The following is a 53521-nucleotide window of genomic DNA, read 5'->3' as shown; positions in this document are numbered from 1 at the left end:
TTGACTCCTATGGGAGCAGCGAGAAAGTCCGAGACCCTGCAGGAGCGTAGCGACGAAGCGGCTCGGCGCTCGCCCCATGGAAAGCAAGTGGTCACCTCGGAAAACAATTTACACATCTAAGTTTAAAAGGCGGTTACGACCAATCATCAATAGCTATCAGTTTTTCAGTGGTCTCGCAGCGAGGAGGCTCAGCTTCCTCCCCGCGGAAAGCGACCGTCTGTAGCGCAATGGAACGACTTAGTTTTTACTCTTGACTATATTTAAAACATAGATAACCATCTTGAGAAAGTAGCTTTATTTAAGAGCTAAATTAGAGATTGTTCGTCTTTAAAGATTAGTTATTTAGATTTGTCCCAGCCTCTTTTATTTTTTAAAGTGTAAGTAATCTCTCTGTAACCTTTCTAATAAGTAAAGGCAAAGTTTGAAAAGTATAGGGTTTATATACTCTTTCCGTCCATTTATGTCCCCCTTTTCCATATACACCAATGTTAAGAGCAGGAATATTTAGACTCTGCATTTTTCCCAAATCTAATGGAAATAATTCATTCATTCCTGGAAAATTTGCGACCACTGTTTCAATCTCTGTTTGATTCCCATTAAATGCTAAGAAGCTACCGTCACATAAATAAGGGAAATACCCTCTTAACGGAAATACTTCCTTGTACTCCTCTTCCGCCTCTTGTAACACTTCTTCCAATACTTCTTTTAAATAAACGGACTGTTCATCCATTTGTAACGTATTAGATGGTAAGAATGGTGGAGCAAAAAACAGAATAACCCGAGGCTTCTTTTCTGGATCTAATTGCTGTAAGCCTTCTACTAGTTCAAAAGCTTTTAATCGATCATCTAAATCTTCCGGCAAGCGTTTTAGTAAGCTATTCAAGTGCTTTTCTGGTTCTTCTCCATGCTCCTTTAAATACTCTATATATTCTTGAATTGTCATCACATCTGTTTTCCAGTTAATCGACCGTTCTGGGAGATAATTCGCTTTGCAAAATGCAGTGTAGTTATTCGCTAATTCGTTCTCTATCTTTACACATGCTGTTTGGGCGATCCTTTTTAAGGAGACTAATACATCACTTGGTGTTTTTTTGTAAATAAAATAATTAAAATACATTCTGATACTAACAGGTGTTTGAACATTATAGCTTTGCTTACTCTCTTTCATAAACAAGCAGCTAGGCGGTAGGACTAATTCATTATCCAGCTTTTCTGCTAGAGAAAAATTTTGATTAATGCTTCTATTAATCTCTGAAGCAATGAATGTCGGGTCAATCCCAAGCAAGCTTTCGCCAACATGTGCCTCTCTTCCTAAAATAGAAAAACAGGGCAATAACTTTCCTGCTCCCCCACAATATACATATTTTGTTTGATCTCCATTATATAAAGGCGAAATGAAATCATTATTAATAGCAGCCACATAGGATAATCCTCTTTCTTGTTGAAGACGAACGAGTTCATCTAAAGCTCCTCTAATGCCAACATGTTGATTCTCCTCATCGGCATTGAATAAGATTAGAATATTTCCATCAAGCTTTTCTCGATGATTCATGTAATAGAGAAGATTCGCTAGATGAATACTTATTCCACTTTGCATATCAAGAGAACCTCTCCCAAACATCCAATCTCCGCTTCGGGCATCGTTTCTAGCCTCTTCATCCCCATCATAGCTTTTAAAAAATGCTGCTAGTTTATCCGGATCATGAGCAATGTCCTTTAGCTTTCCATAATCTTCTATCCCTACAGTATCTACATGTGCATGGTAAATCACCGTTTCTTTTTTATTTGAATTGCCTTGTAATAAAGCCCATACATTTATCCGTTCATCCCCTTCTATGTCCTGCTTCCATACATAATCTGGATATGCCTGAAAATAAGGAAAGGAGGCAATTATTTCATATAAATAGTTAGCCTTGTCTAATTCTCCTTCTGTTCCACTATAGCTTTCCATTTCAATAAGTCTTTTTGTCAAAAATTCTACTTGTTGTGCCAATGTTAAAGATGCCAATTGATTATACATACCTTCATCCCCTGGTTTTTCTTTAGTTTTAAGTTTATTGCTATTCTATCTATCTGACAACCTATTTTTCTGTCTATTCAAATTATTATATATAATAGTAGACTCTCTTATTAAAATATTTTTCCCTTCCACATACCCCCTTCTATTTTTCTTCTTTTTCACATAGATATGAATAAAATGGACAAGAAAAGTTAGGATGATGTTTAGTGATGGAAAAAATCGCTGCCATTTTTGTCGGGAGCTTACTAATAGGCATTGGGGTTAATGGGTTTTTAGTGCCTCATCATCTTCTAGATGGAGGTATTATTGGAATTGGGCTTATCCTTCATTATCACTATGACATTCCAACAGGTCTTTCGATGATGATTTTAAGTTTACCCTTGTATATACTTGTTTGGTTTTATAATAAGGATTATTTCATTTATGGAATTTTCGGGTTTCTTACTTCTTCTTTTTCTATTGACGTACTTTCTTTTTTACGAGAAATCTTCTCGCTAAATCTTGTATTAAGTGCTATTCTCGGTGGAGTAATTATTGGAGTTGGGATTGGGGTTATGCTTCGATTTGAGACAAGCACCGGGGGAACAGACCTTCTTGCCCAAGTGCTTGCAAATATCCTATCCATTCATGTGGGAATCATCATCTTTTTAATAGACGGTATAGTTTTATTAAGTGGCTATAAAATTGTCGGTATTCCTACACTTATAGCCTCTTTTATGACTATTTTCTGTGTCGCTATCTTTACGACATTATTGTCAAAAAAGAAGATTTCCATCTAGTTTTAATAGGAGAAGCATTGGTCCTTCTCCTATTAAATACATATTTTTATTTTCAATCATTTTTTGGTATTAAGACTTGCCCTACCTTTCCCATCTTTAATAAGGTCTGCATAATTATTTTTGAAAGTTCGCTCGGTGGATAAGGCTTTACTAGGTAATCCATCGCTCCTAATGCTATTCCTTTTTCTTTCTCATCAAGGGCAGATGAAATAATGATGGGAATATCTTTTAACTTTTCTGATCTCTTCATATACTTAATAATTTCCCAGCCGTCTAAATTTTCATCTTCAAGCATAATATCAAGTACCAAGGCATCGGTTGGATGCTTTTCTAACATTTGGAGGGCTTCTTGTGCTTTTTTATAAATGACTACTTGAAAATCATTGTCCTTTAGCTCATGAACAATTAATTCTCCCAAGCTTATATCATCCTCTATTACCATGACTGAGTACAACTGCTTGTTTTCTATAGATTCCTCGTGGCTTAACATATTACTTGTATGGCTAGCAGGAAAAACTAATGTAAAAGTACTCCCTTTCCCAAATTCAGATTCCACTTTCACTTTACCATCATGTGCATGCATTATTTCTTGCACGATGGACAATCCTAAGCCAGTTCCGCCAATTTTTCTTCGATCTGTATTATCTACACGATAAAATTTTGAAAATAACTTATCCATTGCAGACGCAGGTATTCCTAACCCCTCATCCTTAAAGGCAACACATACCTGATTATGTTCTTTATATAAAATAACTTCTATTTTCCCTCCATTTGGAGAATATTTAACAGAATTGCTAAGAAGATTTTCTATTACTTGTTCTATCTTTGCCTTATCTCCCATTACAATACTTTCCTCCACCATTTGTTTAATTTCTATTTGATGAGCGGTTGATTGGATAGATAGATTCTCCTTAACTCTTTCAACAATGGATAATAGATCAACATTTTTCTTTTCATAGGTTTGTTTCCCTGCTTCCATTCTTTGAATATCTAGAAAATCATTTATCAAGGAAGTTAGTCTTTTAGCTTCACCATATATCGTCTGTAAGTATTTCTTCTGTTTTTCGACTTTTAAATCGCGATTTATCATTAATTCTGTAAACCCCAGAATACTTGCTAAAGGTGTCCGTAGTTCATGACTTACAGTACTTACAAACTCTGACTTCATTTTATCAACTTCATATTCCTTGGTTATATCCCTATATACAAAAATAGTCCCGAATTTTTCATTTCTTCTATAAAGTTCTTCTGCATAAATATTAATCACTCGACCGTTTTTCATAAAAGTGAGAAACTCATTATATGGTTTTTCCATTATAGAGGCTTGAATATAATTCAATAGCCCTTCCGCATCCATAAAGTGAGTCTTTAGATGATGTTGCCATTTATCCCATCCACTACCTGGATAAAATATATTTTCATTGGTCTCTCCGACAATTTCTTCAAATTTCTTATTTACAATAATTATTTCACCAATTTCACATACTACTTGAACTCCCTCTTGCAGTGTGTTTAATATATCGAGATTTAATTCGCGATCATTTTCTGTTTGCTCAAATAATGCAATTTTTTCTAGTGAAATACTAATTTGCTTTGCCAGTGCAATAAATTCTTCCTTATCCAATACGGAGAAAGGATCACTAAAACGACTTAGCATCATCACTGCTATTATTTCATCATTCGAATTATAGACAGGAATATACAAATCATGTGTAAATCCTTTTTCAAGGTGATATCCTTTTTCGGATAATTCCATTTCTCTTCTTATAATAATTGGTTCTTTTGCCTTTTGTAATCGATCAAGCAACCCCTTAAACACATAATTTTTAAATTGCTCAGCCCCTTCTTCCACAATACCGTAGGATGCATAGGTTTGATCCTTTAGTAATAATATAATTCCTCTGTCAGCCTGCAGAATTGCTGCTAGATGAATAATAATGCTTTCCAGTACTTCATCTTTATACAAAGAATTTGAGATACTATTAATTAAATCATTTCTTCGCTTTAACGATTCCTTATTGGCTTGAACTGTTTCTATTACCTTTTCTAACTCTACCTGCTGTGCATGCAGCTCATCCTGCTGAGCCATTAGCTCCTCGTTATGCGCCATTAAATCTTGTTCTTTATCCTGTACACTTTGATACATGTGATTAAATGCAATAGAAAGAGTTCCAATCTCATCGGCTCGTTTTGTATCCACCTTAATTTGCGCATCTTTCCCCTTTGCAATTTCATTTGCTACATTTGATAAATCTGATAGAGGTTTACCTATTTTTTTAATTCCTACTCTACCTATCAAATAAATAATGGTCATAATCAAAAAAATGTAAACAAGAAAACTCATTTGAATTATAGTAATACTCTTATTTAGTTCATTTACCTTACTATTTAACTGATTAGTCATGGAGACTAAATAGCTGGTTAGCGAATCCTTTATATGACTGATTTGATTGGCTCCACCACCATTAGAAATATTGATAACTTTCTCCACTTCTCCTTCTTCAAAGTAAATAATTGCTTGGGGCAATATTTCTTTAAAATAATAGGAATGAAAGCTTGCCAACTTTTCCGCTAATAATTTATCTTTTTCTGTTGTTGAGATAGCTTTAAATTGTTCAATAAGCTCACTCGTCTCTGCATCCATCTTTAAAGCAGATGATTTCATAGCTGAATTATTAAATGCGAAGTATCCTCTTGCATCTAGCAATGCAGTTTCTAGTTTACCTTGTAGCCCTCTAACAATTGATGTTTTTTCTAGTATCTCTGCTCTTTCTTCTACATACTGTTCATTCAATTTCTTCTGTCCGATTGCAAGGAATAAGCAGCCAATTACGAATAGCAGACTGAAAAAACACATCAAAGCAACAAACTGCCTTGATATGCTTTTACTTAAATATTCTCTAATTTTCATCAAGTATTTCGCCTACTTTTTCTAATAAATCAAGTGGACTAAATGGTTTTGCCATAAAGTAATCAGCCCCAGCTTCAATAATAGCTTGTTGCTCGCTCGCTTGGCTTTTTGCAGAGAGCATCATAATTTTTAGATGCTCTTTCTCTTTATCCACTCTTACTTTTTCAATCACTTCTAATCCTGTCATAATTGGCATCATATAATCGAGTATTAATAAATCATATTGATTCTTATTAATTAATTGGAAGGCTTCCCCCCCATCTTGTGCTTCATCCACCAAATACTCATCTTCCAATGTATCAACTATTAACATCCTTAAAACTTCTTCATCTTCTGCTAACAAAATTCTTTTCAAATCTGTTCCCCCCTAATTTATTTCTGAAAAAGCATCCTGCAGAATATAATAAGAAGCTTTTAAACGTTCATGATAAGCTGGTGTCTCCCATTCATCCCATGTATACCATTCAGAAGAATCAGATGATATCCTATCATCTTTTGAAAGAGCTGGTAAGGATGATATTACTTTATCCTCGTTTTCCATTACTGCTGCTATTTGAATCCCCTTAATATATTCGCTACCCTCTAAACCTTTTTTCCATAGGTCAGCCATAACTTCTTTCTGACTTGGGTCTTTTATATTCAACAAAGCCCAAGGTATACGAATTTCAATTGTTTTTCTATCTTCGCTCACACTGATATCCGTTAAGCTATCAAATTCTTTACTAGTAGGATTCCCATTTCCAAAAAGAAGTTTTCCTGTCACATAAGATTGAAAGGGAATATTAGAATCAGGTATTTCTAATTCCTTATTTAAGGTTAACCGTATAGGATGAAATACTCCGTTATTCTTCTTACGTGCATAGGATTCTTCCTTGACCATATGCAAAATAGATCCATATTGATAATGGAAAGAGTCATAATAACTGTCTACTACTATTTCTGAATTTTTCTCATCAGCAATTTTGATTAGAAAGTCCACGCCAAAATCTGCGTTTATCTTTTGATTTTTTAAGGATATTGATTTTTGTCCCTGCTCATTAATCGTATTTAACAGTATATAGGTAGTATCTTTTTGTAAGTCTAGTGGCTGATAGTAGTCAATTCGCATATTTAATTGTTGTTCATCACTACTTACATAGATAGATCGCATTCCTTCTTCTGAAGATATATTTGAATACAAAGGCGAAACCTGAAGCTTTTCCCAGTCCTTTAAATTGCCATCTATATAGATGGCCGGCTCATATTTACCTGCATCAAAACTCAATAACCCAAAATGCTGCTCATTTGTTTGGATATTGGACCAAAATGGCCTTCTATCAGGATTATCGTATTCCATCGTATTCCATGTCCGCTTGAACCATTCATCCTGCCATGTAAAAACTAAACCACCAGCATAATCTTCATCTACAATCATTTGAAACATTTCTTTATCAAATGTTCCTTGCTCTTGTTCGGACAGAAAACCTTGCGTCATTCCATTTATATTATCATGTGTTTTTCCTCTTGAAGATGGCACACCAAATTCAGCAATTAATACGGGCATATTATGGGCCTTTCTTAAATCCTGTAAATAGGCACCAAAATTACTTTGCTTTCCTTGTGAATTAATATAGCTTTGGTACTTTGGCTCATAATTTAAGAAATCAGGGTAATACGGATATACATGATAAGAAGCAATTAACCCAGCCTGAAATTTTTTTGTTGCTTCAATATGATTTGGATTTACAACAGACATATCTTCTTGTGAATCTGGTTCATATGGATGTTCAAGCAAATCAGTTGTAACCCAATTAGTGAAGCTCATAGTATGTTGCCACCCATATTTCTCAGCCTCATATTTTGCTGTATCATCCATTTTTAAAGCAAGCCAGCTTTCAAAAGGAGAAGCAGCATCTGTTTTAAAGTAAGTTCCCTGATAGGAGGTTATTTCTTTATTTTGTTCATTCGTATTCTTAACAACTTCAGGATCCCACTCAATCCCAATCATAATTCCTAAAACATATTTAGATATATCATACGTATATTCTCCTGAAGCATGCCCTAGGCTTTCCGGTATCGATGCATTTCCATGAATGATATCAATCATGTTTGTTAGTTCTCGATTAAAATCTTTCTCCACTTCTTTTGCATAAGCATTCTGTTTTTCTACAAGTATTTCTTCATTTATCCATGCGCCATGAAAGAGATATAAAGGTTCTTCTGCCAACTGATTATATTCATACAATGCTTGGTAAAAAGCTGGCGGATGCAATGTATAGACCCTGATTGTATTTGCATGCATGGCACCTATATCTTTAAACCATCGTAAATACTCATCCTTTGTTATAGCCGTTTCTCCAGGAAAAGCTCCAGGCTTAGATATTCCCATATTAACCCCTTTAACAAGAAAATTTGTCCATTTATTATCCTTTAGAACTTGGATATACGTATCGTCCGTTTTAGAATTAATTTTTAAATTATTTGTTGTAGTTGTTTCTACTTTATGACTTTTATTCGTAGCATTAGAGTGTGACCCATCCTTTAAAATATGTTTCATAATCGGTACATAAGTATTCCAATAAAATGAATGCCGGTAAGAAACATATTTTTTCCAATAATCAAAGCCTACTGTTTCATAAATAGCTGGTACCTCTGCTTCATCTGCATAATCACCTGCAAAATAATAAGACGTATATTGTTGATTTATATTTTGTATGATAGCTGGAAACTGACTAGGTAACCCATACTCCGATAAGATGGCTTTTCCTTTTTTACTAACTGGGAGCGTATAAGTAGCAAGTACATCCTTCGTTTCCTTTGCCTCTACCATATCAAACCAGTAGCCATAATTTGAACTAATTTGTTCATCAAATACCTTCTCGCCTATATCTGTGGTAGAAAATATTATCTTCTCACTTGCAAGCTCTTTTTTTGATAATACAACTAAATGGTCCTCCTTATTAATTAGCACGATTCCTGCACCTTTGAAAGTCCACTTATCTTTATAAATACTTTCATAATTCTCTTTAACCCAAATAGGGACTTCCGTACTATTCATGTCAGAAAAATATCTACCTATCCACCCACTCCATGAAACATTAAGAAGATTGGTTATCTTTTCACGTGCTTCATCACTAGTTGGACTAGCAAAAGTGTTAAATTCAGCGATTAGCGTTTTATTATTGTTTTGAAATAATGCATCCTCTACTTTTTCAACTTCTTCTAATTCTAGGCCACCGACAATTTGCTCTGATCTTTTTCCAAGACTATTTGTTCCATAATACTCTTCCTCATAAACACCATATTGGTCGGTCATGTAAATAAGATCATATTTGGATAAATCATCTGGCAAATTTGATTTTTTATTTTTAACTTCTCGTTTAAAGCCTACATAATCAGTTTCTTTCCTATATGATTCTTGATTGTTTTTCACATATTTTTGATTATTTAATACCCACATAAGTCCTTCATGCTCACGATAGGAAGAATCAGGAACCGTTTTATCCATTATAAGTACATTTAATTCTTTATTGTCTTTTAATTTCCAAAGCCAAAAAGGACTTGTTAAAAGTCCAATACAAAAGATGATGAGGAAAAAGAAAACAATAGATTTATTCCATTTCATTTAGATACTCCTTTACGGCTCATTTCTCCCCAACTTTTATCCCCTCTTATTAATTGCCAAATCCCTTCACATCGCCAAAAAACAGTTAATGGGCGATACCAGAAGGTTTCGGTTAGAGAATAGAAAAACAAGTAAATAATATGTGAAACTTTCGGATATTTACGTAAGCTCCATTCTTCTAATAGGACTGCTGCCATTGAAAAAATGGAACCGTATATACAGGATAGTAAAAAAATTAAGATAGCAAATTCTAAATAGATTCCTCCAAAAAATAAAGCAATAAGGGTATACACATATCCTAACCCTTCCACAACAGGTCCCATAAATTCGATAATCCAAAAATACGGAAAGGAAATTAAACCGATATTCCCATATTTAGGGTTAAACGTTAACTTTCTATGATTCCAAAGGCTTTCGAATAGCCCTCTATGCCATCTTCTTCGTTGTCTTCTTAAAAACTTCATTTCTTCTGGAACCTCTGTCCAGCAAACTGGATCAGGAACATAAACAATTTTCTTTTTCTCTTTAGATTCTTTTATTAAACGATGGATTCGAATGACAAGTTCCATGTCTTCTCCAACCGTATCTGTTTGATAGCCACCTGCCTTTAATACCCATTTCTTCGAGAAGACACCAAACGCTCCAGAAATAATCAATAATAAATTATGTCTGCTTAATCCAATTCTCCCCATAAGAAACGCTCTTAAATATTCTATTATTTGCATAATAACTAGAGGATGATGAGTTAACCCTATATTCAATACTTGTCCGTTTTTTATGGTACATCCATTTGCAATTCTAATACTACCACTAGAAGCAATGACCTCCTCACTACTATCCATTATAGGCTTCATCACCTTTAAGAAGGCATCTCTCTCTAAAACGGAATCACCATCTAAAGAACAAATATAAGGGAAATGAGAAAAATTCAAGCCAACATTCAATGCATCTGCTTTTCCTCCATTTTCTTTATCAATCAAATATAATTTAGGTAATAATTTTGATTGATAAATCCCTTTAATAGGCTTTGTTACTATCTGCTTCCTCACAACCTTTTCTATCTTAACCATTTCATAATGTTCGAGCATTTTCTGGAGTGTATTATCCTTTGATCCATCATTAACAACAATAATTTCAAATTGAGGATAATCAATACTTAACAAGGAACGTACACTTGGAATGATTCCAGCTTCCTCATTATAGGCAGGAACAATTATCGATACTGGTTTGGTATACCATTCATTAGAAATATCTTCGAAGGTATCCTCCCTATTTAATTTATATTCTTTCCGCAATTGAAGCATCGAAATAAATAGGATAATGGAGTAAAACAAAATAATAATTACCATATAAATAGCAATAAACAAGGCAAAGGTCTGGACGACAGTTGTCCACCATTGATATACCATCTAATTATCTCCTTTATTTAACCATTCCCTGGCCATATCTTGTGCAAATTTATCTTTGGAATGTTTAACTATTTCTAGTAAAATATCTCTACCTTTTTTAAAGTTCATAATAGATTCAGCTGCCTGAGATCGAACCCACCAAGAAGAATCGTGGAGAAGTCTTATTAATAATGGAATATAGTTATCTCTATTAGTACCTAAGAGTTTGGCAATCATCATTCTCTCCTGCCATACTTTAGACTTAGCTAAAAAAAGGTAATCCTCTATATTTTCCACATAACCTATGGAAGAAATTGCCTTTAAAGCTTTTAATTTTATCTCTCCATCATACTTTTCAAAAACATTTTCCAAAAATACTACATATTCAATTTTCTTTTTCATGCTTATTACATCTAAAATAGCTAATTGTAACTCTTCTCTACAATAATAAAAAGATTGAATAAACTGCTCAAACATAGCGTACTTAACTCGGAGCAATATACTTCTGTAATTCTTCTCGGAAAGTATCTCATCTTGATTAATCATCGACCAAAGCTTTTCATACTGAAAAACTGCTAGAATACGATAAATCTGTATCTTTTCATCACTTGTACAATTCCTATTATGTAAACGGCTAATAACATTCCGTTCCATTTCTTGCATATGAAAATCCTCGATTTTATAAAGAACATTCATACGTTTACTCCAATTCCTTGACTTTATTTCTTTCATATATTTATCTTTCAAATAAAAAACAGCAAGCTCATGCAGTCGCTGTTCTTCTTCTTCTCCTTCTATTCTTTCAGAGAATTCGGAGAGCACCCGTTCCATTGCCTTTTTATCTATTTTTGTTTGATTTATTTTCTTCATTATTTTCTTACCATCTCTAAAATGCTCAAAGACTAGTCCAATTAGTTGTTTTTTTCTTTCTTTAATCTTATTATATTGTCTATTTTCAACAGTCTTCCTAATGATTAAATAGGTTAATAAACATAATAGAATGACAAATAAGATAATACTAACAATTTGTAAAAGCTTTATCTCTTGTTCCAATTTAAATCATCCTCGTAATTAACCTTGTTATTCTAGCCTGTAACTCCTTGATGCTGAATGGTTTTGTTACATAATCATCTGCACCTAATCTTAATGCTTCTGCAATGTCATGTTCACTCTTTCTACCAGTCAACATGAGGATATGGGCATTGTGCTTATAAGATGTCTTTTTAACAATTTGCAGTAGTTCTATCCCATCCATCACTGGCATAATTCCATCGAGGATGAGAAAATGCATGCCATTTTCTTGTAATCGATTCGATTCAAGAAATTGAATCCCGTCTTCATATTCTGCTACATCAATCATAAGATTATTAATTTCGATTGAATCCAAAATATTTATTAATATAGAACGAATAAGAGAATCATCATCAACGATAGAAATATTCAGTAATTTTTTATTAGGTGTATCTTTCATTTTATTCGCACTTTCAATGCGAGCACGGCCATTTTCCTTCGCCAAATATAGCGCCTCATCTGCTAGCTCTAGTGCTTTCTTTAGCGGAATATCACCTGTATTAATTTCAAATACTCCTGCAGAAAAAGAAAGGGAAAAGCGATCTCCATCCGCTTCAAAAATCATTTCCGAGAATCGTTTCAGCATTCTATTTAAAACCTCTGCTACATCCGATTCTATTGCTCGTTGAAAAAGAATAACGAATTCTTCTCCTCCATAACGAAATAACGTATCCGTATTCCTTATACTGCCTTTTAAAAATTGAGCGAATTCTTTTAGTACTTTGTCACCTACGACATGTCCATATGTATCATTAACTTTTTTGAAATGATCAATATCTACAATCGCAATAGTCCCTGAAGTTTTTGTCCGTATTGTATCACTAATAAATCGATTATAAGAGTCCTTCAAAAATTTCCGATTATACACTTCGGTTAATTCATCAATTAATACAGATTGATCAAATGTTCTTTTTCTTTCGATATGTCTCTCAATTCGAATCAAAAATTCTTCCATATCAAGTGGCTTTTCAATATAGTCATCTGCCCCCTTTTTATATGCAGTTATTCTTTTTTCTCTCGAATTATCTATACTGCAGATGATTTTTGGAACAAAGGAATGCTTTGTATACATATGAATATCGTCAAGAACATCGAAGCCCGTTTTAACAGGAAGATTAATATCAATAATGATACAATCTGGCTGCATTGAATAAAATTGCTCCATTGCATGTTCTGCATTTGAATTAGCTATTACCATCCAACCTTTACGCTCCATCATTTCCTTTAAAAAGATTAATAAGGAAATATCATCATCAATTAATTGTATAAGCGGTACCTCGGTATTCCGAAAGTCAGGAATTTTATTTAATTCCTCATGAAAATGTTCATATTCCTCACAAATTTCTATTAATTTACTTAGGAATTCCTTTAGTTCAGATTGTGTCCAATCTCCCTTCCGCTCTTCTACTTTTCGCATTAGGTCTGAAACTAAATGAAATAATAAGTCTAAATCCAAAGTACCTGATGTTCCTTTAAACATATGCAATAAGCCATACACTTCTTTATTTTTTATCATTTCTGTCTCTTGTTTGTTTAATATTTTTTTTAACTGCTGCGTCATTTTTGTAATAAATATTGCTTTATATTTATCCAACACTTCTCTCCCCTTTTACTAGAAGGCATCTTTTTGAAAAACCATTTTGTATTATTCCCAAAATATAATAAAGAATTAATTTGCTTTTACGATTTTTATTTATTAGAATAATAAAAAGATTTCGCACAAAAAAACAGACCAAATAAAAGGCCTGATTAATACTCTATATTATTTTTTGATAATAATTTTACTTTCTATATTAGCTAGTACATTCTTCTTATTTAACAAGAAACTACCTTCATTATATAAAAAGAAAAATGAAATGGATATAGAAATTCCCCTCTATATCTTAAAAATTTAATCCTATTTAATCTTATTTTTCATTTGACGATTTTTCAGGTCACAGCTTTCCATTGCCGCTAAAATTGTCCCTCTAAATTGATGCTGTTCTAACGTAGTGATTGCTTCAATCGTTGCTCCACCAGGTGTGCATACTTCATCTTTTAATACCCCAGGATGCTTGCCTGTTTCTAAAACCATCTTCGCAGCACCTAAAACAGATTGGGCAGCCAATTTATAAGCTTTATCTCTTGGAATCCCACTACGGACACCGCCATCTGCCAATGCTTCAATAAACATATACACATATGCTGGAGAAGAGCCGCTAATGGCTGGAATAGAATCCATTAAACTTTCTTCTACCAGTTCTACTTTTCCAAATGATGCAAACATATCTTTTATAAAAGCAATGTCCTTTTCGTTCATCCGATCATTTGCACAAAATACAGTCATCCCTTCTCCTACAAGGGAAGGAGTATTTGGCATAGAGCGAATAACCTTTATTTGCTTGGACATTTGAGATTCTATGTATGCTATATCAATTCCAGCAGCAACTGTAACAATGATTGTTTCTTCCTTCACATAAGAGGAGATTTCTTGTAACACCTCTCCATATAAATGTGGTTTAACCGCAACAATTAGAACATCCGCATAACTTGCTACTTGTTTATTATCCAAGGTAGTTTCTATTTGAAAAGCTTCCTTAACATTTTGTGCGCTCTCTGCCGACTTTGTGCTTGCCAAAATTTCTTCTCTCTTCGCAAAAGAAGATTGAAGCATTCCATTTACCATCGCCTGGGCCATTTTTCCACACCCAATAAAACCAACATTTCTTTTTTTCACTCTGATCTTCCTCTCTCGTTAGTCTCTTTACTTTTACATAGTACGAGAAGAAAATCAACCAAACCTTCAAATCTTTTGAGTAAATAGAATAATTAACACATAATTTTTGGACCATTTTTCCTTTGATACCCCTGCTTGATCTGTTCCATTCTAATTGCTTCTTTCATACATAAATTTCCCTTCTCTGAATGAAATGATAGTAACCTAATCCCAAATTCAATCAATGATACAAGAATAATTTCCATTTCCATTCCATCTAGCTTTAATGTACAATCGTTGCTTGTTGTTACTTTCTCGCTTACCATTTCTAAAATGAATAGAATTCCTTTGGATGCATTTCTTATACTAAAATCCAACGCCTCTTTTATTAATAAAAGATTTTCCTCGGTTACGTATATTTGCTCCTTCACTATAAACCTCCTTCATACCTATTAAATTCTATTCTTATTGCGAAAATCATTTAACTATATAATCTGGAAGAAAAACTTCGTCTGGTGTTTTGGAAAAAATACTAGATATCTGTACTGCTTGTTCATAAGATAATCCTCGTTTGCCATTCTCAATTTGCCAATAATATGACTTTGTAATGCCTAGCTTATCAGCCATCATTTGATAGGTATAGCCGTATTGCTTTCTTATGATACGCAGTGTATTCCAATGCATTTTTTACACCCCATCTACCAATCATCTTTTTTCCTTTTATTAAAATTATACGTAAACCAGTAGTTTACTTCAATATAAAATTCCGTATTTGTTAACAAATATTCATCATTTACTGTTAGCTATTTGTTAACATATAATAGAAGTATCGAAATGAGGAGCTGATTCAGATGAATTTTCCAGAAAGATTGAGGTATTTACGTAAGTCAGCAAACATTTCTCAACAAACGCTTGGGGATGCAATGAATGTGACAAAGGTATCTATCTCAGGGTATGAAACAGGTAATCGAAAACCTGATACAGACACATTACAAAAACTTGCTGATTATTTTGATGTAAGCATTGATTATCTCCTTGGCCGCTCAGAGACAAAGGAAGCAAGAGCATCCTATCAAACGGCAGAAAAGGAAATTACGATAGAAGAAGCTTTACTCCTTTCTCAATTACAGAAATATCCATCTATGTATAATCATTTAATAACCGACCCAGAAAAAACGGTTCTTCAGCTGTATAGACTATGGAGTTTTTTAGAAGAAGAGAAGCAGAATAAAAACTTGTAAGAATATTGACCTTACAAGTTTTTATTTAATTCTTAACAAATTACTTATAAGAGCGTATAATATACATAATTCTTATAAGAAAGGTTGGTTTTTGTGACTACTCTAGCGAAAACAATTCCACAGCCATTAGTTCGTACTAATCAATGGATTATTTTTCTTTCTGTTTTACTTAGTTTATTTATGCAGCAATACTGGATTTTGCTTATACCTCTTTTAGCAGGATTAGGAGGTTTATTGTTCCAATGGAATCCCATTATGAAACTAGCCAGCTTGTTTCTCCAAAAGCCAAGGAAGGAATACCGTCAAGAAGACTGGGATCAACAACAGTTTAACCAAATAATTGCTGTAGTATGTTTGGCTGTTGGCTCTATTTCCTTTTTCCTTAACTGGACCATCGTCGGCTACATCTTTACAATTATGGTTTGGGTCGCTTCTATCGTTGCCATCCTCGGATTTTGCATCGGCTGTTTTATCCGATTTCAATGGAAAAGATATCAATATAACCGTAGCCTGTAAATAGAAAATGCATAGGGATTCCATATAACTCAAATAGAATCCCTTCCTATTTTACAGACTTCTTTCTTTAATTTGCTTTTCTATCCTATGTTTGAATGTTTCTATAGATAGTCCTTCAGAATCCGCTTCTCCATACTTTCTTACATTTACTTTATTTTGTTCTTTTTCTTTATCCCCGAGTACTAATATATATGGTATCTTTTGCATTTGTGCTGCTCTGATTTTATACCCTAATTTTTCGTTGCTGTCCTCAATCTTCACTCTTATCCCCGCTTCCTTTAAAGCAGATTGAACTTCTAGGCAATAATCTAAGTGAACAGTTGAGACTGGAATAATTTCAACCTGTGTGGGGGCAAGCCAAACAGGAAAGGCACCTGCAAAATGTTCAATGAGTATTCCAAAGAATCGATCAATTGACCCATATATAGCACGGTGAATAACAACGGGACAGACTTTTTCATTGTTCTCATTTATATAAGCTAGGTTAAAAAGCTTTGGCATTTGAAAATCAAGCTGAATTGTTGCACATTGATGACTTCTTTTTAAAGCATCCTTTATATGAAAATCAATTTTCGGACCGTAGAATGCTCCATCTCCTTCATTAAGAATATATTCTATTTCAAGATGTTCTAAAACATTTTTTAATGCACCTTCTGCCAATTCCCAGATGTCATCCCCTTCCAACGAATCTTCTGGTCTAGTAGAGAGTTCCACAGTATAGGCAAATCCAAAAGTACGATAGACTTTATCAATTAATTGAAAGATGTTTTTTATCTCCTCTTCGATTTGATCTTCTCTTACAAACAGATGGGCATCGTCTTGGCAAAATGTACGAACACGAAGCATCCCGTTTAGTGCACCACTGTATTCATGACGGTGTACCTGACCAAATTCAGCTAATCGAATGGGCAAATCACGATAAGAATAGAGACTATTTTTGAATATAAGCATATGCCCCGGACAATTCATCGGCTTTAATGCAAATTTTTGTTCATCTACTTCGGAAAAATACATATTTTCATGGTAATGATCCCAATGACCTGATTGCTTCCACATTCGCTCATTCATCATCAACGGAGTCCTCACTTCTTCATAACTAGCCTCTCCTTGAAGATCTCTTGAAAATTGCTCTAATTCATTGCGAATAATTTGTCCTTTCGGTAAGTAAAACGGCATGCCAGGTGACTCTTCTGAAAACATAAACAGCTCCAATTGTTTTCCTAGCTTGCGATGATCCCTTTTAGCAGCTTCTTCTATCATCTCTAGGTATTCCGCTAATTCCTGCCGACTCGAAAATGCAACTCCATATACTCGCTGCAATACTTCGTTCTCACTATCCCCTCTCCAGTAAGCACCAGATACACGCATTAATTTAAATGCTTTAATAAAACCTGTAGAGGGAAGATGAGTGCCACGGCATAAATCAATAAACTCTCCTTGTTGATAGAGGGAAATCGGTTCATTTTTTGGTATTGCCTCTAAAAGCTCCAGTTTAAACTTCTCCTCCTTTTCTTGAAAAAGCTCGTTTGCTTTCTCATATGATACCTCTTTTCGAATAAAGGGAAGATTTTCCTTGATAATTTTTTTCATCTCTGTTTCAATAGCTTCTAAATCATTGACCGTTAAACGATGGTCAAGCTTCATATCATAATAAAAGCCGTCCTCTACAACTGGTCCGATTGCAAGCTGAACATTCGGATACAATCTTTTCACCGCTTGTGCCATTACATGGGCGCTGGAATGGCGCATAATAGAAACACCCTCTCGGGAATCTATTGTTATAATAGACAAATGTACATCTTCCTCTATGCGATGACTTCTATCTACAATCCATTCGTCATTTATCTTTGCACCAACTGCTTTCTTCTTCAAACTTACACTTATAGACTCAGCAATTTCAGCGACCGTACTCCCCTTCGGAAAATCCTTGCTATTTCCATCTGCTAATACTACCTTAATCATTTTGTTCACTCCTCTTTTTGTTTTTGGGTATAAAAAAAACACTCATCCCTAAAGAAAGGGACGAGTGTCTTTACCCGTGGTTCCACCCAAATTCCCATGAAAAAACACAGTGGTTTTCTTATGGCTTGGTGCAGTAACGTTGCATAAACGATATTGACTACTTCTAGTTCACCAATATAGCTCAAAGGTGGTAAATTATTTCCCTTTGCTAGGAAGCTCTCACCTGTTCTTCCCTCTCTGATAACAGTAAAAATAATTCATGTCCTTTTCATTGCTTTATTATAAAATTGAAAACAAAAAACGCACTCATCCCGAAAGAAGGGACGAGTGCATTTACCCGTGGTTCCACCCAATTTCCCATAAAAAAAACATATAAAGGTTTTCTCATGGCTTGGAGCAATAACGCTTGCATCTACGGCATTGGATACTAATAGGTTCCCCAATGCTGCTCAAAGGTGGTAAGTTACTTATTCTGCGTTAGGAAGTTTTCAGCAATTCTTCCCTCTCTGGAAACCGAAATAGTAGCCCATGTCCTTATCAAAGCTTCTAATAATCAATTTTTTAACATTCTATTATAGAATGGAAATATTTGCAACCATTATTTCATTAAAATTATTCACCTAAGAAAATATTTAGTATGTTTTTCCTTTATTAACAGAACCTTTTCAGCGAAAAAAACTATATGACAAATGTCATATAGTGAACATGACATGTATGTCTGCCAATATGTTTGGCTTATATTTATACTATAGATATCCATTAAGAGAAGGGAAGCTAAAAATGAATATAAAAAATTTAAAACAATTGAGAACTGCTGTTGCACCTTTTGAGAAATCCACTGTAAAGATAAGTGTCTGGCAGCTCGTAAATACTATTCTGCCCTTTGTCATACTATGGTTTGCAGCATACAAAAGCTTAAGTATTTCTTATATTTTAACCTTTGTAATCGCGATAGCAGCAGCAGGATTTTTAGTTAGGATTTTTATTATTTTTCATGATTGCTGTCACTTTTCTTTCTTTAAGAACCGTAAAGCAAATAAGATTTTAGGGACTATTACGGGAATCTTAACATTATTCCCTTATAGTAAATGGCAGCATAGCCACTCTATTCATCATGCAACAAGCAGTAACCTGGATAAACGAGGAGTCGGCGATTTATGGATGATGACAATAGAAGAGTATGAAAATGCCTCTTTGTTGCTAAAAATCAAATATCGCTTGTACCGCAATCCGTTCATTATGTTTATATTAGGACCTATTTATGAATTTCTTTTAGCAAATCGATTCAACCGTAAAGGGGCTAGAACGAAGGAAAGACTAAATACGTATATAACGAATATTTCGATTGTGTTGTTAGCTGTGCTTCTTGGAAGTACGCTTGGCTGGTCTTCTTTCTTGCTTGTACAGCTACCAATCTTTCTAATATCCGGTTCAGTTGGAGTTTGGCTGTTTTATGTGCAGCATACTTTTGAAGACACTTACTTTGAGGAAGATAAAAATTGGGACTATGTAAAGGCAGCCGTAGAAGGAAGCTCTTTCTACCATCTTCCAAAATGGATGCAATGGCTGACTGGCAATATTGGCTACCACCATGTGCATCATTTAAGTCCAAGAGTTCCTAATTACAACTTAGAACAGGTCCATAAACAGACAGAGCCTCTACAGAATGTTCCAACCATAACACTAGCAAGCAGTCTTCGCTCTTTAAAATTCCGTCTGTGGGACGAAAAAGACAAAAAGTTTATCAGCTATTATGAATGGAAAAAGCAGAAGAAACCCCTTTCCATATCTGCAAGATCTGAAATGCCCTAAAAGAAAGTTCATCAGTCGGGTCTGAAGAATAAAACAGAAATATTTCGTTTGCTTTATGAACTATCTGAGCAGCAATTAGAAGGGATTAATACCATTAATTGCTGCTTTGTTTATGTTAAAATGGATAAATAACAGTTAATAAAACGAGGTCAGAATCTGATGATAAAAAGATTAGAAGTGTTAAAAAAAAGCACCGGCATATCTCCTTATATTTGGACATTGCTTACCATTTTGCCATTTTACTTTATATTCCATGCTTCTTCAGCAGTTGATGTGATTTCTGGCATCATCCTGACCATCTTATTTTTTCTTTTTTATAGAATCGCTTATCTTTCAAAAGGCTGGACAATCTATTTATGGCCTTCCTTATTAATTGGGATATCCACCTTTGCCATTTATACATACAGCTATGTATATTTTTCCTTTTTTCTTTCCTATTTTATTGGCAATATAAAAAAACGGATTCCCTTTTTCATCCTTTACTTTATCCACTTGGCAGTTACTACATTTGCCATTTACTTCAAAATTATACTAGGTGATCCTTTGCTGATAAAACAGCTTCCCTTTGTGCTGATTATCTGGTTTGGCGTAATTTTATTGCCCTTGAATATTCAGAACCGTAAAGAGAAAGATCAGCTGCAGGAACAATTGGAAGATGCGAATAAGCGTATTTCTCATTTAGTTAAACTGGAGGAAAGACAGCGAATTGCCAGAGATCTTCATGATACACTTGGCCAAAAGCTTTCCCTGATCGGTTTAAAAAGTGATTTAGCCAGAAAACTAGTGTATAAGGATCCGGAACAAGCTCGCTTAGAACTGAAAGATATTCAGCATACTTCAAGATCAGCGCTAAACGAAGTCCGAAAAATGGTCTCTGAAATGCGTGGCATAAAATTAAAAGACGAGCTCCTTCTTGTAAAAAAAATAGTAGAAGCAGCTGAAATTAACCTGACGTGCGATATAGCTTCCAATCTAAGAATATCATCCATTGCCGAAAATATTATAAGCATGTGCTTAAAAGAAGCTGTTACAAATGTTGTTCGACATAGCCATGCAACAGCTTGCTCTATAAGCATCCACCAAAATAATAAAGAAACAATTATGGAAATCAAGGATAATGGAACCACTCCTTTTAAGGAAGAAGATGCTCACAATGGTAACGGACTAGCAGGCATGAGAGAAAGATTGGATTTTATCAACGGTACGATAGAGATTACCTCGAAAGCGGGAACGATAGTAACAATAGCCGTTCCGCGGGATGGAAAAATAATAGAAAGGGAGGAGTTATTATGATCCGGATTGTTATTGCCGAAGATCAACGCCTTCTTTTAGGTGCACTGGGATCATTGCTTGATTTAGAAGAGGATATCACGGTTGTCGGCAAAGCAAACAATGGGGAAGAAGCCATTCAGCTAGTCAAAGAAAAAAATCCTGATATTTGTGTAATGGATATAGAGATGCCTGCTAAAACTGGATTAGAAGCAGCTGAAGAACTTATGAGCCACCCATGCAAAGTCATTATATTAACTACCTTTGCTAGAACTGGTTATTTTCAGCGTGCATTAAAAGCTGGTGTATCAGCTTATTTGCTCAAGGACAGTCCAAGCGACGATTTAGCAAATAGCATCCGCAGTGTGATGGAGGGAAGAAGAATTTACGCTCCAGAATTAGTCGATGATGTTTACAAAGAAGAAAATCCCCTTACCGAACGGGAAAAAGAGGTTCTTATGCTAGTTGCGAATGGCAAAAATACAAAAGAAATCGCTCAAGAACTATCTATTAAAACAGGAACCGTGCGAAACTATATCAGTATGATATTAGACAAACTTGAAGTAAAAAACCGAATAGAAGCCATCACCAGATTTAAGGAAAAAGGATGGTTTAAATAGAATAGGACTGGGAACTAAGTCGTTTCATTGCGCTACAGACGCACGATGCGCCGGGGAGGAAGCTGAGCCTCCCTCGTCACTACGTTTAGGCCACTGAAAAAGTCTAGTTCCCCAGATTAAATGAGGTTTTATTTATTTGAAAGCAAATAATAAGTTGGTTTGGAGAGGCGTCCGCTCCATTTCACTTCGTTTTCAAACCTTTTTCTAAAAAACACGAATATTTTTGTAAATTAATCGCATAATAGTTCATGTTTATTTCAGTTGAAATGCTGATATCCCAGCCTCTTTTTCGTTCATGTTTTTCGCAATCTTAAATAATGGTAAAGATAGCGAACTCTAAATTTAATTGATTAAAAACTTAGACAGTTCATTTTCACGCTTATCAAGCATAATCTGTTCAGGCGTTATTCCCTGCTCACGTAGTACTTCAATATTCTGTACAATGAAGTCATCACTTCCAACAATATAGAAGTGTCCATCCTTGTCTGCAGCAAGATTTTTCACTTCTTCATAATAGTCCTTACGATTATCGACGAACTGAGCGCTGAAGTTCTTTTCAGGTGCAGATTTAAAAATATCAGTGAATAAGAAAGCTTTTGATGAATCGATGTTCAAGGAATGAATTTGATTGATGTTGTCAGCACGCTTGAGATATTCAAGTACAAGTGATCTGAAAGTAGCCAGACCTACACCTGATGATAACAAGTAGACATTTTTGCTTTCTCTTTTAAGCGGTATATTTGAATGCGTTTTAAATATTGCCACTTCATTGCCAACTTCAGGATTTCTTAAAATCGATTTGAACTCAGAGCACTGCTCTTTAATACGCGTTGTAATACCAATTGCATCTTCATCCGGTAAAGAAGAGATTGACATATGGCGAACAAGGCTGCGGTTTGGTTTGTCTCCGGCATTAAAACCTTTCAGTGCAAAATGAGTATGGGACCCTTCCTCCCATGTAAAGTCTTTTGGACAGTCGAGCAAGTAAGTTTTTACCTCAGGTGTTTCCTCAATAATCTTATTTATTTTCGTCCAGTATATTTGCATTATATATTCTCCTTGCTCCATTATTAGTATTGTATTATCTACTATACAACAAATGATAATTATTCTCAATTAAAAAGATTAATAATTTCAGAAAACTTTATAAAGTAATTTATTTCTCTAGATGCAAAAATCCTTACCTGTATTTAATAAATCTTAACAGGTAAGGATTGGAACAATTAGGAATAATATTAATTCTTCACTGCATGTACATAGTGAACGGTTTCGAATGCTTGTAGATTATCATTTCGATTAGAAAAATACTGATTTTGAATATCTTGTGGTGATAAATGCTCATAAATTAATAATTGTTCATTAGCAAGTAATTTTTCTAATTCTGAAAGGGAGGATGCAAATTTCATTGGTTCTCCAGCAGCTCGAGCCATCTGCACCATATTTTGTACACGATTGAAAATGCCAGGTTCCGTAAATAAACTTTTATCGGCAAAATCAAAAATAATAGAGCTCCCTCTTGGAAGGTCTTTAAAGAAGGCATGAATCAATTCCTGAAGCATCTCTTTTGTTAAATAGTAAGACACCCCAAGCAAACTAAAAACTGTTTTCTTAGAAAAGTCAAATCCTGCAGCGACTAGTTTTTCTAACGAAAGCTCCTTCGTGAAGTCCATCGCTACAAATTTTAAACGGGAAGGTATTTCATAGCCTGCTTGATCTAAGCGCTCTTTTTTAAAATTTTGAGTTGATTGGTGGTCAATTTCATATACAGTAACATTTGGTAATGAATCGTAACGCCAAGCAAAAGTATCTAAACCTGCACCCAGAATGACGTATTGCTCAACCCCAAGTTGGCATTCGTTCAATACAACATTTTCTGCGTATGCAGCTCTCGCAAGTGGTGTTGGTGCTAGTTGAATTTGTGTTACCCACTTTAATATTGCTTCATGATTCCCTTTTAATTTTTCAGCCATTTCTGCACTAAAATAAGGAATGCCGTTGGACATATTTTCTGAAATGGATTGATATTCTGCTGATGATAAGAAATCTTGTGCTATATAATCATGGAATATAATCGGATTATCCTCTTTCACATGATATGCTCGACTAAATGCAGAAACTAAAGAAGTTAAACTGAATTCATCATTCTTCATTGTTACCACTCCAATAAAAAAAAGATTCCCCTGGCCAGGAGAATCTTATTATATCAGCAATATTTATTATTGTGAATTATAGCACAAATTGATTTTTTTGTCAAATATTTCAACTCTTTTTTTCTGCTAATTTTCTACTAAACTACCTTTAAAGCTACCCAAGCAAAGAACTAGTAAAATAAGCGTTAGCTCTTAAATCGAACCCCAGCTCTCCTCAGATGACTTTCTCTTTAAACAAACGGCTGAAAGCCTTATCAGTAGTATTGATTTTTTCCACCATTGTTTCCATCCAATAATTTTATTAAAGTGCAATCAGTGAGGCAATGGTCATTATGATGAATACAAAAGAAGCGGTAAACCATATTGTATTTTTGGTTATATTATCTTCCTCCTGTATTTTCTTTAGTAGTGAAACAAGATTTAAACAGAAAATAATGCAATAAACTGGTAATAAATAAAATCCAAAAATAGCAAAAAACTCTATCATTCATTCACATCCTTAACCTTCTATTCAATAGTACTATTCATTATTAAACCACATAGTAAGTTTAAATTTGGCAAAACAAATGTTTTCCATATTATCTAATCACTTTTCACTCTACTTAACATTACCAAATATTTACTTTTCTAAAAATGAACAATAATATTTGCTCTTCCAATTAGGTAAATCTTTACAGATATAATCCATATCCCTCGCTTAATTAATAACCACTCTTTATAATAAAACCAAAAGGAGGAGTAGTAAATGGATTATATTAAATTAGGTTCTACTGGTTTAGAAGTCTCCCGTCTTTGTCTTGGTTGTATGAGTTATGGAGAACCCAATCGTGGTGGTCATGCTTGGACATTAACAGAAAACGAAAGTCGTCCATTTATCAAAAAAGCATTGGAGCTTGGCATTAATTTTTTTGATACTGCAAACGTCTACTCTGATGGGTCAAGTGAAGAAATTGTTGGACGTGCATTGCGTGATTTTACGAATCGTGATGATGTCGTTCTTGCTACAAAGGTACATGGCAGAATGCGTCAAGGCGCTAATGGTGCTGGCCTTTCCCGAAAAGCAATTATGAGTGAGATCGACAATAGTTTAAAAAGGCTTGGTACCGATTATGTCGATCTCTATCAAATACATAGATGGGATTATGAAACTCCAATTGAAGAAACAATGGAAGCATTGCATGATGTAGTCAAAGCTGGGAAGGCCCGCTATATTGGTGCTTCCTCTATGTATGCATGGCAATTTTTAAAAGCAAATCATATAGCGGAAAAGAATGGATGGACTCGTTTCGTATCGATGCAAAATTACTTAAACCTGCTCTATCGCGAGGAAGAACGAGAAATGTTGCCCCTTTGTAAAGAAGAAGGGATTGGGGTCATTCCTTGGAGTCCAATGGCACGCGGCCGTTTAACTAGAGATTGGGAAGAAACAAGCACTCGTAAAGAAACCGATGAATTCGGAAAAACGTTATACTCCCACACTGAAGAAGCGGACCGTCAAGTAGTAGAACGAGTAAAAGCAATAGCAGAAAAACGCGGCGTACCTCGCGCGCAAGTTGCACTAGCTTGGGTATTACAAAAGGAGACTGTTACTGCACCTATTATTGGCGCAACTAAGCTCCACCATCTTGAAGATGCAGTTGCTGCTCTTTCATTAAAATTGACACAAGAAGAGATTGCTAACTTAGAAGAGCCATATATTCCCCATCCAGTGCTGGGATTTAAGTAATTAATAATAATAACCGGGCGTAAACAATTATGGACCGTCCGGTTATTTTATATTCAGCTACTCATGTTTTCTCATCCAATAAATCCATAACGATCCATTCTCATGACAAAGCCAGAGCTAAACTGATTTTCCCTTCTTGATAAAGGCTCTTATCCTTCTTGTCTATACTGTAAGCAAGCAAGGAAATTATCGTAAATATTGCTTTAAATTGAGCGAGTTTTAACATATCCTCATCAACTTCCCCATAAATAGAGAAAAATTGCTTTCTACCTTCAATAGGAAACAGACTGTAAGCAATCGATAGATCAACAGCAGGATGACCAATATGTGTATCTCCCCAATCAATAATTCCCACAAGTTCTTTATCTTCATTAACAAGCATATTACGAATATGCAGATCACCGTGTGTAAGGACATGAACAGTCGGAACGGCTATATGTGTTATATTTTTTGCATAGTCCTCAGCTAATTGGAATAAAGGTATATTTTCATGTATCTGCAACTTCTTCATTGAATCGATTAAGTGGGATTTTCTTTTATCGATATGAAGTCGATCGAACTCATCATATGGGACATTCTTGAATTGCTCTGTTGAAAAAGAATGTAATTTTTTTAAGAAAAGTGCTAATGGTTTTACCATTTGCATTCTTTCTTCATTCGTTACATCTTGTGGAGTATTTCCTGGTAAATGCTCATACCCTATGAAAACTAGTGAGAAATCCTGAGTTTCTGTACCTAAATAAATCGGCTTTGGAATTGGAAGTGGTAGTTTACCAGCAATTATTCGTAACAATGCCCATTCACTTCGTAATAGCTTAACCGCAATTTCTCTTCTTGGAAATCGAAACGTATAACGATTATTGACGAGAAATATAGTATTATCAAATCCCTCTCCTATTTCTATAATAGAATGAACACTAATTGAAAACTGAGTCTCAATTAAATGAGAAGCTAGTTCCCTTGTTATCGTATATTCTGGATCCCATATATTTGGCATTAGACCACCTCCTCTCTAATCATTTTTTTACTACTAAAAAGCACATTTTAAAAAGAAAAAAAAGGATCTACCAAAAAGGTCTATCCACTGGGTTATGCTTATTTTTTTATGGTGATTTCTGGATTCTCTCTTTTTGTCTTTATAATAAACATCGATATTGCTTGGGCAACCGCAATACATCCCAAGATAATCCTAGTAAATGGATGATCAACAAGGACAGCACTAATGGCTAAGCAAATATAACAAGTAATGATGATTTTTATCTTTTGCTTTTTCGTTAACTCTCCTTTGCGAAATCCTTTGACATACTCATGATAGAAAGTTGTCGAACGAAACCATTTATTGATACGCTCAGAACCTCTTGTGTAAAAAAAGGAGGTTAATAATAAAAAAGGGGTAGTTGGCAACAAAGGTAAAAACACGCCAATAATCCCTAAAACTAAAAAGAGTGTCCCTAAAAATATATAGATCCATCGATAAATAGGCTTCATCTTTCGCTCCCCTTTCTACCGTTTTTAAGAAGAGTTACATATCCACTATCGTCTTTTTCTTTTCGCACCTCTAACAACAACATCTCTTAGACCAAAAAGAAGCATAATAACACCAGAGGATAAAAACTCCACCCTGAAAATATCCGTATTAAGGATTCCAGCTGCATATAGAACTATTCCGATAACATTAAGTAAAAGAATGATATTTACGATTTTCGTCATTTGCTTTCCTTTCTTGGATCAACATTCTATCCTATTCACGTCAATAAGTATTTACTATTTATGAATGAAACAATCTGTGTTACACTATTCTACTTCGCTATTTTACAATAAAAAAAAGGAAATAACTATGTATTCTTTTAAATTAGGGCAGAAAGAATGAATATACATCACCATTTTCCCCCTGTGATTAGGTTCATAAACATATTAAGAAGGAAACTGAATTATTTAGTTAAAAAATTCAGTTTCCTTAGAGTCTCTATAACTAATCTAGTTAATAAGGATTTCAGGATAATACTTAAAAAGCTATAGTACCATCTCCACCCTTTTTTCCATTCAATTAGCTTTGTTTTTCTTTCAGCCCATAATTCAATAAAATAAAAGGGAATGGTAAATAAAATCAATTTATAGAAAACAGCAAAAGGTTTATCTCTCTTCGTTAATTGGTTGTAGAAAACGGTAAATGTAGGATAAATTAAGAAGTCAAATAATATATGTATTCTAAATTTCTTGGGCAGAAAACGAACTGGATATCTAATTACTTTATGAGATGTTAAGATCATATCAACTATCCCATTTGTAATACCATTATACACAAAAACAATAATCCAATCCCTAATAGGGGGTTTTCTATATAAAATTGGCAGCAGGATCAGTAAATTTAGGATTAATAATCCCTTTAAAAATCGCTTCTCCATTTTATTTTTCTCCATTAAATAACCGCCTCTGCATTAATATGTGCTTCCTTAAGCAGTTTATTCCTTGCTATTGATTATCTGTATTAGTTACATAAGAATATGGCACACTAAGTTTTAAAAGGTGGTAAATTTAGATTTTGTTTATTTACCCTTATTTAACAGGGACAGAGAATACTACTTGTCCCTTCCCACAAAAAACACAACCCATATAATGAGTTGTGCTACATTTTCTTTATGCATACATCTGTCCTTCTTCCTCTTTTCGGAAGAAACTTGTCATCGCATTAAATACATCTGCTTTTTGTCTTAATAAGTAGTAACGGAACTTTTCATCTTGAATGTTTTTGTAAGCGGACATAAGCGTACTGTGCCGGTTGTATTGATTGACTTCCCCATATCCAAACATATTGGAAACTTCCATCAGCTCTTCTACTAATTTTAAACATCTAGCATTATCTGACGTTAAATTGTCTCCATCTGAGAAATGAAATGGATAAATATTGAATCGACCTGGATCGTATTTATCATCAATCAACTCTAATGCCTTTCTATATACAGAGGAACAAATGGTGCCTCCACTTTCTCCTTTTGAAAAGAAATCCTCTTCCGAAACGACTTTTGCTTCTGTATGATGGGCAATGAATTCAATTTCTACTGTTTCATATTTGGTACGAAGAAATCTTGTCATCCAGAAGAAAAAGCTTCTAGCCATATACTTTTCCCATAAGCCCATCGAACCGCTTGTATCCATCATCGCAAGAACGACTGCCTTTGATTCTGGCTTTTGCACATCATTCCAGGTTTTAAATTTTAAATCCTCTGGATAAATGGGGTGAAAGGCTGGTGCTCCAGACATCGCGTTACGCTTAAATGCAGATATCATTGTTTTTTTCTTATCAATATTACCCATTAATCCTACTTTTCTAATATCATTAAATTCAATATTCTCCACGACAATTTGATCTTGCTCTTTTCGTTTTAAATTCGGCAATTCTAATTGCTTGAATAAGGCTTCCTCTAATTCCATTAAAGATACTTCTGCCTCAAAGTAATCTTCTCCTGCCTGATCTCCTGCTCCTTGCCCTTTTCCTGGGCCCTTTTGATTTCCAGATCCATCGCGTGCGACCACATCGCCAACCTGACTATCTCCATTTCCTTGCCCTACATGTTTGTTTTTGTCATAATTATATCGAATTTTGTATTCGTCCAACGAACGAATCGGAATTTTCACAACTTCTCTACCATTTGACATGACGATGTTTTCTTCTGTAATTAAATCAGGTAGGTTATTTTTAATGGCCTCCTGCACTTTTTCCTGATGACGTTGCTGATCATCATGGCCTTTGCGATGGAGGGACCAATTTTCTTGGGATATTACAAACTGATGTTTATTTGGTTTTTCCGTCATCTTACCCCTCCTAAAAATTTTTTATACTTTTTTTGCACGAATCAACTGATTTTCGCATACACTAATTTGGGTATCACTATATCTTAATAAAGTGGTTACTCTATCATATGCAGATGGACGAAATAATTTACTAATAATTTCGATAATTTTACTTTTTTTAGAAATAGCGTCGTTTCATGTGTTCCTATTTCATGGCACATTATTCTCCCCAAACTTTCCTATTAGGCAAAAGAGGAACAGACGCCATTTAGCCTGTTCCTCCCTTTGACCAATTTATTTAACGATTCAATAAGCTGCCTACATAACGTAATAACTCGTTGGCAGATGTGGAATTATAGCCATGTTCATCAATTAAACGTGCAACCACCTCATTGACTTTCTTCAATTGCTGCTCATCTGGAGTTTTCGTTGAAGTAGTGATTTTAACAACATCTTTTAAATCTGCAAATAACTTCTTCTGGATTGCTTCACGTAAGCGATCGTGAGAGTTATAATCAAATCGTTTTCCTTTTCTTGCATATGCAGAAATACGAATTAAAATTTCTTCACGGAATGACTTCTTCGCATTTTCTGAAATACCAATTTGTTCTTCAATAGAACGCATTAGTTTTTCATCTGGATTAATCGCATCACCAGTTAATGGATCACGCAGCTTGTTTTTATTGCAGTACGCTTCTACATTGTCTAAATAATTATCCATTAACGTTTTAGCAGACTCTTCATAAGAATAAACAAATGCCTTTTGTACTTCTTTTTTGGCAATTTCATCGTATTCTTTACGCGCTAAGGAAATGCAATTTAAGTATTTTTCTTTTAATTCATTCGTAATAGAAGAATGCTGATCCAATCCTTCTTTTATAGATAAAAGCACATCAAGTGCGTTGATACTTGTTACATCCTTGCGAATAATCGTAGAGGATATCCGGTTGATTACATAACGCGGATCAATACCACTCATTCCTTCATCGCCATATTCGTTTTGTAATTCTTTTAGGTCAGCTGAACCGAAGCCTTCCACATTCTCACCATCGTATAAGCGCATTTTCTTTACTAAATCAATATCCCCTTTTTTCGGTTCTTTCAATCTAGTTAGAATGGTAAAAATAGCGGCAATTTTCAACGTGTGTGGCGCAATATGCACATTCGCTACATCGCTTTCTCGTATCATTTTTTCATAGATTCTTTCCTCTTCTGACGCTTTTAAATTATATGGAACAGGCATAACAATAATACGGGAATGCAATGCTTCGTTCTTTTTATTGGAAATAAAGGAGCGATACTCTGTTTCATTCGTATGAGCGACAATTAACTCATCTGCAGAGATAAGAGCAAATCGACCTGCCTTAAAGTTTCCTTCTTGTGTTAATGATAATAAATGCCATAAGAACTTCTCATCACATTTTAGCATTTCTTGAAACTCCATCATGCCTCGGTTCGCTTTATTTAGCTCTCCATCAAAACGATAGGCACGTGGATCAGACTCTGATCCATATTCCGCAATGGTAGAGAAATCAATGCTTCCTGTTAAATCTGCAATATCCTGTGATTTCGGATCAGATGGACTAAAGGTTCCAATCCCAGTTCGTTTATCTTCTGAGAAAAATACTCTTTCCACCATCACATCTTCAATTCTTCCATTATATTCTTCTTGCAGTCTCAACATATTAAGTGGAGATAAATTGCCTTCAATACGAATCCCATATTCATCAAAGAAATCGTTTCTTAGACTATGTGGAATCATATGAAGCGGATCCTCATGCATTGGGCAACCTTTGATCGCATATACAGCTCCACGGTCTGTGTAGGTATATGCTTCTAATCCTCTTTTCAGCATCGTTACCAAAGTGGATTTACCACCGCTAACTGGACCCATTAATAATAAAATACGTTTTCTTACATCTAAACGTTTGGCAGCTGGATGGAAATATTCCTCTACTAGCTTTTCTAATGGCTCTTCTAATCCAAAGAGCTGATCAGAGAAAAATTTGTATTGCTTTTTCCCATTTACTTCATCAATGCCAGCATCTTTAATCATGTTATATACTCTAGAATGCGCGGACTGACCTACCCATGGCTTTTCCTTCAAGATTTCTAAGTACTCTCCAAAAGTCCCTTCCCACTTCAACAACTCTTCTTCTTGTCTATACATCTCGATTTTCTTTAATATATTCATATGGACCTCCCCTGTCACATTATCAGAGACGATTAATATAATCTATGCACCAGCGAATGCGAACATGCTTAAAAGAAAGAATAGTTTTTTAAAAGACCCTAAACCATAAAGGGAAAACTGTATCTTTAACACGGAGAACCGCTATAGAATAACAATTATTATTTAATAGGAAATATTTTCTTTTTTATTTGCATAAAAAAACAGCATCTATTTCACTTAGATACTGTTTTTTTAAATATATTACTTAATCTGTCTTTCATTATTTCAAATCAAGTTTCTTTACGTGAACAAACTCTTTCATATACATACGTGATTTTTGCTCAAAATTTGCAGCCATCTGAGCTGTCCATGTATCTGTTCTCTTCCCATTTGTTCTTTCCTGATAATAAGCAGTGATTTCGTTATTATATTCCTGTAGCTCTTGTTTATATTTTTCTACATCTTGCTCATATTCATTTTCGTGATATATATGCTGAAAAGGAGCTCGTGGTTTTTTCTCTGTTTGTTGGTCTGGATAACCTACGACTAAAGCAAACACTGGTAAAACATAATCTGGAGTTTTTAATAATTGACTCACACCAACTAAATTATTGCGAATTCCGCCTATGTAACAAATACCAAGTCCTAATGACTCAGCAGCAATTGCCATGTTTTGCGATGCTAAAGCTACATCAATCAGACTAACCATAAATTTTTCGGTGCTCTCAATAGAATCCTGTGCTGATTCCTTTTTCCCTTCCATTTCTGAAGCAACAGTGTGCCGATATAAATCTGCACAGAAAACAAACAGATGTCCATTGTTTTCCACATATTGCTGATTCCCTGCTAATTCTGCTAGTTTTTTCTTTTTTTCCTTATCCTTTACGCCAATAATACTATATGCTTGAACAAAGCTAGAAGTAGAAGCACTTTGGGCAGATTCCACAAGAAGACGAATTTGTTCTTGCGTTAACTCCTTATCTGTAAATTTTCTTACAGAGCGATGATTGAGTATCGTTTCGATTGTTTGATTCATGGAATTCTCTCCTTATTTTTCTTATTGTCTCCAACCATTACTGATAATGACTATAGCCTAATAATATACCAATAATAGTCATGATAAAAAGAATTAGCCCATTTGCTAAATAGATAATAGCTTCTTTTGACTTTTTATTACCCCTCCACTCCATAAAGGATTGAAGAAAGCTATGACAAATTAATATATACCTACTTACTATTGGACCATCAAATACAAACAATAATAGGATAGCACTGGGTATCACCGTAAAATCTAACCATTTTTGTAGCGGATGAACCTTTTTTCCATTTTATTTAATAGTTTTAGCTTTTTTCTCAAATATCCTTCTGTTCCAAAAAGCAGGAGAAAAAAACTTAATAAATAGATGAGATCTTTTGATACGGTGAATGCCATGTTATGTTCATTCTCCTTTATTCCAATTATAGTAAAAAGAGTATAAATCTATTACGATTTACACTCCGATATTGTTTCTGTACTATTTTTTTAAATGCCCAAAATTTTGTTGCCTTAACGCTTCATAAATGAGAACCGCCGCAGTATTCGAAAGGTTAAATGCACGAATATTATCTGTCATTGGAATTCGTACAGTTCTATCTACATTATGCTGGATAACCTCTGGAGGAAGACCTGTAGTCTCACTTCCAAATACAAAGTAATGCTCTTTATTCCTATCACTGTAATCGAAGGAGGCATAAGGGGTTTCCCCAGACTTCGTAATATAGTAAAATGCTCCGCCTTCATTTTTTTCATAAAATTCATCTAAAGAGTCATAATAATGGATCTCTACAAATTCCCAATAATCTAGCCCCGCTCGCTTTAACGCTTTATCATCAGTGGAGAATCCAAACGGACGAATTAGATGCAAAATAGTGTCTGTTCCTGCACAGGTTCTAGCTATATTGCCAGTATTGGAAGGTATTTGTGGTTGGTATAAGACGATATGTATTGCCAAGTTTGTCACCTCTAACTATTACTTTCCGTTCCATTATACACTTACTCTAAATGAAATGCGAAAGGGACATTCCCTGTTTTTTAGCCATCTATAATCGTAAAAAATTTATATTTAATATTTGGAGTATAAGCAGTTGAATCTTCGTATTTCCAGTAGCGCATTCGACTATTATACGTATGAGCATTTACTAACGGTTCTCCATTCGCATCCTTCCCTGTAACAATCGTCGTATGATTATATTTCCCATCACCTTCGAAATCATAGCAAATGACATCCCCAAGTTTTAGCTCGATAGCATTATTTACTTGTTTGGCACGTAAACCCGTTGTAGAGGTTTCTAAATACCTTGGAAAGGCATTGGCCACTGACCAACTATAGCTCCAATTATTGTTTTGCATCCACCAGCCCTTATTGCGATTAGGATAACCTCGCATCGGAGCACCCCCTTCATGGACACATTGAGAAATATAATTGGTGCAATCTACTTCGAATTGATGATATTTCGGATTATAGCTATTCCACCATTTTTCCGCATATTGAACCGCTTTTAACCGATCATATGAATATCGGCTCCACCCTTCTGTATTGTTCCCAAATTCTTCAGACAAAGGATTTTCTCGATAATCCGGATAGACAGGAGCAATCTCTTTATCTTCAATTAATACCCCTTTATAGAAAATCCCCTTTCTATTTTCCACTTCTTCTTCTACGAAAAATAGTTCTCCTTGCTTAATGAAATATTGAAGATGAACGGTATAAACCAATTCCTCAGTCTCATCCGCCTTTTTCTGAATATCTTCCACTTTCCCCTTTGCCTTCACATGTACAATTTCAGCATTCCTTCTATGGAAACAATCTCTTTTCCGCGCAAATTTTTCGTCTTCTATACTTGTTCTTTCTTTCGCCACGCACTGCTGCATTCTTTTTTCGATAAGCTCCATTAGTTGTTGTTTCATTGTATCTACTCCCTTCCTTAATAAATATGTTTAAAGGAAGGAGAACTGTACAAAAAAAAGAAGGAGATGGATTCCTTCTTTTTGTCTCGTTTTTATTATATCTGTATAATTTAGAAGACAACCGTTTTTATATACTGATCGAAAGACGTTCATCCACCTGATGAAAACCACTTTCCCTCTTCCCACACATAAAAGTGGCGTTCATCCACCACAATCTTATAACGAATGCGATAATCGTTGTAACGCATCTTCAATTTCTTGTAATACTTCTTGATCTTCTTCTTGTTGATTTGCTGTTTGTAGGGCAGTCATTGACTCACCGCCACCAATTTTTCCTAATGCCCAAGCAGCCGTTCCTCTAATGACTGGTCTTGGGTCTTTTTTCATCACCGTAATTAAATCACCAATTGCTCCTTCTTCTTTAAAATGAGCTAGTGCAATGATGGCATTACGCTGAATTGGTTTCTTTCCACGCCAGGAACCAGAAACATGACCATATTTTTCTTTAAATTCCTTATTACTAATAAAAAGGAGGGGCTGAAGCAATGGTTTTGCGATTTCTGGATCTGGCTCCATTTCTGGATGATTGTGAAAATCCATTCCTTTATTTTTCGGACAAACAGTTTGGCATGTATCACAACCATAAATTCGGTTACCGAGCTTTTCTCTAAATTCTTCTGCGAGAAACCCCTTTGTCTGTGTTTGAAAAGCAATGCATCTTTGCGCATTTAACTGCCCGCCTTGAATAAGGGCACCTGTTGGACAAACATCAATGCATTTATTACATGTACCACATTGATCTTCCATTGGTGTATCTGGCTCTAATGGAAGATTTGTAATCATTTCACCTAAATACACATATGAACCGAACTCCGGCGTAATTATGGCACAGTTTTTCCCAGACCAGCCAATCCCTGCTCGTTGTGCAACAGCACGATCTACTAACTCACCAGTATCTACCATTGATTTACATAACGCATCTGGAATTCTTTCTTGTATATAATCCTCAAGCTTCTTCAAGCGATCTTTTAAAACAGTATGATAATCCGTTCCCCAGGAAGCACGACAAAAAATACCTCTGCGCTCTCCTTTTTTACTAACAACTCTTTCCTTCATTTTAGACGGATAAGCAAGAGCGATAGAAATAATCGATTTCGGCTTGTCTAATAGAAGGGAGGGGTTTACCCGCTTCTCAATATCCTTCTCTTCAAACCCAGATTGATAGTTTAATTTTTGCTGTGTTATTAAGCGTACTTTCATTTCTTCAAAGGTGCTAGCACTTGTAAAGCCAATTTTATCAATCCCAATTGTTTTACTATATTCTATAATATCTTCCTTTAATGCATGATAATCCATAAATGTCTCCCTCCCTTCTTTTCATTGGTTTTTTATATAGATTACGCTAAAATATAGGATAACATAGACAACAACTATAGTGGAGGTGTATATATTGGATATTTCTATATCAGAACAGATTAAACAATTAATTCCTAATTTTAAGATTGGCTTTATTTACTATCAAGGGATGGAAGTAATGGACACGCCCCAAATGATTAAGGGACGCATGCGACTTTTTCAAGAGTCTATTTTTTTTGATTTGGAAGATAGTAATATTATCGATATTCCTTCTGTAAAGGAATGGAGACAAATCTTCAAAAAAACAGGCAAAGATCCAAATCGCTATCGTCATTCGGCAGAAAGTCTTCTTAGACGAATCAAAAAACAAAATTACTTGCAGCCAATTAATAGCAGTATTGATATTAACAACTTCTTTTCCCTTCAATATGCTGTTCCTATCGGTATTTATGATTGTGCCAATCTTCAAGGTACTATAAACATCCGGATTGGAAAAGATGGTGAACAATATGCTGGGCTTAACGGAAGAATGAATTCAATCGAAAATTTAATTGTATCAGAGGATGAACTAGGTCCATTTGGCAGCCCTTTTGTCGATTCAGACAGAGCCCCTGTCCAATCATCTACGAAAAATGCCATTCAAATTGTCTATCTTTCCCCATCCATTGAAAGAGAAAAGGCAGAACAAATGGTAGAATCCTTACTTAACATGTTTGTGCAAGTTCATGGAGGAGAAGCTTCGTTTTCCATTGTAGAATAAACCTAATGAGGAGAGTTTCTAAAGTTAGATACTCTCCTCACTAGGTTTATTTTTTTTGTTCTCTCGTAAAATATAAAAAACGCAATACTTCGTTCTTAGTGAAACGAAACACTGCGTTGTGAGCTTATGTATGGAGCGGGTGATGGGAATCGAACCCACGACATCAGCTTGGAAGGCTGAGGTTTTACCATTAAACTACACCCGCATTTATTCATTTTTTTTACTTATTTTTAACACGTTTTTTATTATATAGCCATAGTGTAAAAAAAGCAACCTCTTTTCGACATTTTTTTTGTTTTTTTATCTATCACATTATCTATTCATTTTTTCATTGGTTCAGGGAATCTACTGTCTTTTTATAAATATTCACTTTAGCCTCCTAGATCGTCTCTGTCTATGGGGCCTTCCAATTTGATAACTATGGAAATATCTAAGCAGATTCCCTTCCCAAAGACTTCTTTTTTAAAATACTACATCATCATTGTATTCAACTGTCTAATATTTATTATTACTTTTTTTGATTTTTTACATTTCTTTTACTTTCCTTCACCAAAAAAAGATCAGCCTTCCTTTCAAAAAGGAATACTGATCTTTGGACAATCTTTATTTTGTAAAAATGGTTTTTCTTTCTTTCCAAGCAAATCCGGAAATAAGCAATATGAGAGTTCCCATAATTAGTACATATGTGGTAACTGCCCCAGCAACTCCAAACGCCTGTGATAAATACCCAAGACCGATTACTGGAAGACTCACGCCAAGATAAGTAATAACAAAGAAAGTTGAGACAATATTTCCTTTTGTTTTACTTGGAGCAACTTCATTTACTAGTGCTAAGCTTCCAGCATATGCGGGTCCATTCCCTCCCCCTATAAGTACGGCTGAAATCAGCAATAATGTTAGGGATTGTGTATAGATTGTTATTACTAGAAGCACAAGTCCCACTGCAAGAAAGGCATAACCGATTGTAATCAATTTCATTAATGATAGTTGTTTTAGTAAAATTTGATTTAATGCTGCAGCAATTAATCCGAGTGCTACTACAATTCCTGATATCGTTAAACTAGTAACTGTTGTAAAACTAGACAGATTAGAAGGGATTAAAGACATAAACATACTTATAATCGACCATGCAACAAAAGAAGTAAGGGAAGCTAACAGGAAAGGCTTCATGATTTCTTTTGGTACAAATGGCTTCTTTAATTGAACAGGCTTCAAACCTGGTCTAATATTTTCATTTAGGAAAAACAGTAGGATAAAACACGGAATAATAAATAATAAATGCACATAGTAAGATAATCTTAATGGGATTGGAGCAAAATCCCCTAGTAATCCGGAGAGAATTGGCCCAAATGCATTGCCGAGTGTGACGGCAAGGGCACATATTAAAGCAGTCTTTTTCGTATTTTTCTTCTCATCAAGTTCGGTTAAAGCAGCCACTGCTACTCCATTTAAAATACCAACAGACAAACCTTGGAATAATCGACCGAGAAGAAGCATTCCCAAACCATTTGCAATGGTAAAACAAAAGGTTCCTATCAGCGAGAAGAAAATTCCTGGGATTAACACTTTCTTTTTCCCAATCTGATCAGATAATTGTCCGGCAATGACAATTGCAGGGATAACAGTAAAAGCGTAAATGGCAAACACAAGGGTAATCATCCCAGACGTAAGTCCCCATTCCGCACGATAAAGTGAATAAAGAGAAGCTGGTATGTTCGTTCCAAATAAGGTTAAAAACAAACTGCAGGCTACGAGCCAGTAAGATATTTTTTTGCTTAAAGTTTTTTGCTCTCTTAGTACCTGAATCGTGTCCGTACTTTGAATCAGCTTTTGTTGAAAAGCTGATTTATGGATGGCATCTGCATCTACTTCCACTACATCCATTAATCCTTGTAATCCTATTAAAAGAGTTTGTACTTGCTTCTCTTCTGCAGAGCTAGAAATTTGTATTCTTGTTGTTGCTTCTCTTTTATAATTTTTGGTTTTTATATCTTCAATATTTACATGATGCGTTCCAAATAAGCTGGATATACGAGCCAGAACTCCCGGCTGATCGTTTACAAGCATCGAAATGCGATATGCTGAAGTCATGAGCTCTTCACTCCCTTTTTAGTTTCCATCTTCTATTTTATGATTGAATAAATATAAAGTCTATACATTTGTAAGAAAATATAACATGAATTCTTCGACAAATTATTCCATGTTGATATTATACGATATTTATCTGTTTTTTCTGTCTTTAACAATGCTTATTTACTGTATTTTCAGAAAAGTCTTGTATATTATTTGTATATTTTAAAGTGGTACTTTTGGAAATAATAAAGAAATAATTGCAAAGTTGATTAAATTGTGAACAAATTTCGAATAAACAATATTATTGTGATTTTTTTCACAAAATATTATTGACCTAATAAAGAATCAACATGATAATAATAGGGTAAGAAACATAACTACAGTGGTAAACAAGAAAACCTTATTCAGGAGGATTAACAATGGAAGGCGCATCACTTCATGAAGTAGAAAAATTAGCCTTAAAAAAATTAAAAATCTATAAAAAAAGTAAGTTTCGCTTTTTTATGCGTGCCGTTGTCGCAAGTATGTTTATTGGCTTTGGTGTCATTGTTGCATTTAAAACTGGTAATTTCTTTTATGCAGTGGAATCACCGCTTGCCTATCCAATGGCAGCTTTAGTATTCGGGGCAGCTATTATTCTAATCGCCTATGGTGGCGGAGATTTATTTACAGGGAACACCTTTTATTATACTTATGCAGCATTAAGAAAAAAAATAAGATGGTCAGATGTCTTTAAAATTTGGGGAACAAGCTATGCAGGTAACATTATTGGAGCCATTTTCTTTGCCATCTTCATCTTGTTAACGGGGTTATTCAAGTCTCCTAGTGTAAATGACTATTTGCTTCATGCAGCACAAGCTAAATTGGAAGCACCCATAAGTGAGCTTTTCTTTCGAGGCATTTTATGTAACTGGCTTGTCTGTTTAGCTTTCTTTATCCCTATGGCTTTAAAAGAAGATATTGCAAAAATTACTGTCATGATTTTATTCGTATTCTGTTTCTTTATTTCAGGCTACGAACATAGCATTGCCAATATGGCAACATTCTCTATTTCTTATGTACTAGATCAAAACCCAGCCATTACGATTCCAGCAATTATTCGCAATTTAATTCCTGTAACATTAGGAAATTTAATAGGCGGAGTCGGATTCATGGGCGTTATGTACTATTATGTAAATAAACCATTTATGGATGAAGAATAAGGAAAATACAAAAAACCGATGCATCCCATTGTTGTATCGGTTTTTTAGCTTCATTATGGTATTAGTACATATGTATTTTTATATTTAGGACATTTTTAATGAGTAGTAGTACGTGATATAGTTGAATTTAATGCCTCCATCGCATTTATGATCCAAACCCATCCCTAAAAAAATCCCCCCTCATAAAACACACAAAAAAGTTCACAAAAATCACTTTGACTTTTTCCCATACAAGGCGTAAATTCTAATAGTATATTCAAATAATCAGATATATAAATATTCAAAAGAAGAAGGGCTACTATGAAATGGAATTGGAATGATAATCGATTTGAAAATTACTCGTTTGCATCTTTTAGAAAAGATATTACATCTGGCATCATTGTTGGTATTATTGCCATTCCTCTAGGGATGGCTTTTGCGATTGCATCTGGTGTAAATCCTGAATATGGAATTTATACAACCATAATCGCCGGAATTCTTATTTCTTTATTTGGAGGATCGAAGTTTCAAATTGGCGGTCCTACTGGTGCTTTTATCCCTATCGTGCTTGGCATCGTCCTCAGTTATGGTTTTGAAAATCTATTAATTGCCGGGTTTTTAGCTGGCATTATTTTAGTTTTATTTGGCGTATTTAGGTTTGGTTCCCTTATTAAATATATTCCGAGATCTGTCACCATTGGCTTTACCTCTGGAATCGCAGTAATCATTTTCACTGGCCAGATCCCTAATTTTTTAGGCCTGCAGGATATAGAAAACCATGAAGCCTTTCTTCTTAATATGGGAGAAATATTCCAGCATTTCGATACAGTTACTCCTTATAGTATTCTTACAGCTATTATTTGCCTTGTGATCCTTCTTTTGTCGCCAAAAATATTTCCAAAACTTCCGGGACCATTAATGGGATTAGTTATTTCTACCATTATTGCAACTATTTTTTATCCTAGTGAAATTGCGACTATAGATTCGGTATATGGTGGTATTCCAAATACATTACCATCCTTCCACCTTCCTGCTATAACTTGGGACAGGGTTACATTACTAATCCAACCTGCTTTTGTCATTGCCATTCTTGGTGCCATTGAATCCCTGTTATCTGCTGTTGTGGCAGATGGTATGACAAACAACAAGCATAATAGTAATAAAGAATTAATCGGACAAGGAATCGCTAATATGATTGCACCTTTGTTTGGAGGCATTCCAGCTACTGGCGCAATTGCCCGTACTGCCACAAATATAAAGAGCGGCGCGGTTTCCCCTCTTTCTGGAATCATCCATGGGATTGTAGTCCTTATCATTTTATTAGTTCTTGCACCTTTTGCAGGCAGAATTCCGCTCGCAAGCATGGCTCCCTTATTAATGGTAGTAGCGTGGAATATGAGTGAACAGAAATCATTTCGAATGATTCTCCAAACAAAAACCGGAGATTCCCTTGTTTTAAGCGTTACTTTTCTGCTAACCGTCTTTTTTGACTTAACAACAGCAGTAGAAATCGGCTTGTTTTTGGCTATCATTATCTTTACTAAACGGATGAGTGATATAATGAAAACATCTCAACTACTACCTAGTGATTCAAATAAATTAGAAAAAATCGATCAAAAACGATCACATGGTTGTCCGCAAATCAGTATTTTCGATGTAGAGGGACCATTATTTTTTGGGGCTGCCCAAGCATTTGAACAAACCCTGTTGCGCTCCATTCATCGCACTCCTGAAATATTAATTTTGCGGATGGGGAAGGTTCCATTCATGGATTTAACTGGAGAGGCATATTTCGCCAATATTATTCAAAGCTTTTCCAAGCATGGCAAGGTTTTAATCTGTGGAATGAATCCTCAGCCAGAAAGCATCCTTCGGAAAACCGGCTTATATGAAAAAATTGGAGAAAAGCATTTCTTTATGCATACAGGTGATGCGATTGACTATAGCTTACTCATTGTTAATAAGCAGCAATGTGAAGGCTGTAAACATTTTGCTTTTCATGAATGCGAAACATTTTCCAATCAACAAGAACAGGAAATAAAAAAGAAAACAGCGATAGCATGGAAGTAAGTGAAGAAAGGGAGGAAGGCATTTGAATCTAGATATTCAACAATTTAAAGCAGATTTTTTTAAAGCACTAGCCCATCCTTTACGAATCAAAATATTAGAAATTTTGGCACAAGGCGATAAAAGTGTGAATGAAATTCTCGAGCTTTTAGAGCTGGAAGGTTCAGCTGTGTCACAGCAATTAAGTATCCTCCGTACTAAAAATATTGTTATTGGGAACAAAGAAGGAAACCGAGTCATTTATTCTCTAAGAGACCCAGCAATCATTGAACTTCTATCTGTTGCAAAAAAAATCTTTAACAATCATTTAATTGATACGATTACTATTTTAGATAAGGTAAAGGAAATGGAAAAAGGATAAAGAGCATGGAAATTATTTATTTCAAATAATTTCCATGCTCTTTTAGTGAAAACAATACGATTGAAAATATGTTAAAAATCAATGAGATAAGATGAGTCCATCCTCTTCCATCTCTTCTGGTTTTTCTGCGACAATTTCTATTAACACTTTATGTGGCAAGCAAATAATGGTTTGGCCAGGTATGCCTTTCCACCCCATCTTTACTCCAATCTGGTCTGGACTATTATCTTCTTTAATTCTAATTTGCTCGTTTTCCACTTCAATTAGATTATATTGTTTGCCTTTTCCTTTAATCATGAATTGCTCATTTTCCGTATGTCCAGTTAAGTCTACTTCACGAATGACTTTGCCGTCCTGTGTAATAATGGCGATGACTTTATTTCCTTCCTCTTCCTTACTTTGATTCATCGCAAATACGGCCATTGGGACAAATGAAATGACTAGGAGGATAACGACCAATATAATATCAAAGGGTTTTATCATCTTAGAGTATTTTCTCATCGAAAACTTCCCTCTCTATCAGCTAATATACATGTATATTATAAAGGTTTTTATAGTAGAAACATATGGATAGAGACAAATCGTCGATAAATTGCCATATATTTAGCTGCAGACTAAACATGTGAAAACCACCGAACTCGTTCGATGGCTTTTTCAAAATTAAGGTTTAAGGATAACCTTAATCACTTCATCCTCATGATCATTAAACATCTGGTAGGCATTACTTGCATCATCTAAAGAAATGCGATGTGTAATGATTTCCGTTGGATCGATTTTCCCATTCGTAATCCAATCAAATAACATTGGCATATAATGAATAACTGGCGCTTGTCCAGTTTTAACTGTAATGTTGCGCTCAAAAATAGTTCCTAATGGAAACATATTATATTTCGAGCCATAAACTCCAGTTAATTGCATCGTCCCGAATTTGCGCACTGCATTCATACCAATTTCAATAGCGCTGAGTGTTCCTCCTTGAAGCTTTAATTTTTGCCCGATTGCTTCCATTGGCGTTTTCTTTCCGTCCATCCCTACACAATCTATTACTACATCTGCACCTCCAGAAGACAATTCCTTGATATAGTTACCTGTATCCTCATGATTATCGAAATTAACAATTTCTACTTGATTCATTTTTTTGGCATGGTTTAGACGGTAAGGAATATTATCAACGGCAATAACTCGCTTTGCCCCTTTCATCCAAGCAAATTTTTGGGTCATTAACCCCACAGGACCACAGCCCAATACAACAACTGTATCGCCATCCTTTACCCCCGCATTTTCAACACTCCAATAAGCAGTTGGAAGCACATCAGACATAAATAGCAGGGCTTCATCCTCTAATTCACAGGACTCTGGGATAACAAAGGGCACAAAATTTCCATATGGGACACGTAATAATTCAGCTTGTCCTCCTTGATAATCACCATATCGCTCTGTGAAACCAAAATAGGCTCCTGTATCGGCAATATCCTTATTAGGATTTGCATTATCACACTGGCTTTCCATATCATGTTCACAATAATAACAATGTCCACAAGCAATATTAAATGGGAGCACTACCCGATCTCCTTTTTTAACTCTTGTTACTTCTGGACCTACCTCTTCTACAATCCCCATTGGCTCATGTCCGATTACATAGTCTTTTTCAGTTGGTAAAGCTCCTTTATATATATGTAAATCTGAACCACAAATAGCTGTTGAGGTAATTCGCACAACAATATCGTCTTTCTTTTGGAGCTTTGCATCTTCCACTTGTTTAACTTGAACATCCTTTGTTCCTTGAAAAGTGACAGCTTTCATTTGCACACTCCTCCTGTTTTTTTTATTGTTTACCTATACCAATCTGAACGCACACAGCAAACATCCAAATATTTCCGGATAATCCTTATTATCTTTACCTATTCTAAACAATAAAATTACAATTCTGACATCACCATCCAAAAATTACCCTTTACTATACAAAGTATGTACTACAAATATCTACAATTTATGAGGAGGAGAAAATGAAGAATACATTCACAAAAATGATTAGTGCTTTATCAGTTACATGCTTACTTGGTTTATCTAACTATATCGCCGCCCCATCTTCTGTAAGTGCTGCAACCTTTTCAGATTCAATCAATGTTAGTAAAATTGCCTCTTACAGTACTGGATTATCAGATAAAGATGGTGGTGTAGCGGAAATTGTAAAGTACAACCCAGATATTCATAAATTCTATGTTATTAATGGAAAGCAACAAACAATTGATATAGTAGATTTATCATCTTTAGAATCCAATACACTTCAACATTTGTCCAAAGAGAAATCTATTAATATAGCAGAACTACTTAACAGTGATAGCTTTCAATATGGGGATTTAACTAGCATTGACATTAATACGGAGAAACAAATTGTCGCAGCAGCAGTTCAAGATGAAAATTATTCCAAAAATGGACGTATCGTTATCATGGATTATGAGGGGAATATCCTACATACATTTGAAGCTGGTATTCAGCCTGATAATGTCGTTATATCAAAAGACGGCAAGTATATTCTATCTGCAAATGAAGGAGAACCAAGATTAGGCTTAGAAAATGGTGTTGATCCAGAAGGCTCTGTTACAATTATTAACTATGAAAAGAAACAAGCAAATACCATTCTATTTGATGATACTACAGTAATAGATTCGGATGTACATATCCGGAACAATGGTACTCTAGCTGATGCAGTTCGAGATTTAGAGCCTGAATATATCGGACTTTCTACGGATGGCAAAACAGCATTCATATCTCTCCAAGAAAATAATGCCATTGCAAGAATTAATGTAGAAACAGGCAAAGTTCTTTCTGTAAAGTCATTAGGATTCAAAGATCATTCATTACCGGAAAATGGTTTGGATGCAGCAAGAAACGATAAAATTGAAATCGAATCCTTACCAATATTAGGCGTGTATATGCCAGATTCGATTGAGGTAGTTGAAAAGGATGGCACTACTTATTTATTGACAGCAAATGAAGGCGATGCAACAGAATGGGAAGAATTTGTTAACATAGAAGATTTCAAAAAGGTCAAAGATTCAATCCAACTAGATTCTTCTCTATTTAAAGGATTTACTAAAGAAGAGGCAGAAGCAGCATTTGAACAGATGAAAAACTCTGGTGATTATGACAAATTAGAAGTACTGACAGACCGCGGAAACGATGCAATCTATACTCTAGGTGGACGTTCTTTCTCGATTTGGAATGCTGACACAATGGAACTAGTATTTGATAGTGGAAGTGAATTCGAAAAGATTACAGCAGAGCGATATCCAGACTATTTCAACTGGTCAAACGATGATGATGTATTTGAAAAAAGAAGTGCCAAAAAAGGCCCTGAACCAGAAGATGTAAAAGTAGGAACGATTGGCAACGATCTTTATGCATTTATTGGCTTAGAACGTATTAGTGGTGTCATGACGTACAATATTACAAATCCATCAAATGCAACATTCACTAATTATATTAATACAAGAGATTTTTCAAATGCTATCAGTAGTGACGTTGGTCCAGAAGGCCTTGCCTTTATTCCGGTAGAAGACAGTCCCACTAAGAAACCACTGGTATTAGTTGGGAATGAAGTGAGTGGTACGGTTGCTGTTAATGAATACCAAGTTGATCCTTTGTTTCCAATCGAGTCGATTGAACTGAATCAAACAACTATCAGCATAGAAGTTGGACAGACCTTCCAGTTAGAAGCATCCATTCTCCCAGAGAATACTACGGATAGTATAGAACTAATTTGGACTAGCTCTAATACAGATGTCGCTACCGTAAATGAAGAAGGATTAGTAACTGGAATTGCGGAAGGATCAGCTTCTATACTAGTAGAAACAAAAGATACCAAAAATCGAATCGAAGCAAGTATTACTGTAAAAGAGAAACAAGTAGCTGAAGATGAAACACCAGTAGATACACCTGACGAGAATGATATGGAAGAAGTGCCAGCTGAGTCAATAGATGAAGATGAGGGAAATTCGGAAGTCGGACCAGGTAAGAATAATGAAAATGTTGCAGACGATGCCATAAATTCCCTTGAAGATTCCCAAGGGAATGACGCTACAGATGATTCTTTAGAGGTTCCAGCAACAGGAAACCAACTACCTGATACAGCAACAACTAATTATTCCTTCTTACTGTTTGGATCCTTATTATTAATACTTGGTGGAGGTAGTTATCTTCTTATTTATCGCCATGAAAAAGGATAACTATTAAGAAAAACGTATGGCATCCGTTTAGGTAGAGAAATACTTCCTTTCATCCATAAAAAAAGTGTCAAAAACTCTTTAAAGAGTCTTTGGCACTTTTTAATTTAGTATAAATGGGAAGGTTCTCATAGCTAAAACCTGCCAGAACGAAAAATCGAATAAATAAGCCAGGCAACCATTAGCATCGCAATCGAAAAGCCGATTTCAATAATCGGAAATTTCCAGAGAATTGTTTGTACCCCACTAAGAGCAACACCAATAATTAAACCAACCATAACAATACTTAGAGCAAGTAAAACAATACTAAAAGCTATCTGGTTGCTAAATCGATCCATCTTTTTTATTAATAATTCCAATTGTGGTGATGTAAATTCTACTTCTACTTTTCCTTTTCGTAGAAATCCCATAAACTGTTTAGCAGTTAACGGAATATCTTTAAGAGAAGCAAAATATTCTGGAATTTCTTCCGCAATGCTTTTAATTATTTTCCAAGGCTTAAGTTTATCTAAGAAAAGCTTCTTACCAAAAGGTTCAGCCACATCAAATACGCTAAAAGTAGGATCTAGTGCAACGACTACTCCCTCCATTGTCATCAATGACTTACCTAAAAGTGTTAACTCCGATGGGATTCGGATATTGTGACGGAATGCAATGAAAAATAAATCATTAATTGCTTCCCCAACGCTTACATCTTGCAAGGGAATATCATAATATTTATCGCGCATTTCCTCTACATCTGCCGTTAATTTTTTTATATCCACATTCTCAGGAATCATTCCTAATTCAGAAATAGCGCGGATGATTCCTTTCGTGCTTTTATTGCGAAGAGCGACCACAAAAGAGGCAAAATTCTTTTTCGTATAAGATGAAAGTTGTCCTACCATTCCAAAATCTAATAAAACGATTCTCCCATCCTGGAGTGCAAGAACATTTCCAGGATGAGGATCTGCATGGAAATGACCGACTTCTAAAATCTGGTAGAATATCGTGTATGCCAACCTTTCAGCAAGTAATTCACGATTGATTCCTGCTTCATCTAAGCGATTGTAATCAGATAACTTTATTCCCTCTATATAATCCATCGTCAATACTTTCTTTGTGGAATAATCCCAATAGACAGAGGGAATAACAACATAGCCCAACGATTTATTCTGCTCGAAAAAACGATCCATATTTCGTGCTTCTATACTATAATTAAGTTCAATAAGCAGCCCTTTTGCTAGTTCATCGACTATTTCACGAAGGCCATATTGCTTCGCCCATGCCCATGTATTTTCAGCTATTCGAGCTAAATCAGCAATAATTTCTAAATCTGTTTCGATGATTGCCTGAATATTAGGACGTTGTATCTTTACAGCAACATTTGTCCCATCCTTAAGGATAGCTTTATGCACTTGACCAATGGACGCTGCGGCTAGAGGATCCTCAGAAAAATGCTTGAACAGGTGATCTACAGAATCACCTAATTCTTCTTCCAAAATCTGTACTGCCTCTCCATATGTAAACGGAGGTACTTGATCTTGCAAATCCTTTAGCTCATTAATGATTTCTGGAGGAATTAAGTCAGGACGTGTGCTGGCAATTTGTCCAAGCTTAATAAATGTTGTTCCAAGTTCTTCTAGAACTAAGCGGATACGACGTCCCGTACTTTTAGGAGGATGTTCTTTATGAAAAAAAAACTTCTCCTCCAGTCCCATTTTATTAGAAAAGAAGCCTATTCCGTTTCGAGCGAGAATAGACGTGATTTTCCGATATCTTTTCATCTGTCTAATACGTTTACTTACACCCATTTACAAACCCACTTTATTCGTCGAGATTTTTTCTTTCTAATGCCTCTATTCTTTTTTCTAATTTCTTCACATCTTCTAAAGTGGCTAACTTCATTTCTGCATATGCAGCATTAACCTTTTCTTTTGCAACTGTTTCCAGCTGGCCTTTCATTTCCTCTCCCTTTTGAATCAAGTGATTGATTAAATCCTTTGACTCATTTTTGCTTACTTCTCCTTTTTTCACTAACTCTTCTACTGTTTTCTCTACTTGTTCTTTACCAGCAATCGCTAAACCTAAACCTAAGGAAAGTGCTTTTTCAATTGTTGTTCTCATCTTTCAAAAAACCTCCTTATTTTCTTTTCTAGAATCTTTCATTTTCCCTCAGACAATTTTCTATTTGTGATTAAAGTAATCCAAATAACGTGTAAAGTCAAATCATACGGGAGTAATTTCAACGATAGTGCCAACATATTTATGATATGCTCATTAAAGTAAATAATGGTTACTTTTTCAAATATGTGAAGGTGTAATTTTGAAAAGAAAAGGCTGTTTTCTAAAGAATTGTTGTTTTTTCAATAGGAAAAAAGAATTAATAGGAAACAATTAGCAGCCGGAATACAGAAGACTCCTGTGGGATTAGCGAGACAGTCTGAGACCCCGGAGGCGAAGCTGAGGAGGCTTAAGCTTAGCCCCACGGAAAGCGAAGTGTATTCCGGCTGCGGGTAATCGCAACAAACTTTACGAAAACAGCCAAAGAAAAAGAAGATTGTATGTAGAACCGAATGTCTCTATTCTGAAATAACGTCTTAGCTCCAAACCTTTCCAACATTTTTCAAGTAAAAGCCCTCCCAATTTTATTCTTTTCCCTGTATGATAAGAAAGGCGTACTCTTGAGGCTTTGCCTGAGTGAATGTTTACAGAAAAAGAACGGAGTAAATAAATGAGTGCATCTATACCTTTCATTTCCCACTATGGGTACATTGCCATATTCGCTCTTTTTGCATTAAGTGGTCTTGGTATTCCTATACCAGATGAAGCATTATTAACCTTTGTAGGTTATCTTACTTCTATTTCCGTGATGAATTTTCTTCTTGCAGATATTATTTGCTTTATTGGTGCTCTAAGCGCCATGATTATTAATTACACTTTAGGAAGAAAAATAGGCAAACCATTCCTGCTTACACACGGAAAATGGATAAAGCTTACTCCTGCAAAATTAGAAAGAGTGGAAAAATGGTTTGATAAATATGGTCCATGGACAATTATCATTGCTAATTTCATACCCGGCGTTAGAAGATTGACCTCCTACTTTTCAGGTGTATCTGGCATGAATCTATCAAAATATATCCTTTTTGCCTCTATCGGTTCCTTCCTTTGGTGCCTGCTTTTTACTATTATTGGCTACTATATTGGAGTGCTTCCGTTTTAAACGGGAGCTTATTCTTTTAGGACTTAGTAGATGGATAATTCAACGATTCATACATATTCAGCCTAACTCCAATATCACAAATTCCCTTTTTCTAAAAATAAAAGGTAGCCCAACAAGGACTACCCACTTAAATATCGCTTAAACAAACAAATCTGATGATAAATAACGTTCCCCCGTATCTGGTGCTATGCAAAGCACTTTAGCTGTCGGAGGAAGTTCTTTTGCGATTTGCACAGCAAAATGCGCACTTGAAGCACCTGATGCACCTACAAAAATGCCTTCTTCTGCTGCAAGTCGTCTTGCCATTACTTCCGCATCGGGATCTTTAATTAGTAATATTTCATCAAAAATATCACGATTTAGAATCTTAGGAATGAATCCAGGGCCCGTTCCTGGAATTTTATGAGGACCTGGTTTTCCACCTGATAAAACTGGAGAACCGAATGGCTCTACTACATATATTTTTATACCAGGAATCATTTTCTTTAATTCTTCGCCGACTCCTGTAACCGTTCCACCTGTGCCAGCAGTCAATACCAGTGCATCTAACTTTCCATCAAAAGCTTCATTAATTTCCACAGCTGTCGTTCCACGATGGGCATCAGCATTGGCCGGATTTTCAAATTGCATTGGAATGAAGCTATCAGCAATATCACTTGCTAAACGATTCGCTTCATCAATCGCTCCTTGCATGCGTCTGCTTCCCGGTGTTAAATGAACCTCTGCCCCATATGCTTTTAAAATCTGCACTCGCTCTTTTGTTGCATTATCTGGCATCGTAATAATGCAACGGTATCCTTTCACTGCAGCTACCATTGCTATTCCTATCCCTGTGTTTCCTGATGTTGGTTCAATAATGGTACTTTTACCTGGAATAAGCTTGCCTTCTTTTTCTGCATTTTCAATCATATTTAAAGCGGCACGGTCTTTCACACTGCCACCAGGATTAAAAGATTCTAGCTTTATATACACTTCCGCCCCAATTTTTTCAGGGATTTTATTTAATTGAACAATTGGGGTATTGCCTATTAATTCAAGTACCGATTTGTAAAGCTTCATTTCTATATTCCTCCTATAATTCTCGAGCATATTCTTCAATCATACTGCTCATTTCTTCTACCCTAGCTGTGACTTTTTCTGCATAAGTAAAGTCCCCATAGCAATATGGGTATCTAAAATTGAACTTGTCGTTATTACATGTATAAAGTGTTGGTGATCGTTCCACCATATATTCCGAATAGTTTTTTGCCGATTCCTCACTATGTTCGACTAGATTGTTACTGACAATAAAGTCAATATAACCTGGTCCCATATTATAGCTCTGGATAATTGCCTCAAGATCGACCCCTTGTTTCTCGCCATACTTGTACATTTCAGCAAAATGAAAAACTCCTTGTTTTATACTTTCTGAAGGGTCTTCAATTGCATTTCTTTTCAGGCCTGCTGATTCAGAGGATTGCATCGGATCATTTCCTTTTCCATGACTTTCTTGATCCATTATTGCAAGTAATATTGGTGCTAGCTCCTCTGCATTTAACTCATTTGATTCTAGCTCATTTGAAATATCCGGTAAGTACTTCAATAATCTTTGTTCATTATTTTGTTTAATCGTACTACTAGTAAATAAATAGCCAAAATATATAACCATTATTAAAATAATAATGGTGTTCGTTGCTGATTTTCTTTTTTTCTTCATTCCTATCCCTCGTTGACGCTTAAAAATCAATTAAACGTTTCCTGATTTTTTACCGTTCCCTATACATTTATTCATTATACAAGAAACAATAGTGAATTTCATTCCTTGTGAAAAAGAACTTTTTCAAAATTGCTTTATATTGGGTTATACAAAAGCAAAAAAGACTTAGCTAATGCAACAAGCGCTAGCTAAGTCTAAATCATTTTTCGTGGATTCAAATTTTATTTTATTCCCATTAATTCTGAAGCGATTCCGGAAGAGCAGACCTTCCTGCCTCCATAAGTACTTTGTCTCTTCCTAAGAAAATGGACAAGATAATGATAAACACTCCCGTTCCTATTAATAACCATTCGATTTCCATGAAATCAGCAATTGGACCGAATATTAGCATTCCAATGGGCATCATAGAAGTAGAAATCATTCCCATTACACCGAAGACTCTTCCTAAAAATCCTTCTTCTATTTTTTCCTGCAATAAAACAGTGGTTGGCGTATTAAAGATTGGCATAGCCAAACCAAATATGGCCATGAAAACTAAATAGATCCAAAACATAGGAATAATCCCAAGTGCAAACGTACAAACTCCCATCATGCAGCTTGCAAGTGTCATTGTTTTTATTTTATTTTCAAAGCCGCCCCATGATGCAATGACGCCTCCCCCTATCATCATTCCAATGGAAAAGGCAATTTCTATTGCAGTTAATCGCCAGACATCCTCTCCAAAACTACGAGTAACCTGCAAAGGAGTCAAGAATGCTGCCGGCGCCATAAGCACGAAAAAAATCGCAAAAAAGAAAAAGAATTTTTTCAAAAAAGCATGATTATTTACATACTTCAGTCCTTCTTTAAAATCACTAAAATAACTAGTCGATTGGGTTTCCGTTGCCCTTTTATGTGCTGGAATCTTTAAAAAGGCAAGCAAGGTAATGATCGCAAGCACTGCTGTAACAACATCAATGAAAAAGATTGTTTCAATAGATGCAAATGTTAATAATGCAGCACTTACCATCGGTGAAATGAACATAATAATAGCTTGAATGCTCCCATTAACACCATTTACCTTTGTCAGCTTATCTTTTGGAACAATTTGGGGCAATATTGCCCCAACAGATGGTGTTTGAATCCCTGTTCCAAATGCTCGAACTGCTGCCATCACAAAGAGCAGCCAAATTGGATCATATCCTATTAAAAAGAGAATGGCCAACACCAACGTAGCAAAAGCAATAAGCCCATCTGATAACATAATTAGCCGTTTCCGGTTATAGCGATCTGCCCATACACCAGCTATTGGCGATAAAATAAAGGTTGGAAGAAACCCACATAAAATATAGATTGTCATCATTAAACCAGATTCTGTTGTTAGCGTTATATACCACATTATCGCATATTGGACGAGTGACGATCCAAACAAAGATATCGTCTGGCTACTAAGAAATAACACGATATTCCGATACCAATTTTCTTTATGATTAACTGTACTCATTCATAAACCTCACATTCATTTTGATTAGTTAGAATAAGTCTACCTATCTTTACTAAGGCGCAGAGAAAAGAGCGAAGATATGGTATTCTTCCCTCTTATTATTAACCATATATTCAGGTTTCCAATAAATAGACAGACCAATCCCATTTCTTCTTATAAGAAGAACATCCACGTATTTAATTAACGTTGAAAATTGGGAATCTTAATCTCATTGATGCTGTCAAAAGGAAAACCTCCGTTCATTACAAAATTCCATTTAATCTTAGCATACACTCAATATTGGATACAATCGTATAGAAGAGGTATTTTTCATTTATTATTCAAAATTTTTGTAAAACAAGTATGTATATGAGTTAATTTCATAATTCGAGCTTTTAAAGAAACACAGACTTACAGAATTTTATCTCCTATAAAATTTTTAAGCTGCTTGTTGCTTACTT

General features: G+C 35.1%; 44 protein-coding genes, 1 tRNA gene and 2 other annotated features. Of the genes, 13 read left to right on the top strand and 32 right to left on the bottom strand.

Features of this window, described 5'->3' with window-relative positions; genetic code table 11:
* Positions 1-370: 370 nt before the first annotated feature.
* Positions 371-2020, bottom strand: coding sequence for a M20/M25/M40 family metallo-hydrolase (locus tag ACTNDN_RS14860; protein ID WP_441131374.1), 1650 nt, complete (start codon positions 2018-2020; stop codon positions 371-373).
* Between the two features lie 209 nt (positions 2021-2229).
* On the opposite strand from ACTNDN_RS14860, the gene ACTNDN_RS14855 reads away from it, so the two are divergent.
* Complete coding sequence (locus ACTNDN_RS14855) at positions 2230-2799, top strand: YitT family protein (RefSeq protein ID WP_231512507.1); 570 nt, start codon at positions 2230-2232, stop codon at positions 2797-2799.
* Positions 2800-2851: 52 nt separating this feature from the next.
* Here the strand turns inward: ACTNDN_RS14855 and ACTNDN_RS14850 are convergent, their stop codons facing one another.
* The 9 genes from ACTNDN_RS14850 to ACTNDN_RS14810 form a co-directional block, all read right to left on the bottom strand.
* Positions 2852-5710 (bottom strand): ATP-binding protein, encoded by a 2859-nt coding sequence (locus ACTNDN_RS14850; RefSeq protein WP_441131373.1) that lies wholly within the window; start codon positions 5708-5710, stop codon positions 2852-2854.
* Positions 5700-6065 (bottom strand): response regulator transcription factor, encoded by a 366-nt coding sequence (locus ACTNDN_RS14845; RefSeq protein WP_441131372.1) that lies wholly within the window; start codon positions 6063-6065, stop codon positions 5700-5702. Before ACTNDN_RS14845 ends, ACTNDN_RS14850 begins: the two co-directional genes overlap by 11 nt.
* A gap of 12 nt (positions 6066-6077) precedes the next feature.
* Positions 6078-9314, bottom strand: coding sequence for a hypothetical protein (locus ACTNDN_RS14840; protein WP_441131371.1), 3237 nt, complete (start codon positions 9312-9314; stop codon positions 6078-6080).
* Positions 9311-10723, bottom strand: a complete 1413-nt coding sequence (locus ACTNDN_RS14835; protein ID WP_441131370.1) for a glycosyltransferase family 2 protein — start codon at positions 10721-10723, stop codon at positions 9311-9313. The genes ACTNDN_RS14840 and ACTNDN_RS14835 overlap by 4 nt, the downstream gene beginning before the upstream one ends.
* Complete coding sequence (locus tag ACTNDN_RS14830; RefSeq protein ID WP_441131369.1) at positions 10724-11755, bottom strand: HEAT repeat domain-containing protein; 1032 nt, start codon at positions 11753-11755, stop codon at positions 10724-10726. It lies immediately after the preceding gene.
* A 1-nt stretch (position 11756) separates the two neighbouring features.
* Positions 11757-13367 (bottom strand): diguanylate cyclase, encoded by a 1611-nt coding sequence (locus tag ACTNDN_RS14825; protein ID WP_441131368.1) that lies wholly within the window; start codon positions 13365-13367, stop codon positions 11757-11759.
* A gap of 303 nt (positions 13368-13670) precedes the next feature.
* On the bottom strand, positions 13671-14489 hold the full coding sequence (gene proC, locus ACTNDN_RS14820) for a pyrroline-5-carboxylate reductase (protein ID WP_441131367.1): 819 nt from the start codon (positions 14487-14489) through the stop codon (positions 13671-13673).
* A 92-nt stretch (positions 14490-14581) separates the two neighbouring features.
* Positions 14582-14899 (bottom strand): hypothetical protein, encoded by a 318-nt coding sequence (locus ACTNDN_RS14815; protein WP_441131366.1) that lies wholly within the window; start codon positions 14897-14899, stop codon positions 14582-14584.
* Positions 14900-14945: 46 nt separating this feature from the next.
* Positions 14946-15152 carry a helix-turn-helix transcriptional regulator gene (locus ACTNDN_RS14810; RefSeq protein WP_031535746.1) on the bottom strand — a complete coding sequence of 69 codons (207 nt, stop codon included), beginning with the start codon at positions 15150-15152 and terminating at the stop codon, positions 14946-14948.
* A gap of 167 nt (positions 15153-15319) precedes the next feature.
* On the opposite strand from ACTNDN_RS14810, the gene ACTNDN_RS14805 reads away from it, so the two are divergent.
* Both ACTNDN_RS14805 and ACTNDN_RS14800 read left to right on the top strand, forming a co-directional pair.
* Entirely contained in the window at positions 15320-15709 is a 390-nt protein-coding gene (locus ACTNDN_RS14805) for a helix-turn-helix domain-containing protein (RefSeq protein ID WP_031535748.1), read from the top strand.
* Between the two features lie 93 nt (positions 15710-15802).
* Positions 15803-16225, top strand: coding sequence for a DUF4395 domain-containing protein (locus tag ACTNDN_RS14800; RefSeq protein WP_235251770.1), 423 nt, complete (start codon positions 15803-15805; stop codon positions 16223-16225).
* 51 nt (positions 16226-16276) lie between these two features.
* Here the strand turns inward: ACTNDN_RS14800 and thrS are convergent, their stop codons facing one another.
* Positions 16277-18196 (bottom strand): threonine--tRNA ligase, encoded by a 1920-nt coding sequence (gene thrS, locus ACTNDN_RS14795; RefSeq protein ID WP_251628424.1) that lies wholly within the window; start codon positions 18194-18196, stop codon positions 16277-16279.
* 44 nt (positions 18197-18240) lie between these two features.
* Positions 18241-18468: a binding site (T-box leader), on the bottom strand.
* Positions 18469-18503: 35 nt separating this feature from the next.
* Positions 18504-18737, bottom strand: a binding site (T-box leader).
* 230 nt (positions 18738-18967) lie between these two features.
* Between thrS and ACTNDN_RS14790 the strand changes: the two genes are divergently transcribed.
* From ACTNDN_RS14790 to ACTNDN_RS14780, 3 genes are all read left to right on the top strand, one after another.
* Positions 18968-19999, top strand: a complete 1032-nt coding sequence (locus tag ACTNDN_RS14790; RefSeq protein ID WP_441131365.1) for a fatty acid desaturase — start codon at positions 18968-18970, stop codon at positions 19997-19999.
* A 159-nt stretch (positions 20000-20158) separates the two neighbouring features.
* Positions 20159-21292 carry a sensor histidine kinase gene (locus tag ACTNDN_RS14785; protein WP_031535753.1) on the top strand — a complete coding sequence of 378 codons (1134 nt, stop codon included), beginning with the start codon at positions 20159-20161 and terminating at the stop codon, positions 21290-21292.
* Positions 21289-21888 carry a response regulator gene (locus ACTNDN_RS14780; RefSeq protein ID WP_441131364.1) on the top strand — a complete coding sequence of 200 codons (600 nt, stop codon included), beginning with the start codon at positions 21289-21291 and terminating at the stop codon, positions 21886-21888. Before ACTNDN_RS14785 ends, ACTNDN_RS14780 begins: the two co-directional genes overlap by 4 nt.
* 342 nt (positions 21889-22230) lie before the next feature.
* Here ACTNDN_RS14780 and ACTNDN_RS14775 read toward each other — a convergent pair whose 3' ends face one another.
* Both ACTNDN_RS14775 and ACTNDN_RS14770 read right to left on the bottom strand, forming a co-directional pair.
* On the bottom strand, positions 22231-22935 hold the full coding sequence (locus ACTNDN_RS14775; RefSeq protein ID WP_441131363.1) for an FAD-dependent oxidoreductase: 705 nt from the start codon (positions 22933-22935) through the stop codon (positions 22231-22233).
* 188 nt (positions 22936-23123) lie between these two features.
* The gene (locus ACTNDN_RS14770) at positions 23124-24038 is read right to left on the bottom strand and encodes a class I SAM-dependent methyltransferase (protein ID WP_441131362.1); all 915 of its coding nucleotides are present in this window, start codon (positions 24036-24038) and stop codon (positions 23124-23126) included.
* Positions 24039-24783: 745 nt separating this feature from the next.
* On the opposite strand from ACTNDN_RS14770, the gene ACTNDN_RS14765 reads away from it, so the two are divergent.
* Positions 24784-25764: an aldo/keto reductase gene (locus tag ACTNDN_RS14765; protein WP_441131361.1), complete on the top strand. Its 981-nt coding sequence runs from the start codon at positions 24784-24786 to the stop codon at positions 25762-25764.
* 100 nt (positions 25765-25864) lie between these two features.
* Here ACTNDN_RS14765 and ACTNDN_RS14760 read toward each other — a convergent pair whose 3' ends face one another.
* From ACTNDN_RS14760 to queG, 10 genes are all read right to left on the bottom strand, one after another.
* A complete protein-coding gene (locus ACTNDN_RS14760; RefSeq protein WP_048717335.1) occupies positions 25865-26761 on the bottom strand; it encodes a phosphotransferase in 897 nt (298 codons plus the stop codon).
* A gap of 98 nt (positions 26762-26859) precedes the next feature.
* Positions 26860-27252 (bottom strand): DUF454 family protein, encoded by a 393-nt coding sequence (locus ACTNDN_RS14755; protein ID WP_031535765.1) that lies wholly within the window; start codon positions 27250-27252, stop codon positions 26860-26862.
* Positions 27253-27297: 45 nt separating this feature from the next.
* Positions 27298-27474, bottom strand: a complete 177-nt coding sequence (locus tag ACTNDN_RS14750) for a hypothetical protein (protein WP_155986735.1) — start codon at positions 27472-27474, stop codon at positions 27298-27300.
* A 221-nt stretch (positions 27475-27695) separates the two neighbouring features.
* Entirely contained in the window at positions 27696-28184 is a 489-nt protein-coding gene (locus ACTNDN_RS14745) for a CBO0543 family protein (RefSeq protein ID WP_031535767.1), read from the bottom strand.
* 217 nt (positions 28185-28401) lie between these two features.
* Positions 28402-29577 (bottom strand): sporulation protein YhbH, encoded by a 1176-nt coding sequence (yhbH, locus tag ACTNDN_RS14740; protein ID WP_441131360.1) that lies wholly within the window; start codon positions 29575-29577, stop codon positions 28402-28404.
* A 277-nt stretch (positions 29578-29854) separates the two neighbouring features.
* Positions 29855-31750: a PrkA family serine protein kinase gene (locus ACTNDN_RS14735; protein WP_441131359.1), complete on the bottom strand. Its 1896-nt coding sequence runs from the start codon at positions 31748-31750 to the stop codon at positions 29855-29857.
* Between the two features lie 259 nt (positions 31751-32009).
* Positions 32010-32765, bottom strand: coding sequence for an oxygen-insensitive NADPH nitroreductase (gene nfsA, locus ACTNDN_RS14730; protein ID WP_441131358.1), 756 nt, complete (start codon positions 32763-32765; stop codon positions 32010-32012).
* Between the two features lie 478 nt (positions 32766-33243).
* Positions 33244-33720: a tRNA (uridine(34)/cytosine(34)/5-carboxymethylaminomethyluridine(34)-2'-O)-methyltransferase TrmL gene (gene trmL / locus ACTNDN_RS14725; protein ID WP_441131357.1), complete on the bottom strand. Its 477-nt coding sequence runs from the start codon at positions 33718-33720 to the stop codon at positions 33244-33246.
* A gap of 80 nt (positions 33721-33800) precedes the next feature.
* Positions 33801-34676: an amidase domain-containing protein gene (locus tag ACTNDN_RS14720; RefSeq protein WP_031535778.1), complete on the bottom strand. Its 876-nt coding sequence runs from the start codon at positions 34674-34676 to the stop codon at positions 33801-33803.
* 216 nt (positions 34677-34892) lie between these two features.
* Positions 34893-36032, bottom strand: coding sequence for a tRNA epoxyqueuosine(34) reductase QueG (queG, locus tag ACTNDN_RS14715; protein WP_031535780.1), 1140 nt, complete (start codon positions 36030-36032; stop codon positions 34893-34895).
* A 94-nt stretch (positions 36033-36126) separates the two neighbouring features.
* Between queG and ACTNDN_RS14710 the strand changes: the two genes are divergently transcribed.
* Positions 36127-36792, top strand: coding sequence for a B3/B4 domain-containing protein (locus ACTNDN_RS14710; RefSeq protein WP_031535783.1), 666 nt, complete (start codon positions 36127-36129; stop codon positions 36790-36792).
* Positions 36793-36923: 131 nt separating this feature from the next.
* On the opposite strand, the gene ACTNDN_RS14705 is transcribed toward ACTNDN_RS14710, so the two are convergent.
* Both ACTNDN_RS14705 and ACTNDN_RS14700 read right to left on the bottom strand, forming a co-directional pair.
* Positions 36924-36997: transfer RNA gene (locus ACTNDN_RS14705), tRNA-Gly, on the bottom strand.
* A 398-nt stretch (positions 36998-37395) separates the two neighbouring features.
* Entirely contained in the window at positions 37396-38883 is a 1488-nt protein-coding gene (locus tag ACTNDN_RS14700; RefSeq protein WP_031535784.1) for an MFS transporter, read from the bottom strand.
* A 401-nt stretch (positions 38884-39284) separates the two neighbouring features.
* On the opposite strand from ACTNDN_RS14700, the gene ACTNDN_RS14695 reads away from it, so the two are divergent.
* The 3 genes from ACTNDN_RS14695 (at position 39285) to ACTNDN_RS14685 (ending at position 42474) form a co-directional block, all read left to right on the top strand.
* Positions 39285-40067: a formate/nitrite transporter family protein gene (locus tag ACTNDN_RS14695; protein WP_031535785.1), complete on the top strand. Its 783-nt coding sequence runs from the start codon at positions 39285-39287 to the stop codon at positions 40065-40067.
* A gap of 300 nt (positions 40068-40367) precedes the next feature.
* Positions 40368-42116 carry a SulP family inorganic anion transporter gene (locus tag ACTNDN_RS14690; protein ID WP_031535786.1) on the top strand — a complete coding sequence of 583 codons (1749 nt, stop codon included), beginning with the start codon at positions 40368-40370 and terminating at the stop codon, positions 42114-42116.
* Positions 42117-42138: 22 nt separating this feature from the next.
* Positions 42139-42474 (top strand): ArsR/SmtB family transcription factor, encoded by a 336-nt coding sequence (locus tag ACTNDN_RS14685; RefSeq protein ID WP_031535787.1) that lies wholly within the window; start codon positions 42139-42141, stop codon positions 42472-42474.
* A gap of 78 nt (positions 42475-42552) precedes the next feature.
* Here the strand turns inward: ACTNDN_RS14685 and ACTNDN_RS14680 are convergent, their stop codons facing one another.
* A complete protein-coding gene (locus ACTNDN_RS14680; RefSeq protein ID WP_235252330.1) occupies positions 42553-42975 on the bottom strand; it encodes a NusG domain II-containing protein in 423 nt (140 codons plus the stop codon).
* Between the two features lie 159 nt (positions 42976-43134).
* The gene (locus tag ACTNDN_RS14675) at positions 43135-44277 is read right to left on the bottom strand and encodes a zinc-dependent alcohol dehydrogenase (protein ID WP_441131356.1); all 1143 of its coding nucleotides are present in this window, start codon (positions 44275-44277) and stop codon (positions 43135-43137) included.
* 203 nt (positions 44278-44480) lie between these two features.
* Here ACTNDN_RS14675 and ACTNDN_RS14670 point away from each other — a divergent pair, with 203 nt between their 5' ends.
* Positions 44481-46703 (top strand): choice-of-anchor I family protein, encoded by a 2223-nt coding sequence (locus ACTNDN_RS14670; RefSeq protein WP_441131355.1) that lies wholly within the window; start codon positions 44481-44483, stop codon positions 46701-46703.
* Positions 46704-46834: 131 nt separating this feature from the next.
* Here the strand turns inward: ACTNDN_RS14670 and ACTNDN_RS14665 are convergent, their stop codons facing one another.
* Together ACTNDN_RS14665 and ACTNDN_RS14660 are read right to left on the bottom strand one after the other, a co-directional pair.
* Positions 46835-48493, bottom strand: a complete 1659-nt coding sequence (locus ACTNDN_RS14665; RefSeq protein ID WP_441131354.1) for an ABC1 kinase family protein — start codon at positions 48491-48493, stop codon at positions 46835-46837.
* A 13-nt stretch (positions 48494-48506) separates the two neighbouring features.
* Positions 48507-48806, bottom strand: a complete 300-nt coding sequence (locus ACTNDN_RS14660; RefSeq protein ID WP_441131353.1) for a phasin family protein — start codon at positions 48804-48806, stop codon at positions 48507-48509.
* 607 nt (positions 48807-49413) lie between these two features.
* On the opposite strand from ACTNDN_RS14660, the gene ACTNDN_RS14655 reads away from it, so the two are divergent.
* On the top strand, positions 49414-49902 hold the full coding sequence (locus ACTNDN_RS14655; RefSeq protein ID WP_031535801.1) for a DedA family protein: 489 nt from the start codon (positions 49414-49416) through the stop codon (positions 49900-49902).
* Between the two features lie 138 nt (positions 49903-50040).
* On the opposite strand, the gene cysK is transcribed toward ACTNDN_RS14655, so the two are convergent.
* From cysK to ACTNDN_RS14640, 3 genes are all read right to left on the bottom strand, one after another.
* Positions 50041-50961 carry a cysteine synthase A gene (gene cysK, locus ACTNDN_RS14650; RefSeq protein WP_031535803.1) on the bottom strand — a complete coding sequence of 307 codons (921 nt, stop codon included), beginning with the start codon at positions 50959-50961 and terminating at the stop codon, positions 50041-50043.
* 13 nt (positions 50962-50974) lie between these two features.
* Positions 50975-51598: a lysozyme family protein gene (locus ACTNDN_RS14645; protein ID WP_048717342.1), complete on the bottom strand. Its 624-nt coding sequence runs from the start codon at positions 51596-51598 to the stop codon at positions 50975-50977.
* Positions 51599-51833: 235 nt separating this feature from the next.
* Positions 51834-53081 carry an MFS transporter gene (locus tag ACTNDN_RS14640; RefSeq protein WP_031535807.1) on the bottom strand — a complete coding sequence of 416 codons (1248 nt, stop codon included), beginning with the start codon at positions 53079-53081 and terminating at the stop codon, positions 51834-51836.
* Positions 53082-53521 lie beyond the last annotated feature (440 nt).

The organism is Niallia sp. HCP3S3_B10, assembly GCF_052064465.1.
Taxonomy (GTDB): Bacteria; Bacillota; Bacilli; order Bacillales; family Cytobacillaceae; genus Niallia; species Niallia hominis.
Note: the sequence above shows the minus strand (reverse complement) of the source record. Positions and strands in the feature narration are given on the sequence as shown.

Coding starts and splice junctions, on each gene's coding strand:
- ACTNDN_RS14860 (WP_441131374.1), bottom strand. CDS start 2,020: ATGTATAATCAATTGGCATCTTTAACATTGGCACAACAAGTAGAATTT.
- ACTNDN_RS14855 (WP_231512507.1), top strand. CDS start 2,230: ATGGAAAAAATCGCTGCCATTTTTGTCGGGAGCTTACTAATAGGCATT.
- ACTNDN_RS14850 (WP_441131373.1), bottom strand. CDS start 5,710: ATGAAAATTAGAGAATATTTAAGTAAAAGCATATCAAGGCAGTTTGTT.
- ACTNDN_RS14840 (WP_441131371.1), bottom strand. CDS start 9,314: ATGAAATGGAATAAATCTATTGTTTTCTTTTTCCTCATCATCTTTTGT.
- ACTNDN_RS14835 (WP_441131370.1), bottom strand. CDS start 10,723: ATGGTATATCAATGGTGGACAACTGTCGTCCAGACCTTTGCCTTGTTT.
- ACTNDN_RS14810 (WP_031535746.1), bottom strand. CDS start 15,152: ATGCATTGGAATACACTGCGTATCATAAGAAAGCAATACGGCTATACC.
- ACTNDN_RS14805 (WP_031535748.1), top strand. CDS start 15,320: ATGAATTTTCCAGAAAGATTGAGGTATTTACGTAAGTCAGCAAACATT.
- ACTNDN_RS14790 (WP_441131365.1), top strand. CDS start 18,968: ATGAATATAAAAAATTTAAAACAATTGAGAACTGCTGTTGCACCTTTT.
- ACTNDN_RS14785 (WP_031535753.1), top strand. CDS start 20,159: ATGATAAAAAGATTAGAAGTGTTAAAAAAAAGCACCGGCATATCTCCT.
- ACTNDN_RS14780 (WP_441131364.1), top strand. CDS start 21,289: ATGATCCGGATTGTTATTGCCGAAGATCAACGCCTTCTTTTAGGTGCA.
- ACTNDN_RS14775 (WP_441131363.1), bottom strand. CDS start 22,935: ATGCAAATATACTGGACGAAAATAAATAAGATTATTGAGGAAACACCT.
- ACTNDN_RS14770 (WP_441131362.1), bottom strand. CDS start 24,038: ATGAAGAATGATGAATTCAGTTTAACTTCTTTAGTTTCTGCATTTAGT.
- ACTNDN_RS14765 (WP_441131361.1), top strand. CDS start 24,784: ATGGATTATATTAAATTAGGTTCTACTGGTTTAGAAGTCTCCCGTCTT.
- ACTNDN_RS14760 (WP_048717335.1), bottom strand. CDS start 26,761: ATGCCAAATATATGGGATCCAGAATATACGATAACAAGGGAACTAGCT.
- ACTNDN_RS14755 (WP_031535765.1), bottom strand. CDS start 27,252: ATGAAGCCTATTTATCGATGGATCTATATATTTTTAGGGACACTCTTT.
- ACTNDN_RS14750 (WP_155986735.1), bottom strand. CDS start 27,474: ATGACGAAAATCGTAAATATCATTCTTTTACTTAATGTTATCGGAATA.
- ACTNDN_RS14745 (WP_031535767.1), bottom strand. CDS start 28,184: ATGGAGAAAAATAAAATGGAGAAGCGATTTTTAAAGGGATTATTAATC.
- yhbH (WP_441131360.1), bottom strand. CDS start 29,577: ATGACGGAAAAACCAAATAAACATCAGTTTGTAATATCCCAAGAAAAT.
- ACTNDN_RS14735 (WP_441131359.1), bottom strand. CDS start 31,750: ATGAATATATTAAAGAAAATCGAGATGTATAGACAAGAAGAAGAGTTG.
- nfsA (WP_441131358.1), bottom strand. CDS start 32,765: ATGAATCAAACAATCGAAACGATACTCAATCATCGCTCTGTAAGAAAA.
- ACTNDN_RS14720 (WP_031535778.1), bottom strand. CDS start 34,676: ATGAAACAACAACTAATGGAGCTTATCGAAAAAAGAATGCAGCAGTGC.
- queG (WP_031535780.1), bottom strand. CDS start 36,032: ATGGATTATCATGCATTAAAGGAAGATATTATAGAATATAGTAAAACA.
- ACTNDN_RS14700 (WP_031535784.1), bottom strand. CDS start 38,883: ATGACTTCAGCATATCGCATTTCGATGCTTGTAAACGATCAGCCGGGA.
- ACTNDN_RS14695 (WP_031535785.1), top strand. CDS start 39,285: ATGGAAGGCGCATCACTTCATGAAGTAGAAAAATTAGCCTTAAAAAAA.
- ACTNDN_RS14690 (WP_031535786.1), top strand. CDS start 40,368: ATGAAATGGAATTGGAATGATAATCGATTTGAAAATTACTCGTTTGCA.
- ACTNDN_RS14680 (WP_235252330.1), bottom strand. CDS start 42,975: ATGAGAAAATACTCTAAGATGATAAAACCCTTTGATATTATATTGGTC.
- ACTNDN_RS14675 (WP_441131356.1), bottom strand. CDS start 44,277: ATGAAAGCTGTCACTTTTCAAGGAACAAAGGATGTTCAAGTTAAACAA.
- ACTNDN_RS14670 (WP_441131355.1), top strand. CDS start 44,481: ATGAAGAATACATTCACAAAAATGATTAGTGCTTTATCAGTTACATGC.
- ACTNDN_RS14665 (WP_441131354.1), bottom strand. CDS start 48,493: ATGGGTGTAAGTAAACGTATTAGACAGATGAAAAGATATCGGAAAATC.
- ACTNDN_RS14660 (WP_441131353.1), bottom strand. CDS start 48,806: ATGAGAACAACAATTGAAAAAGCACTTTCCTTAGGTTTAGGTTTAGCG.
- ACTNDN_RS14655 (WP_031535801.1), top strand. CDS start 49,414: ATGAGTGCATCTATACCTTTCATTTCCCACTATGGGTACATTGCCATA.
- cysK (WP_031535803.1), bottom strand. CDS start 50,961: ATGAAGCTTTACAAATCGGTACTTGAATTAATAGGCAATACCCCAATT.
- ACTNDN_RS14645 (WP_048717342.1), bottom strand. CDS start 51,598: ATGAAGAAAAAAAGAAAATCAGCAACGAACACCATTATTATTTTAATA.
- ACTNDN_RS14640 (WP_031535807.1), bottom strand. CDS start 53,081: ATGAGTACAGTTAATCATAAAGAAAATTGGTATCGGAATATCGTGTTA.